A 57038-nucleotide genomic window follows, 5' to 3' on the forward strand; every position below is an offset into this window, starting at 1 on the left:
GGCCTGGACGGTCGTGTCGGCAGACTCGAACCCGGGCTGGAACTCCGGCGCGTTCGGGGTGACGGCCGTGAGGGCGGTGAGGTGGCCGCCGGCCGAGCCGCCGGTGATCGCGATGTACGACGGGTCGCCGCCGAACTCCGCGATGTTCTCCTTGATCCACGCGATCGCGGCCTTCACGTCGACGACCTGCGCCGGCCACCGGTCGCGCGGCGCGAGCCGGTAGTTGATCGCGACGCAGACCCAGCCCTTCGCGGCCATGTGCTGCATCAGCGGCAGTCCCTGCTGGTCCTTGGTGCCGATCGCCCAGCCGCCGCCGTGCACCTGCAGCAGCACCGGCGCCCCGGCGGCCGGAGTCACCTCGGAGGTGTAGACGTCGAGCAGCCCCCGTCGTCCGTACGGCGTGAACGGGATGTCGCGGTGCACCTCGACCCCCGCTCGGCGGGCCGCCCGCCCGAAGGCGAACGGGTTGGCCAGCCGTCGCCACGGCGTCGCGAGGTCCGCCGGCGTCGGCCGGGCGTCGAGCTGCTCGACGTACTCCACGCCGAGGCCCTCGACCAGCGCGTCCTCGGCGTCGTCGACCGCCTGCCGGCTCTGCTTGACCAGGTACGCCAGTCCGGCTGCGGAGAGACCGGCCAGGGCCAGGCCGCGCCAGTCGCGCCGCGACCCGGTCGCGTGGGCGGCGGCGTCGGCGACGGTCAGCCCGAGGACGTGGGGCGCGAGCTCACCGGTCAGCCAGCCGGCGAAGAAGGCGGGGATGCCGGCACGGAAGCCGGGGACGGGGCGGATGGCGTTGGCGGTCAGCGCCGCCGTGACGACCTGGCGCCGTACGAAACCCATGACGCGAGAGTATCCGGCTCGTTGTGAGAAACTGGTACCCGTTCTAGTTTTCATGGGGGTCAGCGATGGATCGGCTGTCGGGACTGGATGCGAGCTTCCTCTACCTGGAGACGCCCGCCCAGCTGATGCACGTGTGCGCGGTGATGGTGCTCGACCCGGCGACGATGACGACGCCCTACACCTTCGCCGCGATGCAGCGCGAGATCGAGGTCCGCGTGCGTGACGTGCCCGGCTTCACCCGCAAGGTGCGCGGCGTCCCGCTCGGCCTCGACCACCCGGTCTGGGTGCGCGACAAGGGCTTCGACATCGAGCGCCACGTGCACCGGCTCGCGCTGCCGACGCCCGGTGGGTACGCCGAGCTGATGGACCTGTGCGCCCACCTCGCCTCGCTGCCGCTCGACCGCTCCCGCCCACTGTGGGAGATGTGGGTGATCGAGGGCTACCGGCCCGAGGGCGAGGAGTCCGAGAAGGTCGTCGTGTTCGCCAAGATGCACCACGCGACGGTCGACGGCGTCTCCGGCTCCAACCTGATCTCGCACCTGTGCTCGCTCGAGCCCGACTCACCGCCCCTGGTGCCCGAGAACGCCCCGCACCCGCGCGACCCCGGTCGGGGTGAGCTGCTCGGCCGTGCCGTCATCGGTACGGCGACCCGCCCGGTCACCCTGGTCAAGGTGCTCAAGCCCTCGGCCCAGCTGGTCACCAGGACCATCGGTCGCGCCCGGCAGGGGACCGCCATGGCCGCGCCCTTCTCCGCCCCGCGCACCTCCTTCAACGGCACCATCACCTCGCACCGCTCGATCGCGATGGCCGACCTCGACCTCGAGGAGATCCGCCGCATCAAGAAGGTCACCGGCACCACCGTCAACGACGTCGTCCTCGCCGTCTCCGGCGGCGCCCTGCGCGCCTACCTCGCCGAGCGCGACGAGCTGCCCGAGTCCTCCTTGTTGGCCACCGTCCCCGTCAGCGTGCGCGACAGCTCACGGCGCTCGACGGGCGCCAACAAGGTCTCCGCGCTGTTCACCAAGCTCGGCACCGACATCGACGACCCGCTGGAGCGGCTGCGGATGCTCGCCGAGCGCAACCAGCACGCCAAGGAGCACCACAACGCGATCAGCGCCGACGCACTGCAGGACTGGGCGGAGTTCGCCGCGCCGCGGACCTTCGGTCTCGCGGTGCGCGCCTACGCCAACCTGCGCCTGGCCGAGAAGCACCCGGTCGTGCACAACCTGGTCATCTCCAACGTGCCCGGACCGCCGGTCCCGCTCTACTTCATGGGTGCGCGGATCGACGCCCTGTGTCCCCTCGGCCCGGTCTTCCACGGTGCCGGCCTGAACGTCACCGTGATGTCGAACGCCGGCCAGATGCATGTCGGCGCGATCGCCTGCCGCGAGTCGATGCCCGACACCGACGCGCTCGTGCGCCACTTCCCGGGGGAGCTGGCCCGGCTCAGCGCAGCGGTCGATGGCGCGGGAAGTCCCGACGCCGCGCGTTGACGGTCGCGGCCGCCTCGACGAAGCGCGGCACGAACTTCCCGGCGCCGAGCACGCACCCGGCGTGCCCGTCGTCGACTTCGTGCACGGTCGCGCCGGGGATCGCGCGTGCCAGCGCGAGCTGGCGCGGGGTCGGGATGACCCGGTCGCGCATCATCGCGACCACGGCGGTCGGTACGTCGATCCGCGAGAGCCACGGTCGCGAGTGGTGCTGGCCGAGCGCGGCGAGCGCCTGCCCGACGGCCCACGGGCTGGTCGAGCGGAACTCGCGCAGCGCCCACTCGTGCAGGTCGGAGACCTCGAGGTCGACGCCCCGCGCCGCCGCACGGGCCGCGCGCACCGCCGTACGGGACCGCGAGACGCCGCGCAGCGCGACCATGGTGGAGCCCATGCCGAGGAAGAACCCGCGCTCGGCCGCGGTGAGCTGGAACCGGTCGGTGGTCGCGCCGAGGACCAGGCCGGACACGATCGCCGGATGCTGGCGCCAGACCCGCTGGGCGACGATCGAGCCCATCGAGTAGCCGCCGACGATCACCTCGTCCAGCCCGAGGACGTCGACCAGCGCGGCCACGTCGTCGGCGCAGTCGGTGAGCGAGAACTCCGCGCCCTGGATGCCGCGCCCGTGCCAGCGCTGGTCGAGCGTGATCACGCGGAAACGCCGCGACAGCGGCTCGATCGCGGGGAACCAGGTGAGCAGTCCGGTCGTGCCGAGCGCGTGCAGCAGTACGATCGCCGGCGAGTCCGGGTGCGGTCCCGGCGTGTCGGTGACGTACGTCGACCCGCCCCGTCCCGGCAGCTCCACCATCCGTCCCGACGGGATCCGGGTCGCCGGCAGCTCCACGCGGCGGCGCGCGACGTCGATCAGTGAGACGGCACCCATGCGGGCCAGACTAGAACACGTTACAGTTTCTCCGTGGATGCAGAGGCGATCAACGCAGTACGTGCCGTCGTCGGCGAGGTGCTCGAGCGCGAGGCCGACGCCCGGGACTGGGCGGCCTGGGCCGGAGCCGGACTGACCTCGCTGCCGGTTCCCGAGGAGCACGGTGGCGAAGGGCTCGGCCTCACCGAGGTCGCCGTCCTGCTCCGCGAGACCGGCCGTGCCGCCGTCCAGGTGCCGGTGTGGGAGACGCTGTGCTGTGGCGCCCTCACCCTGGCCGGCCACGGCACCGACGCCCAGCGCAAGGAGCTGCTGCCCGGCATCGCCACCGGCGAGCTGGTCCTCACGCCCGCGCTGCGCGGCGCCGCGACGTACGCCGACGGCACGGTCAGCGGCCGCAAGCTCGCCGTCACCTTCGCCGAGCAGGCCGCCCGCCTCCTCGTGACGGCCGCCGACGGGGACGACGAGGTCGTGGTGCTCGTCGACCCGGCCGGTCCGGGCGTGACCCTGCTGCCCGCCAGCGCGTCCAGCGCCACCCCGCAGCACACCGTCGTCCTCGACGGCGCCCCGGCCGAGCCGCTCGCCGACGGTGCCGCCGCCCGGCTGCGCGACCTGGCTCGAGCCGGCCTGGCCGCCACCGCAGCGGGCGTGCTCGCCGGTGCCCGCGACCTGACCGCCGACTACGTCAAGGGCCGCCGGCAGTTCGGTCGCGCGCTCGCCGAGTTCCAGGCCGTCTCGCTCCAGATGGCCGACGTCTACATCACCTCGCGCACCCTCGACCTCGCTGCCGACAACGCCGTGTGGCGGGTCGCCGAGGGGCATCCGGCCGGCCCCCACGACACGGATCTCGCGGTCGCCGGCTACTGGGCGAGCCAGGTGGCGCCGTACGCCCTGCGCACCTGTCACCACCTCCACGGCGGCATGGGCGTCGACATCACCTACCCGCTCGTCGCGCTGACCACGTGGGGCACCGACCTCGCGCACGCGCTCGACACCACCGCGGCCGACGTCCCGGTCGAGGACGCCGACGCCAAGAACCTCGAGCTGACCGACGACCAGCGCGCGCTCAAGGCGCGACTGCGCGAGTACTTCGGCGGTGTCGCGGCCGAGTTCGACGGCATCCACGACCCGGACCCGGTCGAGGGCGCCTGGAACCGCCACGGGCCGACCTACGAGCGGATGATCCGCCGCCTCGGCACCGACGGCTGGATGGGCGTCGGCTGGCCGGAGGAGTACGGCGGCCACGGGCTCGGCGAGATCGAGCAGACGATCTTCGCCAACGAGGCGCAGTACGCCGACGTGCACCTCCCGTCGGTCACCCTGCAGACCGTCGGCCCGACCCTGATCCGCTACGGCACGCAGAAGCAGAAGGACCTCTTCCTCGAGCGCATCCTCAAGGGCGACGTGCACTTCGCGATCGGCTACAGCGAGCCCGACGCCGGCACGGACCTCGCCTCGCTGCGCACCACGGCCAAGCTGATCGAGGGCGACGGCGACCCCTACTACCTGGTCAACGGACAGAAGATGTGGACCACCGGCGGCCACCAGGCCGACTACCTGTGGCTCGCGGTCCGCACCGACCCGGACGCCCCGAAGCACAAGGGCATCTCGATCCTGATCGTGGACACCAAGGATCCCGGCTACAGCTGGACCCCGATCATCACGGCCGACGGCTCGCACCACGTCAACGCGACGTACTTCAACGACGTCCGGGTCCCCGTCGACATGCTCGTCGGCGAGGAGAACCAGGGCTGGAAGCTGATCACGACCCAGCTCAACCACGAGCGGGTCATGCTCGGCCCCGCCGGACGGATCGAGGGCCTGCGCGATCGGGTCCTGCGCTGGGCCGGGGCGGCCGGCGTCCTCGACCGTCCCGACGTCCGCGACGTGCTCGGCAGGACCACCGCGGTGTTCCGGATCAACGAGCTGCTCAACTGGGAGGTCGCGCGTGCCGCGGCCGCCGGCGAGATCGAGGTGGCGGACGCGTCGTCGTCGAAGGTCTTCGCCTCCGACCAGGTGCAGCACCTGCTCGCCGACCTCATCTCGCTCGTGCACCGCCACGGTGACGCGGGGGAGACGGTGACGAAGGACCTGCTCGACTACCTCGATGCGCAGGCCAAGCGGAACCTCGTGCTCACCTTCGGTGGCGGGGTGCAGGAGGTCCAGCGCGAGCTGATCTCGATGTTCGGCCTCGGCCTGCCGCGGGTGCCGCGATGAGCACCCACGAGCAGCAGGCGCTGGTGGACCCCGCGGTCCACGAGAAGATCATGGCCGAGGCCGACCGGATCAAGGCCTGGGGCGAGGCCGCCGAGCGGGTCGCCCGCGACGAGGTGAACCAGCCGACGATCAACAACTGGCTGGAGGCGATGGGCCTCGACAACCCGCGGTTCGCGGCGGGCGAGGCGCCGCCGTCGATGGCCCAGGTCTGGACCATGTACGGCCTCGGCGGCAAGCCGCCCGAGCAGGACCCCCTCCACTCGATGATGCGGGTGCTCACCGACGCGGGCTTCACCGCCGTCCTCGGCACCAACTGCGAGCAGTCCTACGACCGCTACCTGCGAGTGGGGGAGCAGCTGCGGGTCACCACCGCGCTCGACTCGGTCGTCGGCCCGAAGGCCACCGGCATGGGCGTCGGCTACTTCGTGACCTCCCGCAACACCTGGTACGTCGCCCATCCCGACGGACGCAGCGAGCGGGTCGCGACCATGCTCTTCCGGGTCCTCAAGTTCGTCCCGCGTGCGAAGGCCGACGCGTGAGTGGCCCGGTGCGCCCGGTCGTCAACCGGGACAACGCCTACTTCTTCGAGGGTACGGCGAAGCGCGAGCTGCGCATCCAGAAGTGCAACCAGTGCGGCGTCCTGCGCCACCCGCCCGGCCCGGCCTGCCCCGACTGCGGCGCGTTCGACCGCGGCTATGTCGTGTCCGCAGGCGAGGGCACGGTGTTCTCCTACCTGGTCCACCACGCTCCGCAGGTGCCCGGCAAGGAGCTCCCGCTGGTCATCGCGCTGCTCGACCTCGACGAGGGCGTGCGGATGGTGGCCGAGATGACCGGCCCGGTCGAGATCGGCGACCGCGCCACCGTCGGCTGGAACGTGGTCGACGACGACCTGACCCTCCCGATCTGGACGAAGGTGGACCGATGAGCGCCAAGCTGTTCGTGGGGGACCGGCTCCCCGAGTGGACCCTTCCGATCACGCCGACCCTCGTGGTCTCGACCGCGATCGCGACCCGCGACTTCCAAGACGTCCACCACGACCGCGACATCGCCCAGGCGGCCGGATCGAAGGACATCTTCGTCAACATCCTCACCTCGACCGCGCTGTGCGAGCGCTACGTCACCGACTGGGTCGGACCCGACGTGCAGATCCGGGGCATCGCGATCCGCCTCGGCGCGCCGGCGTACCCCTATGACACGTTCACGTTCACCGGTGAGGTGACCGACGTCGCCGACGGCGTCGCCACCATCAAGGTGGTCGGCGCGGTGTCGCTCGGCGACCACGTCGTCGGAACGGTCACGGTGGCGGCATGACCGAGCGCACCCTGTCGGGCAGGGCCGCGATCGCCGGCATCGGCGCGACCGAGTTCTCCAAGGAGTCGGGCCGCTCCGAGCTCCAGCTCTCCGTCGAGGCCGTGCGCCACGCGCTCGCCGACTGCGGCCTCACGCCCGCCGACGTCGACGGCCTGGTCACCTTCACGATGGACACCTCGTCCGAGATCGCCGTGGCCCGCGAGCTCGGCATCCCCGAGCTGCGCTTCTTCAGCCGGATCAACTACGGCGGCGGTGCTGCCTGCGCCACCGTCCAGCAGGCCGCGATGGCCGTCGCCACCGGCGTCGCCGACGTCGTCGTCGCCTACCGCGGCTTCAACGAGCGCTCGGGTGACCGGTTCGGCCAGGTGTCGGCGTGGGCGGCCCAGCAGGTCAACACCAACGGCCTCGACAACGCCTGGACCTACCCGCTCGGCCTGTCCACCCCGGCCGCCACGGTCGCGATGCAGGCCCGCCGCTACATGCACGAGTACGGCGCCACCTCGGCCGACTTCGGCCGCGTCGCGGTCGCCGACCGCCGGCACGCCGCCACCAACCCGGCCGCGTTCTTCTTCGGCAAGCCGATCACCCTCGAGGACCACCAGGCCTCCCGGATGATCGCCGACCCGCTGCACCTGCTCGACTGCTGCCAGGAGTCCGACGGCGCCGTCGCCCTCGTGGTCGTGTCGGCCGAGCGGGCCAAGGACCTGGCCCAGCCACCGGCGTACGTCGCCGCCGCGGCGCAGGGCTCGGGCCGCGACCAGTTCGTGATGACGTCCTACTACCGCGACGACATCGGCATCCCCGAGATCGGCGTGGTGGGCCGCGAGCTGTGGAAGCAGTCCGGCCTCACCCCCGCCGACATGCCGATGGCCGTGCTCTACGACCACTTCACGCCGTACGTCCTCATGCAGCTCGAGGAGCTCGGCTTCTGCGGCCGCGGCGAGGCCAAGGACTTCGTCAAGGACGGCGCCATCGAGATCGGCGGCCGGCTGCCCATCAACACCCACGGCGGCCAGCTCGGCGAGGCCTACATCCACGGCATGAACGGCATCGCCGAGGGAGTGCGCCAGATCCGCGGCACCTCGGTCAACCCGGTCGCCGACGCCCACCACGTGCTGGTGACCGCCGGCACCGGCGTGCCCACGAGCGGGCTGATCCTCTCGGCGTAGCCCGGACGTCGAGGAGGTCGTGCAGCGACCGTCTCGAGACGCCTACTCCTCGACCCACACGTTGTCGTGCTCGCGCATGAACGCGTCGTGCTCCTCGGGCGTCCACTCCTCGCCCCGGGCGAGCCGATCGAGCCCCTCGAAGTAGGGCTCGCGCGGCGCGCCCGGGGCGAAGTGCAGCAGCATCGACGCCGGGGCACCGGACTCGTTGCGGAACCCGTGGACGCCGCCGGGCGGCACGTGCAGGAAGTCGCCCGGCCGCGCCGTCGTCCACGAGGTGCCGGTGTGGATCCGCACCTCGCCCTCGAGGACGTAGAAGGACTCGGACATGGTGCGGTGGAAGTGCGGGCTCGGACCGCTGACCGCCTCGGAGAACTCCCAGCGGTAGAGGCCGAACAGGCCGCCGGTCGCCTCGCCACGCGCCAGGTAGTGGACCCGGTTGCCGTTGGGGTAGACGAGGTCGGGGCCGTCGGTGCCGGGACGCACCCAGGCCGAGACCTCGCCGTCGCCGTCGTAGAGGGGTGGGGGATACGACATGCCTGCGACGCTACCGAGGTTCCAGTGACCGGACCCACAACCCGCGGCGTGTCGCCGTGTGCCACCATGGGTCCCAAGAGCTCGCGTGCTCTGGGGTCGGTGAAAATCCGAACCGGCGGTGACAGTCCGCGACCCGATCGCAGCCAGTGATCGGTTGACCAGGTGGAACTCCTGGACCGACGGTCAAAGTCCGGATGGGAAGTGCACGCACGAGTGTCCGACGGACGCCCCGCAGCGGGCGCCCGTCGTACGCCAGGCAAGCCCCGGAGTCCGCGTCCAGGACGACGAGAGGCGGTGGCCGGTGGCGGAGACGTTCACCCGTGAGTACGACGCGATGCGTCGTGCGCTCGCGCTGGCAGCGACCCCCGGGGTGCCTCTGCATCCCAACCCGCGAGTGGGCTGCGTGCTGCTCGGCCCTGACGGCGACATCGTCGGCGAGGGCTACCACCACGGCGCCGGTACGCCGCACGCCGAGGTCGAGGCGCTGAAGGTGGCCGGCGACCGAGCGCGCGGCGCCACGGCGATCGTGACGCTGGAGCCGTGCAACCACACCGGTCGCACCGGCCCCTGCTCGCAGGCGCTGATCGCCGCCGGCGTCGCCCGCGTGGTCATCGCGCAGCGCGACCCCAACCCGCAGGCCGCGGGCGGCATGGAGACGCTGCTCGAGGCGGGCATCGAGGTCGACGCCGGCCTGCTCGCCGACGAGGCGGCCGAGGTCAACCGGGCCTGGACGTTCGCGCACCGCAACGGCCGGCCCTTCGTGACCTGGAAGTTCGCGACCACTCTCGACGGGCGCAGCGCCGCCGCCGACGGCACCTCGCGCTGGGTGTCCTCGCCGGCCGCGCGCCGCGACACGCACCTGCTGCGCGGCCTGTGCGACACCATGCTCGTCGGCACCAACACCGTCGAGGTCGACGACCCGCAGCTCACCGTCCGCGGCGACGACGACCAGCCGGTCGGCGAGCAGCCGCTGCGCGTGGTGATGGGGGAGCGCGACCTCGGCGAGGACCGCCGCGTCCTCGACGATGCGGCGCCCACCGTGCACCTGCGCACCCGCGACCCCGAGCAGGCGCTGCGCAGCCTGTACGCCGAGCACGACCGCCACCACGTCTTCCTCGAGGGCGGGCCCACGCTGGCCGCCGCCTTCCTGCAGGCGGGCCTGGTCGACGAGGTCGTCACCTACGTCGCCCCGATGCTGCTCGGCGCCGGCCGCTCCGCCGTCGGCGACCTCGGAATCGCCACCATCGCCGACGCGTTGCACCTGCGGCTCGTCGACACCACTGTCGTCGGCGAGGGCGCCGAGGCCAACGTGCGCCTGATCATGAGGCCCGGCACGGGCCGCACCGAGGAAGGAACCGCCTGATGTTCACCGGCATCGTCGAGGAGCTCGGCACCGTCACCGCCGTCGAGGACCAGGGGGACGCCATCCGGCTCACCATCGCCTCCGACGTGACGTTGTCCGACGCCGGCCTCGGTGACTCCATCGCCGTCAACGGCTGCTGCCTGACCGTGGCCGAGCGCACCGACACGACCTGGACCGCCGACGTGATGGCCGAGACGCTCGCCAAGACCACCACCGGCCGGCTCCACGTCGGCGACCGGGTCAACCTCGAGCGCGCCGTCACCGCGGAGAAGCGCCTCGGTGGCCACGTCGTGCAGGGCCACGTCGACGCCGTCGGCGAGGTCGTCGCCCGCACCCCCAGCGAGCACTGGGAGCTCGTCGAGATCGCGATGCCCGACGAGCTCGGCCGCTACCTCGTCGACAAGGGCTCGATCACCGTCGACGGCACCTCGCTGACGGTCGTCGAGGCCGGCGAGCACACCTTCACCGTCAGCCTGATCCCCGAGACCCTGGCCCGCACGACGCTCGGCTTCCGGGCCGTCGGCGACCGGGTCAACCTCGAGGTCGACGTCATCGCCAAGCACGTCGAGAAGCTCGTCCGTGCCTACACCAGCGCCCCCGGCGCCAGCAGCAAGGAGAACTGACATGTCGGTGCGACTGGACCCGGTCGAGCGCGCGATCGCCGACATCGCGGCGGGCAGGGCCGTCGTCGTCGTCGACGACGAGGACCGCGAGAACGAGGGCGACATCATCTTCGCCGCCAGCAAGGCGACGCCGGAGCTGATGGCGTTCACGATCCGCTACTCCAGCGGCGTCATCTGCGCCCCGATGCCCGGCGCCATGCTCGACCGGCTCGAGATCCCGCTGATGACCCCGCACAACAAGGACGCCTACCGCACGGCGTACACCATCTCGGTGGACGCCCGCGACGGCGTCAGCACCGGCATCTCCGCCGCCGACCGCGCCCACACCGTGCGGGTCCTCGCCGACTCGGCCACCGAGCCGTGGGAGCTGACCCGTCCGGGCCACGTTTTCCCGCTGCGCTACCGCGAGGGCGGCGTCCTGGTCCGACGCGGCCACACCGAGGCCGCCGTCGACCTATGCCGCCTCGCCGGCCTGACCCCGACCGGCGTGCTCGTCGAGGTGGTCAACGACGACGGCACCATGAAGCGAGCCCCCGAGCTGCGCGCGTTCGCCGACGAGCACGGCTTGGCGATGATCTCGATCGAGGACCTGGTCCGCTACCGGCGCCGCGTCGAGACCCACGTCGTGCGCGAGGCGGAGACCAGCCTGCCCACCAGTCACGGCGACTTCACCGCGATCGGCTACACGATCACCGTCGACGGCAGCGAGCATGTCGCCCTCGTGTACGGCGATCCGGCCACCCTCGCGGACGGCGGACCGGTGCTCACCCGGGTGCACTCGGAGTGCCTGACCGGCGACGTCTTCGGCTCCAGCCGCTGCGACTGCGGCCCCCAGCTCAACGAGGCGATGGACCGCATCGTCGAGGAGGGCCGCGGCGTCGTGATCTACCTGCGCGGCCACGAGGGCCGGGGGATCGGCCTGGTCGCCAAGCTGCAGGCCTACCAGCTGCAGGACGGCGGCCGCGACACCGTCGACGCCAACCTCGACCTCGGCCTGCCCGCCGACGCCCGGCACTACGGCGCGGCCACGCAGATCCTCAAGGACCTCGGCGTCTCCGACGTGCGGCTGCTGACCAACAACCCCGACAAGGTGGCCTCGCTCGAGGACTACGGCGTGACCGTCAGCGAGCGGGTCCCGCTCACGCCGCACCCCAACGGCCACAACCTCGCCTACCTGCTGACCAAGCGCGACCGGATGGGCCACGACCTGCCTGACCTCGACCTCGAAGGAGTCAACTGACATGGCCGGACACGGCGCCCCCGACATCGCCCCCACCGACTGCCACGACCTGCGGGTCGCGGTCGTCGCGGCGAGCTGGCACACCGAGGTCATGGACGGGCTGATCGCCGGCGCGCAGCGGGCCTTCGCCGACCACAAGGTCGAGGCGCCGGTCGTGGTGCGAGTCCCCGGCACCTTCGAGCTGCCCGTCACCGCCGACGCCCTCGCTCCGTCGTACGACGCCGTGATCGCACTCGGCGTGGTCATCCGGGGCGGTACCCCGCACTTCGAGTACGTCTGCAGCGCCGCCACCGACGGCCTCACCCGGGTCTCGCTCGACCACCACATTCCGATCGGCTTCGGGGTGCTCACCTGCGACGACGAGGCGCAGGCGCTGGACCGCGCCGGCCTCGAGGGCTCGCACGAGGACAAGGGCTACGAGGCGGCCTCGGCCGCGCTGCAGACCGCGGCCACGTTGAAGAAGATCCGCAGCCGGGGCTACACGGGCTGAGACCGGCGCAGGTCCGGCCGCGGCCACGCCGTAGGCTGACCTCCCGTGAAGACGTTCGACGAGCTGTTCGCAGAGCTCAGCGAGAAGGCACAGACGCGGCCCGAGGGGTCCGGCACCGTCCGGCAGCTCGACGCCGGCGTCCATGCGATCGGCAAGAAGCTGATCGAGGAGGCCGCTGAGTCCTGGATGGCCGCCGAGCACGAGGGCAAGGACGCCACGGCCCTGGAGATCAGCCAGCTGCTCTACCACGCCCAGGTCCTCATGATCGCGAGCGGACTCTCGCTCGACGACGTCTACGCACACCTCTGAGGTGACTCCCATGCTCAAGATCGCCGTCCCCAACAAGGGGGCCCTGTCCGAGGCTGCCTCGGGCATGCTCCGCGAGGCGGGCTACGCCCAGCGCTCGGACTCCAAGCAGCTCACCAAGATCGACCCCGACAACGAGGTCGAGTTCTTCTACCTGCGTCCGCGCGACATCGCGCTGTACGTCGGCGAGGGCACCCTCGACGCCGGCATCACCGGCCGCGACCTGCTCCTCGACTCCCACGCGACCGCGACCGAGGCGCTCCAGCTGGGCTTCGGCCGCTCGAAGTTCCGCTTCGCCGCCCGCCCCGGCACCGCCGAGAAGGTCGAGGACCTGGCGGGCAAGCGGATCGCGACCTCCTACGACGGCGTGGTCAAGCGCTACCTCGCCGAGCGCGGCATCGAGGCCTCGGTCGTCCGTCTCGACGGCGCGGTCGAGACCAGCATCCAGCTCGGCGTGGCCGACGTGATCGCCGACGTCGTGGAGACCGGCTCCACCCTGCGCAACGCGGGCCTGGAGGTGTTCGGCGACGTCATCCTCGAGTCCGAGGGGGTGATGATCACCCGCCCCGACGCCGACCCGAGCGCGCTCGAGGTCTTCACCCGGCGCCTGCAGGGCGTCCTGGTCGCTCGCGCGTACGTGATGATGGACTACGACATCCGTGCGGAGAAGGTCGAGCAGGCCATCGCGCTGACTCCCGGCATCGAGAGCCCCACCGTCAGCCCGCTCCACCGCGAGGGCTGGGTCGCGGTCCGCTCCATGGTGCAGCGGGCCACCGCCCAACGGGTGATGGACGAGCTGTTCGCCCTCGGCGCCCGCGCGATCCTCACCACCGACATCCACGCCTGCCGGCTCTGACCCGCCCGTGACCTCTTCGCCCGACCTGCCCACGCTGCCGCGGACCTGGCGGCCCTTCGGACCACGGATGGCCGCCGCGGTCTTCGCGGTGATCCTCGTGGGCGCCTTCGCCTGGCTCTGGGTGAACTTCGACGACCAGACCAAGGCCGCGGTCAACAACCTGGAGAAGGCGACCGTCGCCTTCTTCATCCTGCTCGGCCTGGCGCTGCTCAACGCCCTGGCCCGCTCCCGGGTGGTCGCCCGCGAGGACGGGCTCACCGTCGTCAACGGCTACCGCACCCGTCGCTTCGCCTGGAGCGAGGTCGGCACGGTCCGGTTCCCTCAGGGTGCCCCGTGGCCGCACCTCGACCTCGGCGACGACGAGCGGGTCTCCCTGCTCGGCATCCACGCCTCCGACGGTGCCCGCGCCGCCACGGCGATCCGCGAGCTGCGCGCGGTCGTCGCCGCCCACCAGGGCTGAGCCGGCTCAGAGGGCGCGAATGCCCCAGGAGGCCGCGAAGGTGTCGCCGGGCGCCAGCACCACCAGGTCCTCGCCGGAGTTGAAGGCGTCCGGGGGAGCGGTCATCGGCTCGACGGCGACGCTGACCCGCGGTGTCGGGGTGTCGTCGCCGGTGTAGACCTGCAGCCACCGGTGGTGCTCGTCGACCCACAGCGCCACCCCGGCGTCGCCGGACCGCAGGGTCACCGTCGCCCGGCCGTCCGCGTCGCGAGCCAGGTCGGTCAACGCGTGGTTGAGCACCGTGCCGCCCAGCGGAGAGGTCACCAGCCCCTCGGCCGGCGCCGTCCCGGTCGGCAGCAGCCGCTCCGGGTCCACCTCCAGCACCGTCGCCGCGCCGAGGTCGATCGTCCATCCGTCGCACGGTCCCGGCCCGGCCAGCAGGTAGGGATGTGCCCCCGATGCGTACGGCGCCGCCGACGTCGCCAGGTTCGTCGCCGCCTGCGTGACCGTCAGCCCGTCCGCCCCCAGCGCGTACGCCGTCGTCAGCGCCAGCGCCCACGGATAGCCCGTCTGCGCGGGCAGGAAGTACGACAGCTCCACCCGGTCCGGCGCCGCGGACGCCAACGTCCACGCCGCCCACCGCACCAGCCCGTGCGACGCATTGCCCCGCTTCGGCTCGGTCAGCGCGAGCTGTTGGGTGCTCCCCTCGAAGGTGTAGCGCCCGTCCCGGATCCGGTTCGGCCACGGCACCAGCAGCTGCCCCCGCCCACCCGACGGCATCGCGTCCTCCGCGAACCCGTCGACCAGCTCGCGGCCGCCGTACGTCAGCGACCGCAGCGCGCCACTGCCCTGCGTGACGACGGCGCGGTAGCCGTGGGAGGACAGGACGTACTGCTCGCCGGTGGGTGCGGTCACGGGGTGAGCCTAGGCAACGCGCTAGGTGCGCACGACCAGGTCCGCCCGCGCCCGCGTCCCCTCCTGGGCGTGCAGTGCCTCCTCGTCGGCCAGCCACGCGTCCCAGTGCGGCCGCATCTGCTCGCCGTCGCGCTCCAGCCACCTCGCCAGGCGCACGTCGAGGTCCGCCTCGACCCACACCGTCAACGTCACCAGTGACGCGTACGACGCCGCCGCGCTGCCGACGCCCTCGAGCACGAGCAGCGGCCCGGGGTCGACGACGAACGTCCCGTCCCAGCCGTCGGCGTACCAGTCCCAGCGCCGCCAGCGTCCGGGTCGTCCAGCAGCGAGGGGGAGCAGCAGCGCCTCGACCGAGGCGCCCAGCCCCGGCAGCCCGCGCCAGCCCTCGAGCATCTCGTCGGTGCCGAGCACGACCGCCTCCGGTGCCAGGGCCGCCAGCGCGCGGGCCAGCGTGGTCTTGCCCGAACCGGCCAGCCCGTCGATGCAGATCAGCCGTCCCGCCCCGAGCGTCGGCGGCCGCGACAGGGTCGCGGCGAGGATGTCAGAAGGCGAGGCCGTGGCCACGGTAGGTCGGGACCTCCTCGACGAACCGCTCGCCCTGCAGGAGCAGCGCGGTGCGGCCGTGCTCGAACGGCTCGCCCGACTTGGCGTGCCGGAACCACACCAGGTCGCCGATCGCGAGCCGCCCGGCGTTGGTGCCGACCAAGGGCGTCTGCACCTCGCCGGCGCCCTCGAGCCCGGTCAGGCTCAGGCCCGGGGGTGCCCACGGCGTCGGCGCCCGGTCGGAGCCGGTGGGGCCGGAGGCGATCAGGCCGCCGCCGTGCACCGTCGCGACGTCGGCCGAGGGCCGCCGGGTGACGGGCAGCCCGAAGAAGGCCGCCGGGATGGGGGAGAAGGACTCGTAGTGGTCGAACAGCGTGGGCGCCAGCAGGCCTGAACCGGCCGTCACCTCGGTCACGACCGGGTCCGCGGCCGACGACTCGATCGACCCCGAGCCACCGGCGTTCCAGAACTCGATGCCCGCGAAGTCGCCGTACCCCTTGAGGGCGTCGAGCGCCTCGATCATCGCGGTACGACGCACCTGCAGCTGCGCGACCGAGAGCTGCTTGAGCTTGCGCACGATCGCCGACTTCGCCCGCTGGTGCGGCACCGCGTCCGGTACGCCGGCCACCTGGCCCTCGTAGGTCATCACCCCGACCAGCTGGAAGCCCTTGCGGTCGATCACGGTCCGGGCGAGCGAGGTGACCGCGCCGACGTCGTACAGGGGGGAGCGCTTGGGCCCGACCGCCTGTCCGCCCCAGCGCAGCCCGGCGTCGATGTCGAGCGCCACCCGCACCGGCACCGCCGTGGAGGCCCGCAGGCTGTCGACGAGGTCGAGGTGGGCGACGTCGTCGACCATGATCGTGATCCGCGAGGCCGCCCGCGGCGAGGCGACCAGCGCGGCCAGCGCGGCCCGGTCCACGCTCGGGTAGGCGACCACGATGTCGTCGCACACGTCCTCCTCGGCCAGCCACAGCGCCTCGGCGAGCGTGTAGGCCAGCACCCCGGCGAACCCGTCGGCCGCCAGCGCCCGGCTCACCAGCGCCGGCACCCGGATCGACTTCGACGCGACCCGGATCGGCGTACCGCCGGCCCGGCGGGCCAGGTCGGCCGCGTTGGCGTCGAAAGCGTCGAGGTCGACGACGAACACCGGCGTGGACAGGGGCTCGCGCCAGGCAGCGACTGCCTCGCGCAGGCGCGCGGCGAGCCTGGTGCGCGCGATCGACGACGCAGGGGGGTGGTGCTGCATCTGGTCATCGTTCCACGGGTGGGATGATTCCTCCGTGACCGCATCGCCGAACGAGCGTCCCGACGCCCGCCGCCTGCAGGGCTCGGAGTACGTCGACGACGACGGCGGTGCCGATGCCACCCTGGCTCGGGCGCTGGCCGGCCACGAGGCCGGGACGACGCCGTACCCGGAGGCGCTCGCCGCCCTGGCCCCGGCCCGGCTGCTGGTCCCGGTCGTCGCGCTCCTCGGCGAGGCCGAGGTCGGCGAGGACGGGCTCGCGCGCGACAAGTCGAGCGACATGGCGGCCGTGCTGCTCACCGGCGCCGACGGCCGGCTCGCGCTGCTCGCGTTCACCGACCTCGCCGCGCTGGCCGCGTGGGACCCGCAGGCGCGTCCGGTCCCTGTCGCCGCGCACCTCGCCGCCGCCACCGCCGTGCAGGAGGGCGCGCAGGCGCTGGTGGTCGACGTGGCCGGCCCGCACACCTTCGTCCTCGCCGACGACGACCTGCACCGGATCGCGTCCGGCTGGACCCCCGTCCGGCTCGAGGACGGCGACTGGGCCTGGCTGGGTGCCGCGGATTAGCACCCTGCGGAACAAACGGGTTAGCATCGGGCGTTGACCGATCCGTCATGCCTGTACCCGCAGGCGTCGACAGATCCACAAGCGGGGACCAGCACCATCGTCTCCCACCCGCAGCGGCCGCCAGGTCGTCGGGTCCGGTCCGTGGAAAGCCCCGCCGGGGCCGTCGTACGACGACACCGGAGTCACGGGGCCCGTGACTGGCTTCCGCTTGTACCAGCGGGAGCCTCTTCTCATTTGCAGGGCTGAAGACCTCCCGACACACCTAGTTTGGAGGACACATCAGCACCGAGCTGCGCATCAACGAGCGGATCCGGGTTCCCGAGGTCCGTCTCGTGGGACCCAACGGCGAGACCGTCGGCATCGTCCCCACCGACCAGGCCCTCAAGCTCGCGCAGGAGGCCGACCTGGACCTGGTGGAGATCGCCCCGATGGGGAAGCCCCCCGTCTGCAAGCTCATGGACTACGGGAAGTTCAAGTACGAGAACGCCCAGAAGGCCCGTGAGGCGCGACGGAACCAGACCAACGTCATCATCAAGGAGATGAAGCTCCGGCCCAAGATCGACGCGCACGACTACGAGACCAAGAAGGGTCACGTCGTTCGCTTCCTCAAGGCCGGCGACAAGGTCAAGATCACGATCATGTTCCGCGGCCGCGAGCAGCACCGCCCCGAGCTGGGCTACCGACTGCTGCAGAAGCTGGCCGAGGACGTCCAGGAGCTGGGCTTCGTGGAGTCCAACCCCAAGCAGGACGGCCGCAACATGACGATGGTCATCGGCCCGCACAAGAAGAAGGCCGAGGCCAAGCTCGAGGTGAAGGCCGCGAAGCAGGAGGCCGCCGCGGAGCGCGCCGCCGAGCAGGCCGCCGAGCACGCCGAGCGGACCGCCGTGCAGCCGTCGAGCACCAAGAAGGCCAAGCGCGCCAACGAGGCGCTCGACCCCGACATCGACCTGTAAGACGAACGAAGAGACAGAGCGGACACATCAGATGCCCAAGAACAAGACGCACTCCGGCGCCAGCAAGCGGTTCAAGGTGACCGGCAGCGGCAAGATCCTTCGCGAGAAGGCCGGCAAGCGCCACAACCTCGAGAAGAAGGCCTCCAAGGTCACCCGTCGCCTCACCGGCACGGTCGAGGTCGCCAAGAACGACGTCCCGCGCGCGAAGAAGATGCTCGGTCTCTGACCGGCCGTCGTCCGCCCCTGAACTCAAGCAACAAGGAGTAAGAAGATGGCACGCGTCAAGCGCGCAGTGAACGCGGCGAAGAAGCGTCGTACTACCCTCGACCGGGCCAGCGGCTACCGCGGCCAGCGCTCGCGGCTCTACCGCAAGGCCAAGGAGCAGGTCACCCACTCGCTGGTCTACAGCTACAACGACCGCAAGAAGAACAAGGGCAACTTCCGCCGCCTGTGGATCCAGCGCATCAACGCCGCTGCCCGCGCCGAGGGCCTGACCTACAACCGCTTCATCCAGGGTCTCAACCTGGCCGGCATCGAGGTCGACCGCAAGATCCTCGCCGACCTCGCGGTCAACGACGCGCCCGCCTTCGCCGCGCTCGTCGCGCAGGCCAAGGCCGCGCTGCCCGAGGACGTCAACGCGCCCAAGGTGTCCGCCTGAGCATGACTCCTCTGAGCGCGGGCAACACCCGCGTCAAGGAAGCACGCAAGCTGCACCGCCGTCCGGAGCGATCCGGGCGGCGGTGTTTCCTTGCCGACGGCCCGAAGGCCGTCGAGGGCGCGCTCGGCGCCGGTGTCGTGGTCGAGGTGTTCGCGACCGCCGAGGCCGCCGTGCAGTACGCCGACCTGCTGGCCGACGCCCCGGTCGCCCTGGTCGACGACCGCGCGATGGGCGGCCTCAGCGACAGCGTCAACCCCGCCGGCCTGGTGGCGGTGTGCCGGTTCCTGGACAGCGAGCTGCCGTCCGCCCCGCGGCTGCTGTCGATCTGCGCCGACGTGCGCGACCCCGGCAACGCCGGCACCGTCATCCGCACCAGCGACGCCGCCGGCGCCGGGGCCGTCGTGCTGGCCGGCGACTCCGTCGACCCCTACAACCCGAAGACCGTGCGGGCCACCGTCGGCAGCCTGTTCCACCTCCCGGTGGTCGTCGAGCGCGACCCGGCGGCCGCCGTACGACGGGCGCAGGCGGCCGGGCTCACGGTGCTCGCCGCCGACGGCGGGGGAGAGGTCGACCTCTTCGCCGCCGACGACCTGCTCGCGCGGCCCACGGCCTGGCTGTTCGGCAACGAGGCCTGGGGCCTGCCCGAAGAGCTCGCGGCGCTGGCCGACCACCGGGTCAGCATCCCGATCCTCGGCGGTGCCGAGTCGCTCAACCTCGCCACGGCCGCGGCGGTCTGTCTCTACGCCAGCGCCCGCGCCATGATGAGGTCGTGACCGACCCCCTCGACCTCCTTCCGGACGGCGTCGTCCTCGCCGGCGCCGACGCCACGGTGAGCGCGGTCAACGCGGTCGCGGCCGCCATGCTCGGCATCGACGACCCGGCCGCCGCCGTCGGTCGGCCGCTGGACGAGGTGCTCGCCCTCACCGACCACGACGCGCGGACCTGGACCGACGCGAACGCGCCGTACCGCGGACTGTCCACCCGCAGCGGTGTCCCCGAGCAGTCGTGGCTGCTGCCCGACGGCACCGAGGTGCTGGTCACCGCGCGACTGCACCGTGCCGTCCGCCCCGGCCCGGTCACCACTGTGGCCATCGACCTGCGCTCCGGCCGGGGCCGGGCCCGCCTCGACCGCGACCGCTCCGACCTCGTCGCCACCCTCGCCCACGAGCTGCGCTCCCCCCTCACCGGCGTCAAGGGCTTCGTCCAGGCCCTCCTCAACCGGTGGGACAAGCTCAGCGACGAGCAGAAGCGACTCATGCTCACCACCGCGAGCGCGGACGCCGACCGGCTCAGCCGGCTGATCACCGAGCTGCTCGACGTCGCCCGGATCGACACCGGCCGGCTCCAGCTGCACCGCCGCCCGACCGACCTCGGTCGCAAGGCCGAGCTGGTGCACCGGTCGATCACCGTGGTCACCTCCACGCCGATCGAGCTCGACATCGAGCCCGACCTCCCCCCGGTCGACGCCGACCCGGACAAGGTGCTGCAGGTGCTCACCAATGTCGTCGAGAACGCCGTGCGCCACGGCAGCGGCACGGTCCGGGTCCACGTCGGGCGCTGGGGCGAGGACGACGACCACCTCGCCGTCACCGTCACCGACGAGGGCGCCGGCATCGCCCCCGAGCTGCGACAGCGGATCTTCACCAAGTTCTGGACCGAGGGCACGGGCGGCGGGTCGGGCCTCGGCCTCTACATCGTGCGCGGCCTGGTCCGCGCTCACGGCGGCACCATCGTCGTCGACGACCGCCCCGGCGGCGGCGCCCGGATCGTCACGACCTGGCCGGTCGCGCGGACCGTGGCAGCATGAGCCCATGACCGAGGCCGAACCGCCCGCCGACGTGCTTCGCCGCTACCTGACCAATGTCCGCGAGGCGCTGCTCTGGAAGCTCGAGGGACTGGGCGAGCGGCAGCTGCGCCTGCCCCGCACCCCGACCGGGACCTCCTTCCTGGGCACGGTGCTGCACTGCGCCAACGTCGAGATCGGCTACTTCGGCCCGACCTTCGGACGGATCTGGCCAGAGCCGGACCACCCGGCGGTGATCGCGATGGACGCCTACGACACCGACCCCCAGGCCGACTGGACCGTGCCCGCCGACCTCCCGGCCGCCGAGCTGATCGCCCTCTACGGCCGGGTCGGCGCCTTCGCCGACGCCGCGCTCGCCGAGCTCCCGCTGGACACTCCCGGGCGCGTCCCGTGGTGGCCGCAGGACGGGGCAGCGACCACGCTGCACCACATCGCCGTCCACGTCCTGTGCGACCTCCAGCGGCACGCCGGCCAGCTCGACATCCTCCGCGAGCAGCTCGACGGCGCCGCCGGGCTGCGCCCCGCGATGACCAACGTCCCGGACGGCGTCGACTGGCCGTCGTACGTCGCGCGGCTGACCGCGGTAGCCGAGCAGTTCCCCGAGTAGGTCCCACGGGCGAATACCGGTTCGCGGGGGAGCGACCCAGGTTCCTAGACTGGCGCCGATATGTCTGGCCCGAACACTGACTACGACCCCGTGGAGGTCGCCGCCGTGAGCCCTGCCGAGCTCGAAGCGGCGCGCGACGCCGCCCTGGCCGCGATCGCCGCCGCCACCGACCTGGAGCAGCTCAAGGCGGTGCGGACCGACCACGCCGGCGACCGCTCGCCGCTCGCTCTCGCCAACCGCGAGATCGGCGCGCTGCCTCCTCAGGCCCGCAAGGAGGCCGGCCAGCGCGTCGGCCAGGCCCGCGGTGCCGTGAGCAAGGCGCTCGCCGCGCGGCAGGAGGTGCTGGAGGCGGAGCACGAGGCGCGGATCCTCGTCGAGGAGGCCGTCGACGTGACGCTGCCGACCGACGAGCTCCCGCTCGGCGGCCGTCACCCGCTGACCACCGGCGCGGAGCTGATCGCCGACATCTTCGTCGCGATGGGCTGGGAGGTCGCCGAGGGTCCGGTCATCGAGGCCGAGTGGCTCAACTTCGACGCGCTCAACCTCGGGCCCGACCATCCGGCTCGCACCATGCAGGACACGTTCTGGACCGAGCCGGCCGACAACCACGTCGTGCTGCGCACCCACACCAGCCCGGTCCAGGCGCGCACCATGCTGACGCGTACGCCTCCGCTCTACGTCGTGTGCCCGGGTCGCGTCTTCCGCACCGACGAGTACGACGCCACCCACTCGCCGATGTTCCACCAGGTCGAGGGCCTCGCCATCGACGAGGGCATCTCGATGGCCCACCTCAAGGGCACCCTCGACCACTTCGCGAGCCAGATGTTCGGCGAGGGCATCACCACCCGGTTCCGGCCGTCGTACTTCCCCTTCACGGAGCCGTCCGCCGAGGTCGACCTGGTCTGCTTCGTCTGCCGTGGCATCGACTCCGACGCCTGCCGCACCTGTCGCGGCGAGGGCTGGATCGAGTGGGGCGGCTGCGGCATCGTCAACCCGCGCGTGCTCCGGGCCTGCGGCGTCGACTCCGAGCGCTACTCGGGCTTCGCCTTCGGGATGGGCATCGACCGGACCCTGATGTTCCGGCACGGCCTCGAGGACCTGCGCACCCTGTTCGAGGGCGACGTGCGCTTCACCACGGCATTCGGGAGTGAACTGTGAAGGCCCCTGTCTCCTGGATCCGGGAGCTCGTCGACCTGCCCGAGTCGGTCACCACCGAGGTGCTGACCGACCGGCTCACCGCGCTCGGCCTCAAGCTCGAGGCCATCGAGGCTGCCGACATCACCGGCCCGCTCGTCATCGGCCGTGTCCTCACCCAGGACAAGGAGCCGCAGAAGAACGGCAAGGTCATCAACTGGTGCACCGTCGACGTCGGTGACGCCAACGGCACCGGTGAGCCGCAGGGCATCATCTGCGGCGCCCACAACTTCGCGCCCGGCGACCTCGTCGTCGTCGTCCTCCCCGGCGCCGTGCTGCCGGGCGGCTTCGAGATCTCCGCCCGCAAGACCTACGGCCACGTCTCTGCCGGCATGATCTGCTCGGCCCGCGAGCTCGGCATCGGCGAGGACCACGACGGCATCATCGTGCTGCCCCCGGACGCCGGCCAGCCCGGCGACGACGTGTTCGCGCTCCTCGGGCTCGACGACGAGGTCATCGAGTTCGAGATCAACCCGGACCGCGCCTACGCCCTGTCCCTGCGCGGTGTCGCGCGCGAGGCGGCGCTCGGCTTCGACGTACCGTTCACCGACCCCGCCGAGCGCGATCTCCCCGAGGTCGACGGCAAGGCCTGGGAGGTCGTCGTCGACGATCCCGCCGGCTGCCCGGTGTTCGCCGCGCGCCTCGTCAGCGGGTTCGACCCGGGCGCCCCGACGCCGGAGTTCATCAAGCGCCGCGTCGAGCAGGCCGGCATGCGCTCCATCTCGCTCGCCGTCGACGTCACCAACTACGTCATGCTCGAGCTCGGCCAGCCGATCCACGGGTACGACGCCGACAAGGTCGCCGGAGCCCTCGGCGTCCGCCGGGCCAAGGAGGGCGAGAGGCTCACCACGCTCGACGACGCCGTGCGTGAGCTGTCGGTCGAGGACCTCGTCATCACCGACGACTCCGGCCCGATCGGCCTGGCCGGCGTGATGGGCGGTGCGACCACCGAGATGTCGGAGAGCACCACCCGGATCCTCGTCGAGGCCGCCCACTGGGACGCCGTCTCCATGTTCCGCACCGGCAAGCGCCACAAGCTGACCTCCGAGGCCGGGAAGCGCAACGAGCGCGGGGTCGACCCGCTGCTGCCCGGCATCGCCGCCGACCGCGTGGTCGAGCTGCTCGTCGAGCACGGCGGCGCGACCGCCGAGCCCGGCTACACCCTGGTCGGCACCGCCCCCGAGCGCCCGGCGATCACCATCGCCACCGACCTGCCGGCCCGGCTCAGCGGCATCGACATCACCGCGATGACCACCGTCGAGAACCTCCGCAGCATCGGTGCGACGGTGACCGAGCAGGACGCCGGCACCATCGAGGTCGTCCCGCCGACCTGGCGCCCCGACATCAACGACCCCTACGACCTGGTCGAGGAGGTCGTGCGGATCGTCGGCTACGACCAGGTGCCGAGCGTCCTCCCACGTCGCGCGACCGGGCGCGGCCTGACCCGCACCCAGCGCCTGCGCCGCCGGATCGGCCGCACCCTCGCCGGTGCCGGGCTGGTCGAGGTCGTCAGCTTCCCGTTCGTCGGCGAGGCGACCTTCGACAAGCTCGGCCTGCCCGCCGACGACCCGCTGCGTGCCACCGTCGGGCTCGCCAACCCGCTGTCGAGCGAGGAGCCGGCCTACACCACGACACTGCTCCCCGGCCTGCTCGACGCCGCCGCGCGCAACGTCGGACGCGGCGCGCCCGGTGTCGCCCTGTTCGAGACCGGCACCGTCGCGTTCCCCGCCGACAACGGCCCCGCGCCGATCTACGGCGTGCACACCCGCCCGTCCGCGGCCGAGCTCGAGAAGCTGGTCGAGGCCCTGCCCGTGCAGCCGCAGCACCTCGCCGTCGTCCTCGCGGGCGAGCGGCGCCGGGCCGGCTGGTGGGGTGCCGGGACCGAGGCCGGCTGGACCGACGCGCTGTCCGTCGTACGACGTCTCGCGGCCGACCTGGGTGTCACTGTCCAGGTCGCCTCGGCCGGCCGGATGCCCTGGCACCCCGGCCGCTGCGCGGTGGTCAGCATCGACGGCGTCGAGATCGGCCACGCCGGCGAGCTCCACCCCAATGTGTGCCGTGCCTACGGCCTCCCGGCCCGCAGCGCCGCCGTCGAGCTCGACCTCGACGCGCTGATGGCCGCCGCCACCGAGGTCGTCCCCGGCCCGGAGTTCTCCACGATGCCGCTGGCCAAGGAGGACGTCGCCCTGGTCGTCGACGCCGGCGTCACCGTCGCCGCCGTCGAGGCCGCGCTGCGCGAGGGTGCGGGCGACCTGCTGGAGTCGATCCGGCTGTTCGACGTCTACACCGGCGAGCAGATCGACGAGGGGCAGAAGTCGCTCGCGTTCGCGCTGCGCTTCCGAGCACCGGACCGCACCCTCACCGAGGCCGAGACCGGTGCCGCCCGCGACGCCGCCGTGGCCCGCGCCGCGGAGCTGACGGGGGCAGTGCAACGCTGAGTCAGGGCAAGCCGGGGCCGCGGCTGCGGCTGGCCGACGAGGTCACCTGGGACGGCGTCGCCGTCCCAGGTGACCGGACGCGCACGCTGCTCGCGGCGCTGGCCGATGCGCGTGGCAAGAGCGTCGGCGAGGAGTTCCTGATCGACGCGATCTGGGGCGACGAGCCGCCCGTCAGCCCGACCAAGGCACTGCAGGTCGTCGTGTCCCGGGCGCGGGCCGCGACCGCGCCCGGCGTCGTCGAGCGGGCGGGGCACGGCTACCGGCTGGCGCTCGACACCGGTGACGTCGACGTCTGGGCGAGCGACCAGGCGGTCGATGCTGCCCGCCGGGCCGTCGCGGCCGGGGCCTGGAGCGAGGCGGCGCCGTACCTCCCGCAGCTCGACGCGCACCCCGCCCTCGCCGGCCGGATCCTGGCCGCCCTCGGCCGCCACGACGAGGCTCTGCCGCGGCTGGAGGAGAACGGCACCGACGGCGACGACCTCGCCCTCGCGGCCCTGCTGCGCAGCGAGGCCGCCGTCCGCGGCGTGCCTGCGGCACTCACCCGCTACGAGGACCACCGGGCCCGTCTGGCCGACCGCCTCGGCGTCGACCCCGCCCCCGAGCTGCAGGCCCTCCACCACGAGCTGATGCTGCTCGACCGGCCGGTCCGCTCGGGACTGGCCCACTACGCCAGCAGCCTGGTCGGACGCACCGGCGACCTCGCCCGGCTGCGCGCGCTGGTCGGCTCCCACCGCGTCGTGTCGATCCTCGGCCCGGGCGGGCTCGGCAAGACCCGCCTCGCCCAGCTGGTGGCCGCCGAGGCCGACCAGCCGGCGGTCCACGTGGTGGAGCTGGTCGGCGTCGTCGACCCTGCCGACGTCGTCGCCGAGGTCGGCTCGGCACTCGGCGTACGGGACTCGGTGACGGGGCGCAAGAGACTCACCCCCGAGCAGGTGCGCGACATCCGCTCCCGGATCGCCCAGCAGCTCGACCAGGCGCCGAGCCTCCTGGTGCTCGACAACTGCGAGCACCTGGTCGAGGCCGTCGCGGACCTGGTCGCCTTCCTCGTCGCGGTCACACCCGGACTCCGGGTGCTCACCACGACCCGGGCCCCGCTCGCGATCGCCGCCGAGCACGTCTTCGAGCTGAGCCGGCTCGGACCCGCGGACGCAGCCGACCTGTTCTGCCAGCGTGCGCTCGCCGCCCGACCCCGGGTCGCGCTCCCCGAGGCCGCCGTCGCCGAGATCGTGGAGCGTCTCGACGGGCTGCCGCTCGCGATCGAGCTGGCCGCGGTCAAGGTGCGAGCCATGTCGGTCGACGACATCGCGACCCGGCTGGAGAACCGGTTCGCCCTCCTGCGCGGGGGCGACCGCAGCGCCCCGGATCGCCACCAGACGCTCCTCGCGGTCATCGACTGGTCCTGGAACCTGCTCTCCGAGCGCGACCGACGCGGGCTGCGCCGGCTGTCGGTCTTCCAGGACGGCTTCACGCTCGAGGCGGCGGAGCGGACGCTCGGCGACGACGCGCTCACGTCCGTCGAGGAGCTGGTCGCCCAGTCCCTGCTGACCGTCCTCGACAGCGGTGACGGAGCCCCGGCCCGCTATCGCATGCTCGAGACCGTCCGTGAGTTCGGCCGGATGCAGCTGGTCGACGCCGGTGAGGAAGCCGACGCGCAGGCGGCCCACCAGGGCTGGGCGGTCGCGATCGCGGACCGACTGGGACCGCGGCTGTTCTCCCGGGAGCAGGTGGAGACGATCGACAAGATCGCGGCCGAGGAGAACAACCTCGCCGACGCGCTGCGCAAGGCACTCGCCGCCGCGGATCCCGACGCCGTGGTCGCGTTGATGGCGCTCCTCGGCGGCTTCTGGAGCATCCGCGGCGAGCACGCCCGCGTCGTGATGCTGGTCGAGCCGGTCGCCGAGGTCCTGGCCGGCGCCCGCGCCGCTCACGCCCGCGCCGACCAGGCGCGAGCGGCCCTGTGCCTGTCCCTGGTCAACTCCTGGATCGCCCAGCTCGACGTCAGCGCCCTCGTCCGCGAGCTCACCGCGCTCGGCCCCGGCACGACGAGCCCGCGGATCGCAGCGATGACCACCGTCGTGCTCGGCGTGGACGCGCCCGGCTCCACCCACCTCATCTCGCCCACCGACGAGCTCGTCGGATCCGCCGATCCGCGGGTGCGCGGCGTGGCCCTGCAGTGGCGCAGCCACGAGCGCGAGAACATCGGTGACGCCGCCGGAGCGATCGCGGCGGCCGAGGAGGCCCTGACGGTCGCCACCGACGACGACGGTCCCTGGACCAGGGCGGTGCTGCACTCCCAGCTCGCCGGCCTCTACAGCCAGGTCGGCCGGCCCGAGCTCGCGGAGCCGTACGCGCGGGCCGCCGTACCCGTGCTGGTCCGGCTCGGCGCGCACGAGGACGCGCTGCAGGCCATGGCCGTCTCGGCGGTCGCCGCGATCGAGCGCGGCGACCCGGACGAGGCCGAGCGGATCCTCGACGACGTGCTGGCGCGCACCGACATCCCCGCCGGCGGTGCGTTCAGCGCCCGGGGCTCCGTGCTGGTCACCAGGGCCGAGATCGCCTTCGCTCGGGGCGAGGTGGACGAGGGCTGCCGCATCGTCGAGCAGGCCGCCGCGGCGATGGCCGCCGTCCGCTTCCCCGGCATGGGGGACGACGCCGACATCGCTCCGTGGACGATCTACGGCAACACCGTGGCCCTGCTCGCGTTCGCCCTCCACGGACGCGAGGAGCGGGGGAGGGAGCTCCATCCCTGGCTGGTGGACGCGCTGCGGCGGGTGATCGAGCGCGACCGCAGGTTCGTCGACGTCCCGGTGGTGGGCCTGATGCTCTTCGCCCTCGGCACCTGGGCCCTGCGCGACGGCACCTCCTCCACGGCCGAGGCCGTCCGACTGCTCGTGCTTGCCGAGCGCCTCGCCTACCCGCGCTTCGTGCCGTCTCTGTCGTGGGAGCGCGCGGCCGCCCGTTGCGAGGACGTCCTTCCGGGCGAGCTCGCCCTGCTCGACGCGGAGTACGCCGAACGCCGCGGGCTCGACCTGTTGGACGAGACCCGCGACGTCGTCGCGCGGCTGTTCGGCGATGAGCCGAGGCCTTAGCCCGGCTTAGAACTTCCGCGAGTAGGACCGCACCGCCAGCGGCGCGAAGATCGCGACCACCGCGGCGCAGCCGAGCACCGCCCAGCCGACCTCGGCGGTGACCTGGCCCTCGTTGATCAGGTCGCGGCACGCGGTGACCACGTGCGAGACCGGGTTGACCTTCACGAACGCCTCCAGCCACCCGGGCAGCGAGTCGGCCGGGACGAACGCGTTGGACAGGAAGGTCAGCGGGAACATGATGAGCATCGAGATGCCCTGCACGGCCTGCGCGGACCGGGCGACGGTGCCCAGCCAGGTGAAGATCCAGGCCAGCGACCAGGCCGCCACGATGGTGAGCAGCCAGCCACCGAGCGTGCCGAGGACGCCACCGCCGGGGCGGTAGCCCATGGCGAGGCCGACCAGGATGGTCAGCGTCGAGGCGATCGTGTAGCGGATGACGTCGGCCAGCGCAGGCCCCGCGAGGGGTGCGATCCGGGCGATCGGCAGTGACCGGAACCGGTCGAAGGTGCCCTTGTCCATGTCCTCGCGCAGCTGGGTGCCCATCGCCATGCAGGTGGTGAGTGCGGTCTGGGCGAGGATGCCGGGGATGATCAGCGGCAGGTACGCGCTGACGCTGCCCGAGATCGCGCCGCCGAAGATGTAGGCGAACATCGCCGTGAACAGCAGCGGCTGGATGGTGACGTCGAAGAACTGCTCCGGGTTGCGGCGCATCTTCTTGGTCGAGCGCCACGCCATCGCCAGGGTCTGGTCGATCGTGTCGCGCAGGGTCGGGCGGGCGGGCAGGTCCGCCGGCGACAGCGGTACGGCGGCCGCCGGGTGCGTGTCGACGAGCATGGTCATCACGCCACCTCCTCGGTCTCGGTCTGGTCGGGTTCGCTGTGGTGCCCGGTCAGTGCCAGGAACACCTCGTCGAGGGTGGGCTGGCGCACGGTCGCGGTGGTGATCGACAGCTCGGCCTGGCGCAGCGCGATGAGCACGTCGCCGGCCTGGTCGGCGTTGGTCAGCGGCACGTTGAGCCCGCCGGCCTCGGGGGTGAGCACCGGTGCCTCGCCGAGCACCCGCTCGACGACCACGGCGGCAGTCGGCGTCTGCTCGCGGTCGGCCAGGCGCAGGTGCAGGGTCGAGGACCCGACGCCGGACTTCAGCTGCTCCGGCGTCCCCTCGGCGACCTTGCGGCCCGCGTCGATGACCGCGATCCGGTCGGCCAGCTGGTCGGCCTCGTCGAGGTACTGCGTGGTGAGCAGGATCGTCGAGCCCTGGGCGACCAGCTCGCGGATCGTGTCCCACATCTGGCCGCGGGTGCGCGGGTCGAGGCCGGTGGTCGGCTCGTCGAGGAAGATCAGCGGCGGCCGAGAGATCAGCGAGGCGGCCAGGTCGAGCCGGCGCCGCATGCCTCCGGAGAAGTTCTTGATCTGCCGGGTGGCGGCCTCGGTGAGGCCGAACCGCTCGAGCAGGTCGGCCGCGATCGTGTACGCGCCCTGCCGCCGGTGTCCGAGCAGCCGGGCGAAGAGGACCAGGTTCTCCGTGGCGGTGAGGTTCTCGTCGACCGAGGCGTACTGGCCGGTGACTCCGAGCAGCTGGCGCACCCGGTGCGGCTCGGAGGCGACGTCGACGCCGAAGATCGAGGCGTGACCGCTGTCGATGGGCAGCAGGGTCGCGAGCATGGACAAGGTGGTCGTCTTCCCGGCGCCGTTCGGTCCGAGCACGCCGAAGACCTCGCCGCGAGCGACCTGCAGGTCGATGCCGCCGACCGCGGTGAAGCTCCCGAAGGTCTTCACCAGGCCGCGGGCGTCGACCGCGAGGTCGCGTCCGGGGGCGGGAGGGTGGAGGATGTCGTTCATGGGTGGGAGCCTGCCGGGCGCCGCTTTCACGGCGGTTTCAGCGGGCCGCTGTCGCGGTTTCATGCACAACCCTGTATGTTCATGCACATGAGCAAGGTGAGGGCCGCCGTCGCGGGCGCCAGTGGGTACGCCGGGGGCGAGGTGCTGCGGCTGCTGCTCGGCCACCCCGGGGTCGAGATCGGCGCGGTCACCGCGGCCAGCAACGCGGGGGAGCGCCTCGGCGCACTGCAGCCTCACCTGGTCCCGCTCGCCGAGCGGGTGCTCGAGCCGACCACGGTCGAGGTGCTCGCGGGTCACGACGTCGTCTTCCTCGGCCTGCCCCACGGCCAGTCCGGCGCACTCGCCGATGAGCTCACCGCGCACAACCCGGACGTCGTCGTCATCGACTGCGGCGCCGACTTCCGCCTCGAGGACGCCGCTGCCTGGGAGCAGTTCTACGGCAGCGCCCACGCCGGCACCTGGCCCTACGGCCTGCCCGAGCTCCCCGGCAACCGGGAGGCGCTCCAGGGAGCCCGGCGGATCGCCGTACCCGGCTGCTATCCGACGATCTCCTCACTGACCCTGGCTCCGGCCGTCGCCGCCGGACTCGTGGTACCGGATGTCGTCGTCGTCGCCGCCTCCGGCACCAGCGGCGCCGGCAAGGCCGCCAAGACGCACCTGCTCGGCAGCGAGGTCATGGGCAACACCAGTGCGTACGGCGTCGGCGGAGTGCACCGCCACACGCCCGAGATCACCCAGAACCTCGGCCGGCTCGCCCCGGAGGGCACCGAGGTCAAGGTCAGCTTCACCCCGCTGCTCGTGCCCATGTCGCGCGGCATCCTCGCCACCTGCTCGGCCCCGCTGGCCGGCCCGGTCACCGCCGAGGAGGCGCACGCCGCCTACGTCAAGGCGTACGCCGACGAGCCGTTCGTCCACGTCCTGCCCGGCGGCCAGTGGCCGCAGACCCAGGCAGTGCTCGGCTCCAACGCCGTGCACCTGCAGGTCACCGTCGACGAGGCGGCCGGGAGGCTGGTCGCCGTCGGCGCCATCGACAACCTCGCCAAGGGCACCGCCGGCGCCGCCGTGCAGTGCATGAACCTCGCCCTGGGTCTCGACGAGACCACGGGCCTGACCACCGTAGGACTGGCCCCGTGACCGAGCAGACCGAGCAGACCAGCTACTCCCTCTCGCGCTACCCGGAGACCCTCGCGGTCGTCCGGCTGGCGGCCGGCGCCGAGATCCCGCTGTGGGCCGAGTCCTCCTCGGTCTTCTCGATCACCGCGACGGCGACCGAGACCTCCCTGGTCTGCGCCGGGCGCAGCGTGCCCAAGAAGGCGCGCCACCAGAAGCCGCTCACCGCCTTCTGCGTCGACGGCGAGCTCGACCTGTCGGCGGTCGGGATCCTGGTCGGCCTGCTGACCCCGCTGGCCGAGGCCGGGATCCCGGTCTTCACGCTCTCCACCTTCGACACCGACTGGATCCTGGTCCCGACCGGGATGGCCGACACGGCCGAGGAGGCCTGGCGACGATCGGGGCACACCGTCGCCCCCGCCGTCCCTGCCTGAACCGTCCCGAAGGAACCGCATAACCCATGAGCGTCACCCACCCCGCCGGCTTCGTCGCCGCCGGCGCCGCGATCGGCCTGAAGTCGACCGGCAACAAGGACTTCGCCCTCGTCGTCAACCAGGGCCCCACGTTCGACTCCGCCTCGGTCTTCACCAGCAACCGCTGCAAGGCCAACCCCGTGCTGTGGAGCGAGCAGGTCGTCAAGGACGGCGTCGTACGCGCCGTCGTCCTCAACTCCGGCGGTGCCAACTGCTACACCGGCCCCGAGGGCTTCCAGACCACCCACCAGGTCGCCGAGAAGGTCGGCGAGCTGGTCGGCATCGCCGCCGGCGACGTGGTCGTGTGCTCCACCGGCCTGATCGGCCTGGTCAACGACCGGCAGACGCTGCTCGACGGCGTCGGCACCCTCCACGCACAGCTCTCCGCCGACGGCGGCAACGAGGCGGCCGAGGCGATCATGACCACCGACACGGTGTCCAAGCAGGTCGTCGTGCAGGGAGACGGCTGGTCGATCGGTGGCATGGCCAAGGGCGCCGGCATGCTCGCGCCGGCCCTCGCCACCATGCTCGTCGTCATCACGACCGACGCCGTCGTCCCCGCCGCCGACCTCGACGCCGCCCTGCGCGCCGCCACCCGGGTCAGCTTCGACCGGCTCGACTCCGACGGCTGCCAGTCCACCAACGACACCGTCACCCTGATGGCCAGCGGCGCGTCCGGCGTCGCGCCCGGCCTGTCCGACTTCACCGCCGCGCTCACCGAGGTCTGCCGCTCGCTGGCGCTCCAGCTGCTCGCCGACGCCGAAGGCGCCGACCACGAGATCGCGATCACCACGCGGGGCGCCGTCTCCGAGGACGACGCGGTCGAGGTCGGCCGCAGCGTCGCCCGCAGCAACCTCTTCAAGGCGGCCGTCTTCGGCAAGGACCCCAACTGGGGCCGGGTCCTCGCCTCCGTCGGTACGACGAGCGCCGCCTTCGACCCCGCCGACCTCGACGTCGCGATGAACGGCGTGTGGGTGTGCCGCAACAGCACGCCCGCCGAGGACCCGTCGCTCGTCGACCTGTCCGACCGGAAGGTCACCGTCACCATCGACCTCAAGGCCGGCGCCGCCGAGGCGACGGTCTGGACCAACGACCTGACCCACGCCTACGTCCACGAGAACAGCGCCTACTCCTCATGAATGAAGCCAAGGGAAAGCCCGACCCGTTCAAGGCCGAGACCCTCGCCGGCGCGCTGCCGTGGCTGAAGGCGTACCACGGCAAGATCGTCGTCATCAAGTACGGCGGCAACGCGATGACCGACGAGACCCTCAAGCGCGCCTTCGCCGAGGACATCGCGTTCCTGCGCTTCGCGGGCTTCCGCCCGGTCGTCGTCCACGGCGGCGGTCCGCAGATCTCCACCATGCTCGACCGGCTCGGCATCGAGTCGGAGTTCCGCGGCGGCCTGCGGGTCACCACGCCCGAGGCGATGGACGTCGTACGCATGGTGCTCGTCGGCCAGGTCCAGCGCGAGCTGGTCGGCCTGATCAACGAGCACGGCCCGCTCGCGGTCGGCCTGTCCGGCGAGGACGCCCACCTGTTCACCGCCGAGCAGACCGGCACCGTCGTCGATGGCGAGGAGGTCGACCTCGGCCTGGTCGGCGAGGTCGCCCACGTCCGCCCGGAGGCGGTCCTCGACCTGATCGAGGCCGGCCGGATCCCGGTCGTGTCCAGCGTGGCGCCCGACGCCGACGGCGTGGTCCACAACGTCAACGCCGACTCCGCGGCCGCCTCGCTGGCCGCCGCCCTCGGTGCCGAGAAGCTGCTCGTCCTCACCGACGTCGAGGGCCTCTACCTCGACTGGCCGGACCCCGAGGAGGTCATCGGCGAGATCAGCCCCGAGGCGCTGGAGGAGATCCTCCCGTCGCTCGCCAGCGGGATGATCCCCAAGATGAGCGCCTGCCTGCAGGCCGTGCGCGACGGCGTGAAGCGTGCGACCGTCGTCGACGGGCGCCAGGAGCACGCCGTACTCCTCGAGCTGTTCACCGACGAGGGCGTCGGCACCCAGGTGCTGCCCGGCGTCACGACCAAGACCCGCAAGGCCCGGGAGGCCCACCAATGACCGCGACGCACCCCGACAACCGGGAGTGGACCGAGCGCTACACCGGCGCGCTGATGAACACCTTCGGCCCGCCCAAGACCGTGCTGGTGCGCGGTGAGGGCGCCCACGTGTGGGACGCCGACGGTCGTGAGTACGTCGACCTGCTCGGCGGCATCGCCGTCAACGCGCTCGGCCACGGCCACCCGCGCCTGGTCGCCGCTGTCACCGAGCAGCTGCAGACCCTCGGCCACATCTCGAACTTCTTCGCCAGCGGCCCGCAGATCACCCTCGCCGAGCGGCTCGTCGGCCTTCTCGGCACCGAGGCCCGGGTGTTCTTCACCAACTCCGGCGCCGAGGCCAACGAGGCCGCGTTCAAGCTGACCCGGCGCACCGGCCGCACCAGGATCGTCGCCACCGAGGGTTCCTTCCACGGCCGCACCATGGGTGCCCTCGCGCTGACCTCCAAGCTCGCCTACCGCGAGCCCTTCGAGCCGCTGCCCGGCGACGTCGTGTTCGTCCCGTACGGCGACGCCGCAGCCCTCGAGGCCGCCGTCGACCGTGACACCGCGGCCATCCTGGTCGAGCCGGTGCAGGGGGAGGCCGGCGTCATCGTGCCGCCGCGCGACTACCTGCCGACCGCGCAGCGGATCGCCCACGAGAACGGCGCCCTGCTCTGGCTCGACGAGATCCAGACCGGCGTCGGCCGGACCGGTGCCTGGTTCGCGCACCAGAACCCCGCCCTCGTCGACGCTCCCGTCACGCCCGACATCGTCACCCTCGCCAAGGGCCTGGCCGGCGGCATCCCGATCGGTGCGTGCCTGGCCACCCACGGAGCCGGCAAGCTCTTCGACCCGGGCAACCACGGCACGACCTTCGGCGGCAACCCGGTCGCCGCGGCGGCGGCGCTCGCCGTCCTCGACGTGATCGCCGACGACGACCTGCTCGCCCACGCGCGTGCCCAGGGCGCCGCGCTGCGCGCCGCCGCCGGCGCCGACGCCCGGGTCGTCGAGACCCGCGGTGCAGGTCTCCTCGTCGGGCTGACCCTCGCCGAGCCCAAGGCCGCCGAGGCGGTCACCGCCGCGCAGGACGCCGGCTTCCTCCTGAACGCCGCCACCCCCGAGCGGGTGCGGATGGCCCCGCCGCTCAACCTCGCCGACGCCGACGTCGCCGCCTTCGCGGCGGCCTGGCCGGCCATCCTCGACCACGCAGGCCTCGACCAGGCAGGAGTGCAGGCATGACCCGCTCGTTCCTCCGCGACGACGACCTCAGCCCGGCCGAGCAGGCCGAGGTGCTGGACCTCGCGGCCAAGCTCAAGGCCGAGCCCTTCGGCCACCAGCCGCTGGCCGGGCCGCGCACCGTCGCGATGATCTTCGACAAGCCCACCCTGCGCACCCAGGCCTCCTTCGCGGCCGGCATCGCCGAGCTCGGCGGCCACCCGATGCTCGTCGACGGCACCCTGGCCGGCATCGGCAAGCGCGAGTCCGTCGCCGACGTCGCCCGCGTGCTCGGCCGCCAGGCCTCGCAGATCGTGTGGCGCACCTACGCGCAGGCGAACCTCGACGAGATGGCGGCCCACGCCGGCGTCCCGGTCGTCAACGCCCTCACCGACGAGTTCCACCCCTGCCAGCTGCTCGCCGACCTGCTCACCATCCGCGAGCACAAGGGCGAGCTGGCCGGGCTGACCGCCGCCTTCCTCGGCGACGGGGCCTGCAACATGGGCAACTCCTGGCTGCTCGCCGGCGCCACCGCCGGGATGCACGTGCGGGTCAGCGGCCCCGACGGCTACGTCCCCGACGACGCCATGTTCGCCCGCGCCGACGAGATCGGCGCTGCCACCGGCGGATCCGGTGTCGCCGTCGTCGACCCGCTCGAGGCGGTCGCCGGCGCCGACGTCGTCATCACCGACACCTGGGTCTCGATGGGCAAGGAGGACGAGCGCGACGCCCGCCGCGCCGTCTTCGGCCCCTGGTCGGTGACCCCCGGGCTGGTCGCCGCGGCGCGGGCCGACGCCATCGTGATGCACTGCCTGCCGGCGTACCGCGGCATGGAGATCGCCGCCGAGGTCCTCGACGGCCCGCAGAGCGTGGTGTGGGACGAGGCCGAGAACCGGCGCCACGCCCAGAAGGCCGTCCTGACCTGGCTCGAGGGCAAGCGTTCCTGACATGAGCGAGCACGCCCTGACCCCGATGACGAAGAGCGCCCGGCAGGCGATCGTCGTCGAGCTCCTGGAGACCCGCGAGGTGCGCTCCCAGCCCGAGCTCGCCGACCTGCTGGGCGGTCGGGGCGTGCACGTCACCCAGGCCACGCTGAGCCGCGACCTCGTCGAGCTCGACGCGGTCAAGGTCCGCTCCACCACCGGCGCCCTCGTGTACGCCGTGCCCGCCGAGGGCGGCAACCGGTCCCCGGTGACGGGGGAGAGCGCCGCGTCCCAGCACCGCCTGTCCCGGCTGGCCTCCGAGCTGCTGGTCAGCGCCGAGGCCAGTGCCAACCTCGTCGTACTCCGCACCCCGCCCGGCGCGGCCCAGTTCCTGGCCAGCGCCATCGACAAGGTCGAGCTCGCCGACGTGCTCGGGACCATCGCCGGGGACGACACTGTGCTCGTGATCGGGCGCGACCCCGCCGGGGGAGACGCCCTGGCCCACAAGTTCACCGCACTCGCCGAGGGCGACACCCGAAAGGATTCACAGAGTTGAGCAAGGTCCTGACCTCCCTTCCCCAGGGAGAGCGCGTCGGTATCGCCTTCTCCGGCGGCCTCGACACCTCCGTCGCGGTGGCGTGGATGCGCGACAAGGGTGCGATCCCGTGCACCTACACCGCCGACATCGGTCAGCCCGACGAGCCCGACATCGCCGGCGTCCCCGCGCGTGCGAAGCAGTACGGCGCCGAGATCGCCCGAGCGGTCGACATCAAGCCCCAGCTGGTCGAGGAGGGCCTCGCCGCTCTGGCGTGCGGTGCCTTCCACATCCGCTCCGGCGCCAAGGCCTACTTCAACACCACGCCGCTCGGTCGTGCCGTCACCGGCACCATGCTGGTGCGCGCGATGCAGGCCGACGACGTCAACATCTGGGGCGACGGCTCGACCTACAAGGGCAACGACATCGAGCGGTTCTACCGCTACGGCCTGATGGCCAACCCTGAGCTGCGGATCTACAAGCCCTGGCTGGACGCCGACTTCGTCGAGGAGCTCGGCGGCCGCCACGAGATGAGCGAGTGGCTGGTCGAGCACGGCCTGCCGTACCGCGACTCCACGGAGAAGGCCTACTCCACCGACGCCAACATCTGGGGCGCCACCCACGAGGCCAAGGTGCTCGAGCACCTCGACGTCTCGCTCGAGATCGTCGAGCCGATCATGGGTGTGAAGTTCTGGGACCCCACGGTCGCGATCGACACCGAGGACGTCTCGGTCACCTTCGAGGCCGGCCGTCCTGTCGCCATCAACGGCCGGCGCTACGACGACGCGGTGGCCCTCGTCCTGGAGGCGAACGCCATCGGTGGACGACACGGGCTCGGCATGTCGGACCAGATCGAGAACCGCATCATCGAGGCGAAGTCCCGCGGCATCTACGAGGCGCCCGGCATGGCGCTGCTGTTCGCGGCGTACGAGCGCCTGCTCAACGCGATCCACAACGAGGACACCCTCGCCAACTACCACCTCGAGGGCCGCAAGCTCGGCAGGTTGCTCTACGAGGGCCGCTGGCTCGACCCGCAGGCGCTGATGCTGCGCGAGTCGATCCAGCGCTGGATCGCCTCGCTGGTGACCGGCACGGTCACGCTGCGGCTGCGCCGCGGCGACGACTACACGATCGTGCGCACCGAGGGCGAGAACTTCTCCTACCACCCGGAGAAGCTCTCCATGGAGCGCGTCGAGAACGCCGCCTTCGGCCCGACCGACCGGATCGGTCAGCTGACCATGCGCAACCTCGACATCGCCGACAGCCGCGCCAAGCTCGAGGCGTACGCGGGTCAGCCGCTCGACCAGGGCACCGTCCTCGTCGAGCACGGCACCCTCTTCGGCGAGCTGCCTGCCGGCGGCTACGACCAGATCACCGCCAACCCCGACGGCGGCGACGAGGGCGAGGCCATCCTCGAGGACGTGGCGATGGAGATCGGGACCGACTGAGGTGCACGACGAGCCGACCAGGCGCACGGTGGCCCGGGTGCTCCCGGTCAGCAGCGACGGCAAGGTCCTGCTGCTGCTCGGCTGTGATCCCGCGCTGCCGGAGGTGCGCTACTGGTTCAGCATCGGCGGCGGCCTCGACGCGGGGGAGACCCTCGCCGAGGCCGGCGCCCGCGAGCTGCGAGAGGAGACCGGCATCGACGTCTCCGCGGCACTGCTCGGCGAGCCGTTCGGCACCTTCGAAGTCGGGTTCTCCTGGGACGGCCGCGACTACGTCAACGACTCGACGCTGTTCGCGCTCGCCCTCGAGGAGACGCCCATCAGCTTCGACGGGCTCGACCACCTGGAGTCGCAGTCGATCTTCGACGCGGCCTGGTGGACCCCTGAGGACCTCGACCACGACGGCCGCGCGGTGGACCCGCGGCTGATCGACCAGATGCGGGCGGCGATCGCGCACGTCCGGCGGAACTGACAGGACGGAACCAGCGCAATGAGCACCAACACCGGCAAGCTGTGGGGCGGACGCTTCGAGGGCGGACCCTCGCCGGAGCTGGACGCCCTGTCGCGCTCGACCCACTTCGACTGGCGGCTCGGCCTCTACGACATCGCCGGCTCCCACGCCCACGCCAAGGCACTGGGCGCCGCGGGCCTGCTCACCGCCGACGAGGAGGCCGAGCTGCACCGCGGGCTCGACGCCCTCGCCTCCCGGTTCACCGACGGCTCCCTGCGGCCCGACCCCTCCGACGAGGACGTCCACGGCGCCCTCGAGCGGCTCCTCATCGAGGAGGTCGGCCCCGACGTCGGCGGCAAGCTCCGCGCCGGCCGCTCCCGCAACGACCAGATCGCCACGCTCTTCCGCTGCTACCTGCTCGACCACTCGGTCACGGTCGGGGACCTGGTCCTCGACCTGGTCGAGGCACTGGCCGGGCAGGCCGAGCAGCACCTCACCTCGGTCGGTGGGGGACCGGCGATCATGCCGGGCCGCACCCACCTCCAGCACGCCCAGCCCGTGCTGCTCTCGCACCACCTGCTCGCCCACGCCTGGGCGCTGCTCCGCGACGTCGAGCGACTCGGCGACTGGCGGCGCAGGGTGGCCGGCGACTCGCCGTACGGCTCCGGGGCGCTGGCCGGCCAGAGCCTGGGCCTCGACCCGGAGCTGGTCGCCCGCGAGCTGGGCTTCACCGGATCGACCGCGAACTCGATCGACGGTACGGCGTCGCGCGACTTCGTCGCCGAGTTCGCCTACGTCGCCGCGCAGACCGGCATCGACGTCAGTCGGATCGCCGAGGAGGTCATCCTCTGGGCGACCAAGGAGTTCGGCTTCGCCACGCTCCACGACTCGTGGTCGACGGGGTCGAGCATCATGCCGCAGAAGAAGAACCCCGACATCTCCGAGCTGGCCCGCGGCAAGGCGGGCCGCCTCGTCGGCAACCTGACCGGCCTGCTCACCACCCTCAAGGCCCTCCCGCTCGCCTACAACCGCGACCTGCAGGAGGACAAGGAGCCGGTCTTCGACTCCGTCGACACCCTCGAGGTGCTGCTCCCGGCCTTCACCGGCCAGGTCGCGACGCTCGTCTTCGACACCGATCGGATGGGGGCGCTGGCACCCCAGGGATTCTCGCTGGCCACCGACATCGCCGAGTGGCTCGTGAAGCAGGGCGTCCCGTTCCGGGTCGCCCACGAGCTCGCGGGCGCCTGCGTCCGCGAGTGCGAAGGCCTCGGGATCGAGCTCGACGAGCTCACCGACGAGCAGTTCGCGGCCATCTCGCCCCATTTGACCCCCGAGGTCCGCACCGTCCTGACCGTCGAGGGATCCGTCGCGTCCCGCGACGGCCGGGGCGGCACCGCACCGGTCCGCGTCGCCGAACAGCTCGCTGACCTGCGCAAACGCGTGCAGGAGACCCGCTCCGCGCGCTGAGGGGCACCCCGATTTGCAACGAGGGGGACGTGTGCTGTTAATGTTCTTCTCGTTGCGGGGAACGCAGCGAGAACCTCCGGGGCAAGGCCCCAAACAAGAGCGTTTCGCTACGCCCGCAGCACGGTTCAGACCCCGGTCTGAGGCTCCGGTAGCCCGGAGTTGACGAGTGGAAGACGAACCACTAACGTTTCACAGGTTGCCCCGCGACCGAAGCCCGAAGGGCCGAGGCGCGAGAGCGTGTGATGTTTGAGAACTCAACAGTGTGTCATGCATAGATTGTTGTGACGTTTGTGTGCACTCGATCCTTTGGGGTTGGGTGTGTGTTTTCGGCAATGATGATTCTGATGACAAGTTTGTCAGCAGGGTCTTGATTGTCAGGTATCAAGTTTCTTATGGAGAGTTTGATCCTGGCTCAGGACGAACGCTGGCGGCGTGCTTAACACATGCAAGTCGAGCGGAAAGGCTCCTTCGGGGGTACTCGAGCGGCGAACGGGTGAGTAACACGTGAGTAATCTGCCCTGTGCTCTGGGATAGCCACCGGAAACGGTGATTAATACCGGATATAACCACTATAGGCATCTATTGGTGGTGGAAAGTTTTTTCGGCACAGGATGTGCTCGCGGCCTATCAGCTTGTTGGTGAGGTAATGGCTCACCAAGGCTTTGACGGGTAGCCGGCCTGAGAGGGTGACCGGTCACACTGGGACTGAGACACGGCCCAGACTCCTACGGGAGGCAGCAGTGGGGAATATTGGACAATGGGCGGAAGCCTGATCCAGCAACGCCGCGTGAGGGATGACGGCCTTCGGGTTGTAAACCTCTTTCAGTACCGACGAAGCGCAAGTGACGGTAGGTACAGAAGAAGGACCGGCCAACTACGTGCCAGCAGCCGCGGTAATACGTAGGGTCCGAGCGTTGTCCGGAATTATTGGGCGTAAAGGGCTCGTAGGCGGTTTGTCGCGTCGGGAGTGAAAACACCGGGCTTAACTCGGTGCTTGCTTCCGATACGGGCAGACTAGAGGTATGCAGGGGAGAATGGAATTCCTGGTGTAGCGGTGAAATGCGCAGATATCAGGAGGAACACCGGTGGCGAAGGCGGTTCTCTGGGCATTACCTGACGCTGAGGAGCGAAAGTGTGGGGAGCGAACAGGATTAGATACCCTGGTAGTCCACACCGTAAACGTTGGGCGCTAGGTGTGGGGCCTATTCCATGGGTTCCGTGCCGTAGCTAACGCATTAAGCGCCCCGCCTGGGGAGTACGGCCGCAAGGCTAAAACTCAAAGGAATTGACGGGGGCCCGCACAAGCGGCGGAGCATGCGGATTAATTCGATGCAACGCGAAGAACCTTACCTGGGTTTGACATACACCGGAAGCCCCCAGAGATGGGGGTCTCTTTGATACTGGTGTACAGGTGGTGCATGGCTGTCGTCAGCTCGTGTCGTGAGATGTTGGGTTAAGTCCCGCAACGAGCGCAACCCTCGTTCCATGTTGCCAGCGGGTTATGCCGGGGACTCATGGGAGACTGCCGGGGTCAACTCGGAGGAAGGTGGGGATGACGTCAAGTCATCATGCCCCTTATGTCCAGGGCTTCACGCATGCTACAATGGCCGGTACAAAGGGCTGCGATCCCGTGAGGGGGAGCGAATCCCAAAAAGCCGGTCTCAGTTCGGATTGGGGTCTGCAACTCGACCCCATGAAGTCGGAGTCGCTAGTAATCGCAGATCAGCAACGCTGCGGTGAATACGTTCCCGGGCCTTGTACACACCGCCCGTCACGTCACGAAAGTCGGCAACACCCGAAGCCGGTGGCCTAACCCTTGTGGAAGGAGCCGTCGAAGGTGGGGCTGGCGATTGGGACGAAGTCGTAACAAGGTAGCCGTACCGGAAGGTGCGGCTGGATCACCTCCTTTCTAAGGAGCACACCCGCAACGACAGCCGAATGTGTTGTTGTTACTTGGGGTGTTCGGATAGTGGAACGCAACGATCGTTGGACGGTGCTGGTTCATCTTCGGGTGAGGTGGTTGCTGTTCGGTAGGTATGGCACGCTGTTGGGTGTCTGAGGCATCAGACGCCTGCCTGGATTGGTTCCGGGTGTGGGGCTGGTTTGGCTTCTGGTTGTTTGACTTCTTCATAGTGGACGCGAGCATTAATAATAGTGTTTGTTTCGTGATTGTTTTGTGTGTTCTCTTATCAGGTTTGTACCACACGTCTTGTGATGAGGACCACTGACTGCATGGATGCTCTGCTGCGGGCCTTGTATTCTGGGTGTTCGTGGTGGGGTGTTTGTTGTGTGTGTTGGTGGTTTGTTGTGGGCAAGTTGTTAAGGGCACATGGTGGATGCCTTGGCATCGAGAGCCGATGAAGGACGTTGGAGCCTGCGAAATGCCCTGGGGAGTTGGCAACCGAGCGTTGATCCGGGGATGTCCGAATGGGGAAACCCAGCTGGAGTCATGTCCAGTTACCCGCATCTGAATAAAATAGGATGTGTGGAGGGAACACGGGGAAGTGAAACATCTCAGTACCCGTAGGAAGAGAAAACAAAAGTGATTCCGAGAGTAGTGGCGAGCGAAATCGGATGAGGCTAAACCCATGTCGTGTGATAGCCGGCAGGCGTTGCGGTGTGGGGGTTGTGGGAGTGTTGTTGCTGTCTCTGCCGGGATGGCGCGCAGTAAGAAACCAGACGCGAGGTCGAAGTCCGTTGGAAAGCGGTGCCGTAGCGGGTGATAGCCCCGTAGACGACAGTGTCTGGCTGTGTTCAGCATTTCCCAAGTAACACGCCACCCCTGAAATGGTGTGTGAATCTGGCGGGACCACCCGTTAAGCCTAAATACTCCTCGATGACCGATAGCGGACCAGTACCGTGAGGGAAAGGTGAAAAGTACCCCTGGCGGGGAGTGAAATAGTACCTGAAACCATGTGCCTACAATCCGTTGGAGCCCTTTGGGGTGACAGCGTGCCTTTTGAAGAATGAGCCTGCGAGTTAGCGATACGTGGCGAGGTTAACCCGTGTGGGGTAGCCGTAGCGAAAGCGAGTCCGAATAGGGCGTTTGAGTCGCGTGTTCTAGACCCGAAGCGGAGTGATCTATCCATGGGCAGGTTGAAGCGCCGGTAAGACGGCGTGGAGGACCGAACCCACTTCAGTTGAAAATGGAGGGGATGACCTGTGGATAGGGGTGAAAGGCCAATCAAACTCCGTGATAGCTGGTTCTCCCCGAAATGCATTTAGGTGCAGCGTTGCGTGTTTCTTGCCGGAGGTAGAGCACTGGATAGCCGATGGGCCCTACCAGGTTACTGACGTTAGCCAAACTCCGAATGCCGGTAAGTGAGAGCGTGGCAGTGAGACTGTGGGGGATAAGCTTCATAGTCGAGAGGGAAACAGCCCAGACCATCGGCTAAGGCCCCTAAGAGGTGGCTAAGTGGAAAAGGATGTGGAGTCGCAGTGACAACCAGGAGGTTGGCTTGGAAGCAGCCACCCTTGAAAGAGTGCGTAATAGCTCACTGGTCAAGTGATTCCGCGCCGACAATGTAGCGGGGCTCAAGCCATCCGCCGAAGCCATGGCAGTTCCATTCAACCCAGGCGTCTCCTTGAGGGGCGTCCAGGGGTGGAGCTGGGTAGGGGAGCGTCGTGTCACGGGTGAAGCGCCGGAGTGATCCAGGTGTGGATGTGACACGAGTGAGAATGCAGGCATGAGTAGCGAATCACGGGTGAGAAACCCGTGCGCCGATTGATCAAGGGTTCCAGGGTCAAGCTAATCTGCCCTGGGTAAGTCGGGACCTAAGGCGAGGCCGACAGGCGTAGTCGATGGACAACGGGTTGATATTCCCGTACCGGCGAAATGGCGCCCATGACGAGCCCGGTGATGCTAACCACCCGAAGCACCTCGTACTGATCCCTTCGGGGTGAGGGCTTGGTGTGGAGCGTGGGATCCCATCCGGTAGTAGTCAAGCGATGGGGTGACACAGGAAGGTAGCCCAACCGCCGCGATGGTAGACGGCGGGTAAGCATGTAGGACGGGGCTTAGGCAAATCCGGGTCCCAGCCCTTTGGTGGGTGAGTCTGAGATGTGATGCCGAGACATTTATGTCGAAGTGGGTGATCCTATGCTGTCGAGAAAAACCTCTAGCGAGCCATGAGCCGCCCGTACCCGAAACCGACTCAGGTGATCAGGTAGAGAATACCGAGGCGATCGAGACAACCATGGTTAAGGAACTCGGCAAAATGCCCCCGTAACTTAGGGATAAGGGGGGCCCGAGGCGTGTACCCACTTGCTGGGGAAGCGCCGGAGGCCGCAGAGACCAGGGGAAAGCGACTGTTTACTAAAAACACAGGTCCGTGCGAAGTTGTAAGACGATGTATACGGACTGACTCCTGCCCGGTGCTGGAAGGTTAAGAGGACGGGTTAGACGCAAGTCGAAGCTCAGAATTTAAGCCCCAGTAAACGGCGGTGGTAACTATAACCATCCTAAGGTAGCGAAATTCCTTGTCGGGTAAGTTCCGACCTGCACGAATGGAGTAACGACTTTCCTACTGTCTCAACCATGGACTCGGCGAAATTGCACTACGAGTAAAGATGCTCGTTACGCGCGGCAGGACGGAAAGACCCCGGGACCTTTACTATAGTTTGGCATTGGTGTTTGGTTCGGCTTGTGTAGGATAGGTGGGAGACTTTGAAGCAGCCACGCCAGTGGTTGTGGAGTCATCGTTGAAATACCACTCTGGTCGTACTAGATGTCTAACCTAGGGCCATGATCTGGTTCAGGGACAGTGCCTGATGGGTAGTTTAACTGGGGCGGTTGCCTCCCAAAATGTAACGGAGGCGCTCAAAGGTTCCCTCAGCCTGGTTGGCAATCAGGTGTTGAGTGTAAGTGCACAAGGGAGCTTGACTGTGAGACAGACATGTCGAGCAGGGACGAAAGTCGGAACTAGTGATCCGGCGACTCCGAGTGGAAGGGTCGTCGCTCAACGGATAAAAGGTACCCCGGGGATAACAGGCTGATCTTCCCCAAGAGTCCATATCGACGGGATGGTTTGGCACCTCGATGTCGGCTCGTCGCATCCTGGGGCTGGAGTAGGTCCCAAGGGTTGGGCTGTTCGCCCATTAAAGCGGCACGCGAGCTGGGTTTAGAACGTCGTGAGACAGTTCGGTCCCTATCCGCCGCGCGCGTAGGAAACTTGAGAAAGGCTGTCCCTAGTACGAGAGGACCGGGATGGACGAACCTCTGGTGTGCCAGTTGTACCGCCAGGTGCATGGCTGGTTGGCTACGTTCGGAAGTGATAACCGCTGAACGCATCTAAGCGGGAAGCACGTTTCAAGATGAGGTTTCCCACCCCTTTGTGGGTTAAGGCCCCCAGCAGAACACTGGGTTGATAGGCCGGAGGTGTACAGCAGTAATGCCCAGCCGACCGGTACTAATAGGCCGAAGACTTGCCACAACAAACCCCCAACACACTCAACAAGCACAAGACAACACTGTGTTGGTGCGCGCGTCCACATGAAGATGACCAACCCCGACATACATGTCGTAGACAGGGGTTCATAGAGTTACGGCGGCCATAGCGGCAGGGAAACACCCGGTCCCATCCCGAACCCGGAAGTTAAGCCTGCCAGCGCCGATGGTACTGCAACCGAGAGGATGTGGGAGAGTAGGACGCCGCCGGACAAACATTGGCTCAGGGCCAGCACATATATGTGCTGGCCCTGAGTGCTTTTTGGGCTCAGTTCACGCCTCGTGGGTCACATGGGTGATGTTCGGAGCCGTCGGTCGTCCCCAGGCTGCCTTTCGCCCGACGTTGTCCCCAGCGTCCGCCGGCACGGCACAGTCGTGTCGGAGCTGTTCCGCAGGATCGTCGCTCGGGTGAGCCAGTGGGGCTCCCCGATGACGCGAAGGTGGTCGGAGGATGACGAGGGACGTGGTGGAGTCGGAGACGGCGAACACGGTGCAGCTCAGCGGTCGGCTGGCGGCCGATCCCGAGGAGCGGGTGTTGCCGAGCGGGGACCGGCTGTGGACGTGCCGGCTGATCGTGCCGCGTGCGGCGGTGCGGACACTGGCGTCTGGACGCAAGGGGCCGTCGGTGGACGTCGTCGAGCTCGCTGGCTGGTCGTCGAAGGTGCGTCGCTCGATGCGCACCTGGCGGGCCGGTGACGTCGTCGGCGTGGAGGGCGCGCTGCGGCGCCGGTTCTACCGGTCGGGCGGGCAGACCGCGTCGCGGATGGAGGTCGAGGTCAGGACGGCTCGACTGGTGCGTCGCGCAGTGAGCGGATGAGCACGCCGAGGCTCGGCTTCGGCTGGAAGGAGGTCGCCTTCTCGGGAAGCAGCCGATCTGCTTCCGCGACCCGGATGACGAGGTCGACCGAGGGTGCCGGCATCAGCACCGCGATGGCATCGGGACGAGCGCCGCCGAGGGCGTCGTCGACCGTGTGGTGGTACGCGATCGCGGCGGGTCCGTGCGGGAGTGCCGGGAGGATCCGGTGGTGGAGCGCTTCCACCGCGGCCTCGTCGGCGTCGATGCCCAGGCCGATCACCGCCCAGCGCACACCGTCGGTGGCCGCGAGACGGGACGAGGACAGGGCGTGGACCGCGTCGGACTGGGCCTGCTCGCTGTACTCGAGGCCGAGGGTCTCGGCGGCGTCGCGCAGGTCCTCGAGGGACGTGCCGCTCAGGGTGCGGTGGATCGGGCCGAGGAACAGGGGAGTGTCGGTCTGGTCGACCAGCATGGCCAGGCCCAGGTCCGTGGGGCGGGGGCCGGTCGGATCGCCGACGCGACGACGCTGGAGCCGGAGGTAGGCCGCGTAGCGGTGGTGGCCGTCGGCGATGAGGGCTCGGCTCTCGGCCAGCTCGGCGGCGATCACGGCGAGGGTGTCGGGGGTGCGTTCGGCCCAGATCCGGTGCTCCTGTCCGCCCCGGTCGGTGAACGCGTGGTCGGGGTCGCGGCGGGCGATCTCGGCGATCACCTCGCGCAGGCGGGGACTGCCCTGGTGGACCAGCAGGATCGGCGCGGGGTTGAGCTGCATCTCGTCCATCCGGTCGGCGAGCTCGTCTGCCTGGATGGGGTGGATGCCCTCGTGGGGAAGGACGGCGCGGTCCGTGGCGCGTGCGGCCCGGCGGGAGACGTCGAGCGCGCCGACCAGGCCACGGACCGTCATCCCGTTGGAGCTGTACTCGTGAAGGTAGAGCGCGGGCTCGGCGTCGGCCGTCACGAGGCCACGGGCCTGCCAGCGGAGGAGGCGCGCCGAGACATCCTTGTAGGGGCGCGCGAAGGCGCGACCGGTGGTCGGGTTGCCCACGCGGGCGGGTGCGAGCATGAGCGCCGGGAACGGCTCGAGACGCAACGGACCGGCCACGTAGGGCGGGGTCACGAGGGTGGTTGCGTCCATCAGGGCATCGTACGGAGCGGCTGGTGGTGCGGGCTGGCAAGGTGGGGCACGTGTTGCTCACATCCGCGGATCCCCTGGCCGAGGCCTACGACCTGGCGATGCTCGACCTGGACGGCGTGGTCTACATCGGTCATGAGGCGGTCGACGGCGCGGCCGGTCACATCGGGCGGGCGCGGATGGCCGGCATGCGCGTTGCCTTCATCACCAACAACGCGTCGCGGTCGGCGGCTGTGGTCGCCGAGCACCTGCGCGACCTCGGGGTGACGGCCCAGCCCGCGGACGTGGTGACCAGTGCCCAGGCCGCGTCGCGGGTCCTGGCGGAGCGCTTCGGAGCGGGCGCCCGGGTGGTGTGCCTGGGTGGCCCGGGACTGCAGAGCGCGCTCGACGAGGCCGGCCTGGTGGCGGTCGACGTGGAGTCCGAGGCGGTCGCCGTGGTGAGCGGGTACGGACCCGAGCTGCTGTGGCGCGACATCATGCACGCCGCGGTGCGGATCCGCGACGGGCTGCCGTGGGTGGCGAGCAACACCGACCGGACCATCCCGACGACGTACGGCGTGGCGCCGGGCCACGGCGTGCTCGTGGAGATGGTGCAGCGGTTCGCGGGCGTGAGCCCCGAGGTGGCCGGCAAGCCGGCTCGGCCGCTGCTCGACGAGACCGTACGGCGAGTGGGCGGCCGGCGCCCGCTCATGGTGGGCGACCGGCTCGACACCGACATCGAGGGGGCGCGCAATGCGGGTGTGGACTCGCTGCTGGTGCTCACCGGCGTGACGGGGCTCGCGGAGCTGGTGGCGGCGGCGCCGAGGGAGCGACCGACGTACGTGGCGGAGGATCTCGGCGGGCTGACGCAGGCCCACGCGGCACCCGAGCGAGCGGGGGACGGCTGGCGGGCCGGTGGGTGGTCCGGGCGGGTGGTCGACGGGAGGCTGGTCGTGGAGCAGACCGGTGCCGGGGCGAGCCTCGACGACTGGTGGCGCGTGGCGGCGGCGACGGCCTGGGCGCACCGGGACCGGACGGGAACGGTGCCGGACATCACCGCGGCACGCGTCCCCGGAACCGGCCCGGCGGCGCGGTAGCCTCGGGCCATGACCGAGGTACCAGTTCCGGCGCCCACGCCGACCGGGATCGATGCCGTCGACCGGGTGCTCGACCTCGTCGCGGGGCTGACCGAGCGTCCGCTCGAGGAGCACGCGGGTGTGCTCGAGGAGGCGCACGGCGAGCTCCGGCGGACCCTCGACAACCCACCGGCCGCACCGGCCGTCCCGTAGTGCCGCCGCGCCGACTGCGCCTCGACGCGGAGCTGGTCCGCCGCGGGCTGGCGTCGTCGCGCGAGCGCGCCGCCCAGCTGATCGCCGAGGGTCGGGTGAAGGTGGCGGGAGTGGTGGCGTCCAAGCCGGCCACGGGCGTGACGACCGACGTCGCGATCGTGGTGAAGGAGGGCGAGAACGGGCCCGACTACGTGTCGCGGGGCGCCCACAAGCTGGTGGGTGCGCTGGCGGCCTTCACCCCGCTCGGCCTCGAGGTCGAAGGGCGTCGTGCGCTGGACGCGGGGGCCTCCACGGGCGGCTTCACCGACGTGCTGCTCCGGTCCGGGGTGGCCGAGGTGGTGGCGGTGGACGTGGGCTACGGCCAGCTGCACTGGTCCCTGCAGCAGCACGAGAAGGTGGTGGTGCACGACCGGACCAATGTGCGCACGCTGACGACCGACGACATCGGCGGTCCCGTGGACCTGGTGGTCGGCGACCTGTCCTTCATCTCGCTGACCCTGGTGCTGGACGCGCTGCTGGGCGTGACCCGGCCGGACGGCGACCTGGCGCTGATGGTGAAGCCGCAGTTCGAGGTCGGCAAGGACCGGCTCGGCAAGGGCGGCGTCGTCCGCGACCCCGAGCTGTGGGTGGAGACCGTGCTGGGTGTGGCCCACGCGGCCGCCGAGCGCGGCTGGGGCGCGCGGGCGGTGACGGTGAGCCCGTTGCCGGGCCCCTCGGGCAATGTCGAGTTCTTCCTGTGGCTGCGGCACGGGCCGGCGACGATCGACGACGAGTCCATGGCGGTGATCGTGCGCCGCGGAACGTCGGACCCTGATGAGAAGGTGACCCCATGACGTCCGCCGACATCCCGCGCCGGGTGCTCGTGCTCGCCCACACCGGGCGTGCCGAGGCCCGCGACGTCGCGCGTGCCTTCGTCAAGGAGCTGACGGGGCACGGCATCGTGGTCCGGCTGCTGCGGCACGAGGCCGACGACCTCGACCTGGAGCCGGGCGCCTACGTCCCGGAGGTCGAGCTGACCGACTCCGAGTCCGACGCCAGCCACGGCTGCGAGCTGACCGTGGTGATCGGCGGCGACGGGAGCATCCTGCGCGCGGCGGAGGTGACCCACCAGCGCTCGACGCCGGTGCTGGGCGTCAACCTCGGACACGTCGGCTTCCTCGCGGAGGCCGAGCACGAGGACGTGGCGGCGACCATCGAGGCGATCGTCGAGCAGCGGTACCGGACCGAGGACCGGCTCACGCTCGACGTGAAGGCGTACGTCGGCGGTCAGCTCGTCTACTCGACCTTCGCGGTCAACGAGGCCAGTGTGGAGAAGGCGGCTCGGGAGCGGATGCTCGAGGTGGTCGTCGAGATCGACGACCGGCCGCTGTCGCGGTGGGGCTGTGACGGTGTCGTGTGCGCGACGCCGACCGGCTCCACGGCCTACAACTTCAGCGCAGGCGGCCCGATCGTGTGGCCGCAGGTCGAGGCGCTGTGCATCGTGCCGCTGAGCGCGCACGCGCTGTTCGCGCGGCCGATGGTCGTCGCGCCGTCGTCGGTGATCGCGATCGAGGTGCTCGAGGGCAACCAGGGGTCCGGCGTGCTCTGGTGCGACGGTCGGCGCAGCGTCGACCTGCCGCCGGGCGCCCGGATCGAGGTGAGCCGCGGGCAGCGGCCGGTCCGGCTGGTCCGGCTGCACTCTGCACCGTTCACCGACCGGCTGGTGGCGAAGTTCGGCCTGTCCGTGGAGGGCTGGCGAGGTGCCGCGGAGCAGCGCCGGGAGGCGCGGGCCCGGGGGGAGGACGCATGATCGAGGAGATCCGGATCAGCTCGCTCGGGGTCATCGACTCCTCGACGCTCGAGCTGGGCCCCGGCCTGACCGTGATCACCGGTGAGACCGGTGCCGGCAAGACGATGGTGGTGACCGCGCTCGGCCTGCTGCTGGGCGGCCGGGCCGACAGCGGCGCCGTGCGGGCCGGCGCCAAGCAGGCGCGGGTCGAGGGGCTGGTCGCCGCGAAGTCGCTGCCCGACCTGGTCACGGCGGTCGAGGAGGCCGGCGGCGAGGCCGAGGACGACGGGGTGGTGCTGGCGCGCAACGTGAGCGCCGAGGGCCGGTCCCGGGCGTTCGCGGGCGGTGCCGCGGTCCCCGTCGCGACCCTGGCCGAGCTGGCGGAGCCGTTGGTCGCGGTGCACGGCCAGTCCGACCAGCACCGGCTGCTCAAGGCGCAGACCCAGCGAAACGCGCTCGACCGGTTCGGGGCGCTCGACAAGCTGCTGACGGCCTACACGAAGGCGCACGACAAGCTCGTCGCCACCGAGAAGGAGCTGGCCGAGGTCGTCGCCACCGCGCGCGAACGGGCCCGGGAGGCCGACCTGCTGCGCTTCGGCGTCGACGAGGTCGCCGCGGTGCAGCCGCAGCCCGGGGAGGACGCCGAGCTCGCCGCCGAGGAGGCGCGGCTGGGACACGCTGACACGCTGCGCGGCGCGGCCGAGCAGGCCCGCGAGGCGCTCTCCAGCGAGCACGGCTCACCCGACGCTCTCGGCGCGGTGGCTGCCGCGCGCGGACTGCTCGAGGGCGTGCGCGACCACGACCCCGAGGCGGCGGCACTGGCCGACCGGGTGGCCGAGGTGAGCTACCTGCTCTCCGACGTCGCGGCCGACGTGGCGTCGTACGCCGCGCGCATCGACACCGACCCGAACCGGCTGGCCGCGGTCTCCGAGCGGCGCGCGGCGCTGATCGGGCTGACCCGCAAGTACGGCGAGACGGTCGACGAGGTGCTCGCCTGGGCCGAGAGGTCGGCGATGCGGCTGCTCGACCTCGACTCGACCGACGACAAGATCAAGGAGCTGAGCGCCGAGGCGACCCGGCTCCGGGCCGACCTGGCGACGGCGGGCAGCAAGCTCAGCGAGGCGCGGGTCAAGGCCGCCAGCCGGCTCGGCACGGCGGTCTCCGACGAGCTGACGCTGCTGGCGATGCCGCACGCCGTGGTCACCATCCGGGTCTCGCCGCGTGCCGCCGAGGCGCCGGCCGACCCCGCCCACCCGCCGGCCGACCTGCTGCAGGTCGGGGAGCGCTGGGTGCGGTTCGGGCGCAGTGGGCTCGACGAGGTGGAGTTCCTGCTCGCCGCCAACACCGGGTCCGAGCCGCGGCCGCTGCACAAGGGTGCGTCGGGCGGTGAGCTCTCCCGGGTCATGCTCGCGGTCGAGGTCTGCCTCGCCGGCACCAGCCCGGTGCCGACCTTCGTGTTCGACGAGGTCGACTCCGGCGTCGGCGGTGCTGCCGCGGTGGAGATCGGGCGGCGCCTGGCCAAGCTGGCCGACGACGCCCAGGTGCTCGTCGTGACCCACCTGCCGCAGGTGGCGGCCTTCGCCGACCGGCACGTGCTGGTCGAGAAGTCGAGCGACGGATCGGTCACCAGCTCGGGCCTGGTCACTCTCGACGACGCGGGCCGGGAGCGGGAGCTCTCCCGCATGCTGGCCGGCCTCGCGGAGTCCGACACCGCGCTCGCGCACGCCCGCGAGCTGCTCGAGCTGGCGCGAAACGCACCGCGAGCACGGTGAATCAGCCACAGATGACGTAGGATGGAATCCCGTGAACATGGCGCCCGGTAGCGGACAGAATCGGCAGGCAAAGCACGTCTTCGTCACCGGAGGCGTCGCCTCCTCGCTGGGCAAGGGACTCACCGCCAGCAGTCTCGGTCGGCTGCTGCGCTCACGTGGGCTGCGGGTCACGATGCAGAAGCTCGATCCCTACCTCAACGTCGACCCCGGGACGATGAACCCGTTCCAGCACGGCGAGGTCTTCGTCACCAACGACGGCGCGGAGACCGACCTCGACATCGGCCACTACGAGCGCTTCCTCGACACCGACCTCAACCAGATCGCCAACGTCACCACGGGGCAGGTCTACTCGTCGGTGATCGCCAAGGAGCGCCGCGGCGACTACCTCGGCGACACGGTCCAGGTGATTCCGCACATCACCAACGAGATCAAGGACCGCATCCTCGCCATGGGGTACGGCGACGAACAGGTTGACGTGGTGATCACGGAGATCGGCGGCACCGTCGGCGACATCGAGTCGCTGCCCTTCCTCGAGGCCGCGCGCCAGGTCCGCCACGACATCGGCCGCGACAACGTGTTCTTCCTGCACGTCTCGCTGGTGCCGTTCATCGGCCCCTCGGGCGAGCTGAAGACCAAGCCGACCCAGCACTCCGTCGCCGCGCTGCGCCAGGTCGGCATCCAGCCCGACGCGGTGGTCTGCCGCGCGGACCGCGAGCTGCCGGAGAGCATCAAGAAGAAGATCTCGCTGATGTGCGACGTCGACCAGGACGCGGTCGTCACTGCGGCCGACGCGCCGTCGATCTACGACATCCCCAAGGTGCTGCACCGCCAGGGCCTCGACGCGTACGTCGTGCGCCGGCTCAACCTGCCCTTCCGTGACGTCGACTGGACGGTCTGGGACGACCTGCTGCGCCGGGTGCACCACCCGAAGGAGGACGTCACCGTCGCGCTGGTCGGCAAGTACATCGACCTGCACGACGCCTACCTGTCGGTGAGCGAGGCGCTGCGCGCCGGCGGCTTCGCCCACGAGGCCAAGGTGGAGATCCGCTGGGTCGCCTCCGACGACTGCGAGACGCCGGCGGGTGCGGCCAAGCACCTCTCCGACGTCGACGCGATCTGCGTGCCCGGCGGCTTCGGCATCCGCGGCCTCGAGGGCAAGCTCGGCGCGCTCACCTACGCCCGCCACAACAAGATCCCGACCCTCGGCCTGTGCCTGGGCCTGCAGTCGATGGTCATCGAGTACGCCCGCACCGAGCTCGGCCTGGCCAAGGCCGGCTCGACGGAGTTCGACCCGGACACCCCCGAGCCCGTGATCGCCACGATGGAGGAGCAGAAGTCCATCGTCGAGGGTGCCGGCGACCTGGGCGGCACCATGCGACTGGGCCTCTACCCGGCGCACCTCAAGGGCGGGACGCTGGCCCGCGAGGTCTACGGGGCCGAGCTGATCGAGGAGCGGCACCGCCACCGCTACGAGGTCAACAACGCCTACCGCGCCCAGCTCGAGGAGGCCGGCCTGGTCTTCTCCGGGCTCAACACCGACCTCGACCTGGTCGAGTTCGTCGAGCTGCCGCGCGACGTGCACCCCTACTACATCGGCACCCAGGCCCACCCCGAGCTGCGCTCACGGCCGACCCGCCCGCACCCGCTGTTCGCGGGCCTGGTCGGCGCGGCGATCAAGCGGCAGCGCGAGACGCGCCTCGAGATCGACGACACGAACCTGCACGCCGAGCCGACTGACGACGAGTGAGCGACCTGCGCGACGTCCCCGAGTCCTGGCCGGTCGAGGACAGTGTCGACCTGCACCGAGACGGGTGGGTCGTCGCGTTCCGCTCCGACCGGATCCGCCGTCCGGGGGCCGAGGACGAGGAGCCCTTCCGGCGGCTCGTGCTCGAGCACCCGGGGGCGGCCGTCGTCCTGGCGATCGACGACGAGGACCGGGTGCTGTGCCTCAAGCAGTACCGGCACCCGGCGCAGTCCCGGCTGGTCGAGCTGCCGGCGGGCGTGATCGACCACCCGGGCGAGGACCCCGAGGACGTCGCCCGGCGCGAGCTGCGCGAGGAGGCGGCGCTGGCCGCGGAGCGGTGGACCCACCTGCTCTCCACGCTCAGCTCGCCCGGCTACTCCGCCGAGCGGATCCACTACTACCTGGCCGAGGGTCTCGCACCGGCCGACCGCGGCGACTTCGAGCTGCGCCACGAGGAGGCCGACCTGGAGGTGCTCTGGGTGCCCTTCGCCGACCTGGTCGACGCGATCCTCGCCGGCGACGTGACCGACGGACCGGTCGTGCAGGCGGTGCTCGCCGTCCAGGTCCGTCGCGACCGGGAGGCCGCGCGTGGTTGAGCTGGACCCGATCGACGCGGCGATCGTCCGCGAGCTCCAGGACGATGCCCGGCTGGCCAACAACGTGCTGGCCGCACGGGTCGGCATCGCACCCTCCACCTGCCACGGCCGGGTCCGGGCGCTCTTCGAGCGGGGCGTGATCCGCGGCGCGCACGCGGAGGTCGACCAGGCCAGCATCGGCCGGCCGCTGCAGGCGATGATCTCGGTGCGGCTGCGCCCGCACGCGCGGGGCGAGCTGAGCGCCTTCGCGCAGGCCATGGCGACTCTGCCCGAGGTGCTCAACGTCTACTTCCTCGCCGGCGCGGACGACTTCCTGATCCACGTCGCGACCGCCGGCTCGGAGGAGCTGCGGGAGTTCGTCCTGAACCACCTCAGCGGCACCCGTGACGTCGCGATGACCGAGACCAGCCTGATCTTCGAGCACCTGCGGGGCCGTCCCGCCGAACAGGGTTCGGCGCGACGCGCGCCACAGGGCTGATCGCCGACGATCCGATCCGGGTTCTCGGGCAGGGCGCGAATTTTCGCTTCACCTACTAGCGGGTGGCTCGACTGATCTTCATGATTTCTCTTCACAGGGGAATCCGCGACGGATTCCGTGACCAGGAGGAATCCCACATGCGCGTCGGCGTGCCCAAGGAAGTCAAGAACAACGAGTACCGGGTGGCCATCACGCCGATCGGCGTGCACGAGCTGGTCGCGCACGGTCACGAGGTCGTCGTGCAGGCTGGTGCGGGCGTCGGCTCGCAGATCGCCGACGAGGACTACGTCGCCTCAGGCGCCACGATCCTGCCCGACGCGGACGCGGTGTGGGGCAGCGCCGACATGATCCTCAAGGTCAAGGAGCCGATCTCCGAGGAGTACGCCCGGATGCGCGAGGGCCAGGTGCTGTTCACCTACCTCCACCTGGCAGCCGACAAGGCGCTCACCGAGGAGCTGATCGCCCGCAAGGTCACCGCGATCGCCTACGAGACGGTCCAGCTGCCCTCGGGTGCGCTGCCGCTTCTGTACCCGATGTCGGAGGTCGCCGGCTGCCTGGCGCCCCAGGTCGGCGCGTACTCCCTCATGAAGGCCCAGGGCGGCCGTGGCGTGCTGATGGGTGGCGTCGGCGGCGTCGCCAACGCCAAGGTCGTCATCATCGGCGCCGGCGTCTCGGGCCAGAACGCGGCCAACATCGCCCTCGGCATGGGTGCCGACGTGACCCTGCTCGACACCGATCTCGACAAGCTGCGGATGTCGTTCTGGCGCTACAACAACCGGGTCCATGGCCTGGCCTCCTCGAAGCTGGCGATCGAGCAGCAGGTGATGGAGGCCGACATGGTGATCGGCGCCGTGCTGATCCCCGGCGCCGCGGCGCCCAAGCTGGTCTCCAACGACCTGGTCTCGCGGATGAAGCCGGGCTCGGTGCTCGTCGACATCGCGGTCGACCAGGGCGGCTGCTTCGAGGACACCCACCCCACCACGCACGCCGATCCGACCTACCAGGTGCACGACTCGACCTTCTACTGCGTGGCCAACATGCCCGGCGCGGTGCCGAACACCTCGACGTACGCGCTGACCAACGCGACTCTGCCGTACGCCGTGGCGCTGGCCGACAAGGGCTGGGCCGACGCGTGCCGTGCCGACGCCAGCCTGGCGCTGGGCCTCAACACCCACGCCGGCCTGCTGACCAACGCACCCGTCGGTGAGGCGACCGGCATCGCCGCCGTGCCGGTCGCGGAGGCGCTCGCCTGACGCGTCGGAGCCATGGCCTAACCTGACCGCGTGAGTGGACCAAGTGCGGTGGACCGGGCGGTCCGCACGTACCTGGACCACCTCGCGGTCGAGAAGGGACTGGCGGCGAACACGCTGACGTCCTACCAGCGCGACCTGCGCCGCTACCGGACGCACCTCGCCGCCGCGGGCATCGACTCGCTCGACGCGGTCACCGAGCAGACGGTGACCGAGTTCCTGGTGTGGCTACGCGAGGGCGACGACGCCCACCCGCCGCTGAGCGCGTCCAGCGCGGCCCGCACGGTCGTCGCGGTGCGCGGCTTCCACAGGTTCGCCGTCGCCGACGGGCTGGCCCAGGCCGACCCGGCGGCGGGAGTCAAGCCGCCCACACCGGCGAAACGGCTCCCCAAGGCACTGCCGCTGGCCGACGTCGAGGCCATCCTCGAGGCGGCCGGTGCGGCCGACACCCCGCTGGCGCTGCGCGACCGTGCGCTGCTGGAGATCCTCTACGGCACGGGCGCGCGGATCTCCGAGGCGGTCGGACTCGACGTCGACGACGTCAGCCACCTGGCCGAGCCCGACCTGGACGCCGCCGACGCGACCCTGCTGCTGCGCGGCAAGGGCGGCAAGGAGCGGATGGTCCCGGTCGGGTCGTACGCGCGCGCCGCGCTGTCGGCGTACCTCGTGCGCGGGCGGCCTGCCCTCACCGCCCAGGCGACGCCTGCGCTCTTCCTCAACGCCCGCGGCGGCCGGCTCTCGCGCCAGTCGGCGTGGGCGGTGCTGGTGAAGGCCGCCGAGCGGGCCGGGGTGACCCGCGACGTCTCACCCCACACGCTGCGGCACTCGTTCGCGACCCACCTCCTCGATGGTGGCGCCGACGTGCGCGTGGTCCAGGAGCTGCTCGGGCACGCGTCGGTCACCACGACGCAGGTCTACACGCTCGTCACCGTCGACAACCTGCGCGAGGTCTTCGCCACCGCGCACCCGAGGGCGCGCCATGGCTGAGACATCCGACGGCGCGTACGACCGGATCCTCGAGTACGCCGAGGGGCGCGGGCTGGAGCTGTACCCGCACCAGGAGGACGCGATCTTGGCGTTGCTGTCCGGCGACAACGTCGTGCTCGCGACGCCGACCGGGTCGGGCAAGTCGCTCGTCGCGATGGCGGCCGCGATGGGAGCGCTGGCCGACGATCGGGTGACCTTCTACACCGCGCCGATCAAGGCCCTGGTCAGCGAGAAGTTCTTCGACCTCGTCGAGATCTTCGGTGCCGCCGACGTCGGCATGCTCACCGGCGATGTCGCGGTCAACGCCGACGCCCCGATCATCGCGTGCACCGCCGAGGTGCTCGCCAACATCGCGCTGCGTGAGGGCGACCGGGCCGACGTCGGCATGGTCGTGATGGACGAGTTCCACTTCTACGGCGAGCCCGGCCGCGGCTGGGCGTGGCAGGTACCGCTGATCGAGCTGCCGCAGGCGCAGTTCCTGCTGATGTCGGCCACCTTGGGCGACACGACCGAGCTCGCGGGCGACCTGACCCGGCGCAACGGGCG

General features: G+C 70.8%; 54 protein-coding genes, 3 rRNA genes and 1 riboswitch (2 of these 58 running past the window's edge). Of the genes, 48 read left to right on the forward strand and 9 right to left on the reverse strand.

Annotation, left to right across the window (positions count from 1 at the left end; genetic code table 11):
• A protein-coding gene (locus FBY23_RS13050) for an alpha/beta hydrolase (protein WP_141798538.1) crosses the window boundary here: on the reverse strand, positions 1–837 show its 5' portion. It extends 414 nt beyond the left edge of the window; the window shows 837 of its 1251 coding nt (coding positions 1–837); its start codon is at positions 835–837; its stop codon lies off the left edge, out of view.
• Between the two features lie 65 nt (positions 838–902).
• On the opposite strand from FBY23_RS13050, the gene FBY23_RS13055 reads away from it, so the two are divergent.
• The gene (locus tag FBY23_RS13055; protein ID WP_141798539.1) at positions 903–2330 is read left to right on the forward strand and encodes a wax ester/triacylglycerol synthase family O-acyltransferase; all 1428 of its coding nucleotides are present in this window, start codon (positions 903–905) and stop codon (positions 2328–2330) included.
• On the opposite strand, the gene FBY23_RS13060 is transcribed toward FBY23_RS13055, so the two are convergent.
• Complete coding sequence (locus FBY23_RS13060) at positions 2284–3207, reverse strand: alpha/beta fold hydrolase (protein ID WP_141798540.1); 924 nt, start codon at positions 3205–3207, stop codon at positions 2284–2286. The genes FBY23_RS13055 and FBY23_RS13060 overlap by 47 nt on opposite strands.
• A gap of 33 nt (positions 3208–3240) precedes the next feature.
• Between FBY23_RS13060 and FBY23_RS13065 the strand changes: the two genes are divergently transcribed.
• The 5 genes from FBY23_RS13065 to FBY23_RS13080 are packed head-to-tail and all read left to right on the forward strand — an operon-like array spanning position 3241 to position 7901.
• Positions 3241–5421, forward strand: coding sequence for an acyl-CoA dehydrogenase (locus tag FBY23_RS13065; RefSeq protein WP_141798541.1), 2181 nt, complete (start codon positions 3241–3243; stop codon positions 5419–5421).
• Positions 5418–5960, forward strand: a complete 543-nt coding sequence (locus FBY23_RS26200) for a MaoC family dehydratase N-terminal domain-containing protein (RefSeq protein ID WP_174245207.1) — start codon at positions 5418–5420, stop codon at positions 5958–5960. Before FBY23_RS13065 ends, FBY23_RS26200 begins: the two co-directional genes overlap by 4 nt.
• Positions 5957–6346, forward strand: coding sequence for a Zn-ribbon domain-containing OB-fold protein (locus tag FBY23_RS26205; RefSeq protein WP_174245208.1), 390 nt, complete (start codon positions 5957–5959; stop codon positions 6344–6346). The genes FBY23_RS26200 and FBY23_RS26205 overlap by 4 nt, the downstream gene beginning before the upstream one ends.
• Positions 6343–6732, forward strand: a complete 390-nt coding sequence (locus FBY23_RS13075; protein WP_141798542.1) for a MaoC family dehydratase — start codon at positions 6343–6345, stop codon at positions 6730–6732. The genes FBY23_RS26205 and FBY23_RS13075 overlap by 4 nt, the downstream gene beginning before the upstream one ends.
• Positions 6729–7901, forward strand: a complete 1173-nt coding sequence (locus FBY23_RS13080; protein ID WP_141798543.1) for a lipid-transfer protein — start codon at positions 6729–6731, stop codon at positions 7899–7901. Before FBY23_RS13075 ends, FBY23_RS13080 begins: the two co-directional genes overlap by 4 nt.
• A gap of 42 nt (positions 7902–7943) precedes the next feature.
• Here FBY23_RS13080 and FBY23_RS13085 read toward each other — a convergent pair whose 3' ends face one another.
• Positions 7944–8435 (reverse strand): cupin domain-containing protein, encoded by a 492-nt coding sequence (locus tag FBY23_RS13085; protein ID WP_141798544.1) that lies wholly within the window; start codon positions 8433–8435, stop codon positions 7944–7946.
• 81 nt (positions 8436–8516) lie between these two features.
• Positions 8517–8646: riboswitch (FMN riboswitch) on the forward strand.
• A gap of 123 nt (positions 8647–8769) precedes the next feature.
• Here FBY23_RS13085 and ribD point away from each other — a divergent pair.
• Genes ribD through FBY23_RS13120 form a run of 7 tightly spaced genes read left to right on the forward strand, consistent with a single transcriptional unit; the run spans position 8770 to position 13773 of the window.
• Positions 8770–9798, forward strand: coding sequence for a bifunctional diaminohydroxyphosphoribosylaminopyrimidine deaminase/5-amino-6-(5-phosphoribosylamino)uracil reductase RibD (ribD, locus tag FBY23_RS13090; protein WP_141801032.1), 1029 nt, complete (start codon positions 8770–8772; stop codon positions 9796–9798).
• The gene (locus FBY23_RS13095) at positions 9798–10421 is read left to right on the forward strand and encodes a riboflavin synthase (RefSeq protein ID WP_141798545.1); all 624 of its coding nucleotides are present in this window, start codon (positions 9798–9800) and stop codon (positions 10419–10421) included. The genes ribD and FBY23_RS13095 overlap by 1 nt, the downstream gene beginning before the upstream one ends.
• Position 10422: 1 nt before the next feature.
• Complete coding sequence (locus FBY23_RS13100; RefSeq protein WP_141798546.1) at positions 10423–11661, forward strand: bifunctional 3,4-dihydroxy-2-butanone-4-phosphate synthase/GTP cyclohydrolase II; 1239 nt, start codon at positions 10423–10425, stop codon at positions 11659–11661.
• A 1-nt stretch (position 11662) separates the two neighbouring features.
• Entirely contained in the window at positions 11663–12151 is a 489-nt protein-coding gene (gene ribH / locus FBY23_RS13105) for a 6,7-dimethyl-8-ribityllumazine synthase (protein ID WP_141798547.1), read from the forward strand.
• Positions 12152–12196: 45 nt separating this feature from the next.
• A complete protein-coding gene (locus FBY23_RS13110; protein WP_141798548.1) occupies positions 12197–12460 on the forward strand; it encodes a phosphoribosyl-ATP diphosphatase in 264 nt (87 codons plus the stop codon).
• Between the two features lie 10 nt (positions 12461–12470).
• Complete coding sequence (gene hisG, locus FBY23_RS13115) at positions 12471–13313, forward strand: ATP phosphoribosyltransferase (RefSeq protein ID WP_141798549.1); 843 nt, start codon at positions 12471–12473, stop codon at positions 13311–13313.
• A 7-nt stretch (positions 13314–13320) separates the two neighbouring features.
• On the forward strand, positions 13321–13773 hold the full coding sequence (locus FBY23_RS13120; protein WP_186348229.1) for a PH domain-containing protein: 453 nt from the start codon (positions 13321–13323) through the stop codon (positions 13771–13773).
• Between the two features lie 6 nt (positions 13774–13779).
• Here the strand turns inward: FBY23_RS13120 and FBY23_RS13125 are convergent, their stop codons facing one another.
• From FBY23_RS13125 to FBY23_RS13135, 3 genes are read right to left on the reverse strand one after another with little or no spacing between them, the layout of a single operon-like run.
• The gene (locus FBY23_RS13125; RefSeq protein WP_141798550.1) at positions 13780–14667 is read right to left on the reverse strand and encodes an aldose 1-epimerase family protein; all 888 of its coding nucleotides are present in this window, start codon (positions 14665–14667) and stop codon (positions 13780–13782) included.
• 21 nt (positions 14668–14688) lie between these two features.
• Positions 14689–15231 (reverse strand): uridine kinase, encoded by a 543-nt coding sequence (locus FBY23_RS13130; RefSeq protein ID WP_260805947.1) that lies wholly within the window; start codon positions 15229–15231, stop codon positions 14689–14691.
• Entirely contained in the window at positions 15209–16456 is a 1248-nt protein-coding gene (locus FBY23_RS13135) for an amino acid deaminase/aldolase (protein ID WP_141798551.1), read from the reverse strand. Before FBY23_RS13135 ends, FBY23_RS13130 begins: the two co-directional genes overlap by 23 nt.
• Before the next feature lie 34 nt (positions 16457–16490).
• On the opposite strand from FBY23_RS13135, the gene FBY23_RS13140 reads away from it, so the two are divergent.
• The 10 genes from FBY23_RS13140 (at position 16491) to FBY23_RS13185 (ending at position 27761) form a co-directional block, all read left to right on the forward strand.
• The gene (locus FBY23_RS13140) at positions 16491–17018 is read left to right on the forward strand and encodes an SseB family protein (protein ID WP_141798552.1); all 528 of its coding nucleotides are present in this window, start codon (positions 16491–16493) and stop codon (positions 17016–17018) included.
• 296 nt (positions 17019–17314) lie between these two features.
• Positions 17315–17971 (forward strand): translation initiation factor IF-3, encoded by a 657-nt coding sequence (gene infC, locus FBY23_RS13145; protein WP_396954516.1) that lies wholly within the window; start codon positions 17315–17317, stop codon positions 17969–17971.
• A 31-nt stretch (positions 17972–18002) separates the two neighbouring features.
• Complete coding sequence (gene rpmI / locus FBY23_RS13150) at positions 18003–18197, forward strand: 50S ribosomal protein L35 (RefSeq protein WP_028654205.1); 195 nt, start codon at positions 18003–18005, stop codon at positions 18195–18197.
• Positions 18198–18242: 45 nt separating this feature from the next.
• Positions 18243–18629: a 50S ribosomal protein L20 gene (gene rplT, locus FBY23_RS13155; protein ID WP_141798554.1), complete on the forward strand. Its 387-nt coding sequence runs from the start codon at positions 18243–18245 to the stop codon at positions 18627–18629.
• A 2-nt stretch (positions 18630–18631) separates the two neighbouring features.
• Positions 18632–19402 (forward strand): RNA methyltransferase, encoded by a 771-nt coding sequence (locus FBY23_RS13160; protein ID WP_141798555.1) that lies wholly within the window; start codon positions 18632–18634, stop codon positions 19400–19402.
• Positions 19399–20436, forward strand: a complete 1038-nt coding sequence (locus FBY23_RS13165; RefSeq protein WP_260805948.1) for a sensor histidine kinase KdpD — start codon at positions 19399–19401, stop codon at positions 20434–20436. Before FBY23_RS13160 ends, FBY23_RS13165 begins: the two co-directional genes overlap by 4 nt.
• A gap of 4 nt (positions 20437–20440) precedes the next feature.
• Positions 20441–21040, forward strand: a complete 600-nt coding sequence (locus tag FBY23_RS13170; protein ID WP_141798556.1) for a DinB family protein — start codon at positions 20441–20443, stop codon at positions 21038–21040.
• Positions 21041–21100: 60 nt separating this feature from the next.
• Positions 21101–22198, forward strand: coding sequence for a phenylalanine--tRNA ligase subunit alpha (pheS, locus tag FBY23_RS13175; RefSeq protein ID WP_141798557.1), 1098 nt, complete (start codon positions 21101–21103; stop codon positions 22196–22198).
• Positions 22195–24672 carry a phenylalanine--tRNA ligase subunit beta gene (pheT, locus tag FBY23_RS13180; RefSeq protein ID WP_141798558.1) on the forward strand — a complete coding sequence of 826 codons (2478 nt, stop codon included), beginning with the start codon at positions 22195–22197 and terminating at the stop codon, positions 24670–24672. Before pheS ends, pheT begins: the two co-directional genes overlap by 4 nt.
• A 200-nt stretch (positions 24673–24872) precedes the next feature.
• Positions 24873–27761, forward strand: a complete 2889-nt coding sequence (locus FBY23_RS13185; protein WP_222117812.1) for an NB-ARC domain-containing protein — start codon at positions 24873–24875, stop codon at positions 27759–27761.
• Between the two features lie 6 nt (positions 27762–27767).
• Here FBY23_RS13185 and FBY23_RS13190 read toward each other — a convergent pair whose 3' ends face one another.
• Both FBY23_RS13190 and FBY23_RS13195 read right to left on the reverse strand, forming a co-directional pair.
• Positions 27768–28601: an ABC transporter permease gene (locus tag FBY23_RS13190; protein WP_174245209.1), complete on the reverse strand. Its 834-nt coding sequence runs from the start codon at positions 28599–28601 to the stop codon at positions 27768–27770.
• Positions 28601–29602 (reverse strand): ATP-binding cassette domain-containing protein, encoded by a 1002-nt coding sequence (locus FBY23_RS13195; RefSeq protein ID WP_141798560.1) that lies wholly within the window; start codon positions 29600–29602, stop codon positions 28601–28603. Before FBY23_RS13195 ends, FBY23_RS13190 begins: the two co-directional genes overlap by 1 nt.
• A gap of 81 nt (positions 29603–29683) precedes the next feature.
• Here FBY23_RS13195 and argC point away from each other — a divergent pair, with 81 nt between their 5' ends.
• The 14 genes from argC (at position 29684) to FBY23_RS13265 (ending at position 45521) form a co-directional block, all read left to right on the forward strand.
• Positions 29684–30736, forward strand: a complete 1053-nt coding sequence (argC, locus tag FBY23_RS13200) for an N-acetyl-gamma-glutamyl-phosphate reductase (protein ID WP_141798561.1) — start codon at positions 29684–29686, stop codon at positions 30734–30736.
• Positions 30733–31146 carry an ACT domain-containing protein gene (locus FBY23_RS13205; protein WP_160158233.1) on the forward strand — a complete coding sequence of 138 codons (414 nt, stop codon included), beginning with the start codon at positions 30733–30735 and terminating at the stop codon, positions 31144–31146. The genes argC and FBY23_RS13205 overlap by 4 nt, the downstream gene beginning before the upstream one ends.
• A gap of 26 nt (positions 31147–31172) precedes the next feature.
• Positions 31173–32324 (forward strand): bifunctional glutamate N-acetyltransferase/amino-acid acetyltransferase ArgJ, encoded by a 1152-nt coding sequence (gene argJ / locus FBY23_RS13210; protein ID WP_141798563.1) that lies wholly within the window; start codon positions 31173–31175, stop codon positions 32322–32324.
• Positions 32321–33244 carry an acetylglutamate kinase gene (gene argB, locus FBY23_RS13215; protein WP_141798564.1) on the forward strand — a complete coding sequence of 308 codons (924 nt, stop codon included), beginning with the start codon at positions 32321–32323 and terminating at the stop codon, positions 33242–33244. Before argJ ends, argB begins: the two co-directional genes overlap by 4 nt.
• Positions 33241–34461 (forward strand): acetylornithine transaminase, encoded by a 1221-nt coding sequence (locus FBY23_RS13220; RefSeq protein ID WP_141798565.1) that lies wholly within the window; start codon positions 33241–33243, stop codon positions 34459–34461. The genes argB and FBY23_RS13220 overlap by 4 nt, the downstream gene beginning before the upstream one ends.
• Positions 34458–35384, forward strand: coding sequence for an ornithine carbamoyltransferase (gene argF / locus FBY23_RS13225; protein WP_141798566.1), 927 nt, complete (start codon positions 34458–34460; stop codon positions 35382–35384). The genes FBY23_RS13220 and argF overlap by 4 nt, the downstream gene beginning before the upstream one ends.
• A 1-nt stretch (position 35385) precedes the next feature.
• A complete protein-coding gene (locus FBY23_RS13230) occupies positions 35386–35916 on the forward strand; it encodes an arginine repressor (protein ID WP_141798567.1) in 531 nt (176 codons plus the stop codon).
• Positions 35913–37343, forward strand: a complete 1431-nt coding sequence (gene argG / locus FBY23_RS13235) for an argininosuccinate synthase (RefSeq protein ID WP_141798568.1) — start codon at positions 35913–35915, stop codon at positions 37341–37343. The genes FBY23_RS13230 and argG overlap by 4 nt, the downstream gene beginning before the upstream one ends.
• A gap of 1 nt (position 37344) precedes the next feature.
• A complete protein-coding gene (locus FBY23_RS13240; RefSeq protein WP_160158234.1) occupies positions 37345–37812 on the forward strand; it encodes an NUDIX hydrolase in 468 nt (155 codons plus the stop codon).
• Positions 37813–37830: 18 nt separating this feature from the next.
• Complete coding sequence (gene argH / locus FBY23_RS13245; protein ID WP_141798570.1) at positions 37831–39258, forward strand: argininosuccinate lyase; 1428 nt, start codon at positions 37831–37833, stop codon at positions 39256–39258.
• A gap of 389 nt (positions 39259–39647) precedes the next feature.
• A 16S ribosomal RNA gene (locus FBY23_RS13250) occupies positions 39648–41167 on the forward strand.
• A gap of 400 nt (positions 41168–41567) precedes the next feature.
• A 23S ribosomal RNA gene (locus tag FBY23_RS13255) occupies positions 41568–44690 on the forward strand.
• A 110-nt stretch (positions 44691–44800) separates the two neighbouring features.
• A 5S ribosomal RNA gene (gene rrf, locus FBY23_RS13260) occupies positions 44801–44917 on the forward strand.
• Together the 16S, 23S and 5S rRNA genes form the textbook arrangement of a ribosomal RNA operon.
• A gap of 238 nt (positions 44918–45155) precedes the next feature.
• Entirely contained in the window at positions 45156–45521 is a 366-nt protein-coding gene (locus FBY23_RS13265) for a single-stranded DNA-binding protein (RefSeq protein ID WP_141798571.1), read from the forward strand.
• Here FBY23_RS13265 and FBY23_RS13270 read toward each other — a convergent pair.
• Positions 45481–46632, reverse strand: a complete 1152-nt coding sequence (locus FBY23_RS13270) for a DUF1015 family protein (RefSeq protein ID WP_141798572.1) — start codon at positions 46630–46632, stop codon at positions 45481–45483. The genes FBY23_RS13265 and FBY23_RS13270 overlap by 41 nt on opposite strands.
• A 50-nt stretch (positions 46633–46682) precedes the next feature.
• On the opposite strand from FBY23_RS13270, the gene FBY23_RS13275 reads away from it, so the two are divergent.
• The 11 genes from FBY23_RS13275 to FBY23_RS13325 form a co-directional block, all read left to right on the forward strand.
• Positions 46683–47705 carry an HAD-IIA family hydrolase gene (locus tag FBY23_RS13275; protein WP_260805949.1) on the forward strand — a complete coding sequence of 341 codons (1023 nt, stop codon included), beginning with the start codon at positions 46683–46685 and terminating at the stop codon, positions 47703–47705.
• Positions 47706–47714: 9 nt separating this feature from the next.
• Complete coding sequence (locus FBY23_RS13280; RefSeq protein WP_141798573.1) at positions 47715–47897, forward strand: hypothetical protein; 183 nt, start codon at positions 47715–47717, stop codon at positions 47895–47897.
• Positions 47897–48730 carry a TlyA family RNA methyltransferase gene (locus tag FBY23_RS13285; protein ID WP_141798574.1) on the forward strand — a complete coding sequence of 278 codons (834 nt, stop codon included), beginning with the start codon at positions 47897–47899 and terminating at the stop codon, positions 48728–48730. The genes FBY23_RS13280 and FBY23_RS13285 overlap by 1 nt, the downstream gene beginning before the upstream one ends.
• Positions 48727–49686, forward strand: a complete 960-nt coding sequence (locus FBY23_RS13290; RefSeq protein WP_141798575.1) for an NAD kinase — start codon at positions 48727–48729, stop codon at positions 49684–49686. Before FBY23_RS13285 ends, FBY23_RS13290 begins: the two co-directional genes overlap by 4 nt.
• Entirely contained in the window at positions 49683–51437 is a 1755-nt protein-coding gene (gene recN, locus FBY23_RS13295; RefSeq protein WP_141798576.1) for a DNA repair protein RecN, read from the forward strand. The genes FBY23_RS13290 and recN overlap by 4 nt, the downstream gene beginning before the upstream one ends.
• 37 nt (positions 51438–51474) lie before the next feature.
• On the forward strand, positions 51475–53184 hold the full coding sequence (locus FBY23_RS13300) for a CTP synthase (protein WP_141798577.1): 1710 nt from the start codon (positions 51475–51477) through the stop codon (positions 53182–53184).
• Positions 53181–53777 carry an NUDIX domain-containing protein gene (locus tag FBY23_RS13305; protein ID WP_141798578.1) on the forward strand — a complete coding sequence of 199 codons (597 nt, stop codon included), beginning with the start codon at positions 53181–53183 and terminating at the stop codon, positions 53775–53777. Before FBY23_RS13300 ends, FBY23_RS13305 begins: the two co-directional genes overlap by 4 nt.
• On the forward strand, positions 53770–54255 hold the full coding sequence (locus tag FBY23_RS13310; protein ID WP_141798579.1) for an Lrp/AsnC family transcriptional regulator: 486 nt from the start codon (positions 53770–53772) through the stop codon (positions 54253–54255). The genes FBY23_RS13305 and FBY23_RS13310 overlap by 8 nt, the downstream gene beginning before the upstream one ends.
• 137 nt (positions 54256–54392) lie before the next feature.
• Positions 54393–55508: an alanine dehydrogenase gene (ald, locus tag FBY23_RS13315; protein ID WP_141798580.1), complete on the forward strand. Its 1116-nt coding sequence runs from the start codon at positions 54393–54395 to the stop codon at positions 55506–55508.
• 30 nt (positions 55509–55538) lie between these two features.
• On the forward strand, positions 55539–56492 hold the full coding sequence (gene xerD, locus FBY23_RS13320) for a site-specific tyrosine recombinase XerD (RefSeq protein WP_141798581.1): 954 nt from the start codon (positions 55539–55541) through the stop codon (positions 56490–56492).
• Positions 56485–57038, forward strand: the 5' end (the start) of a protein-coding gene (locus FBY23_RS13325) for an RNA helicase (RefSeq protein ID WP_141798582.1). The gene runs 1987 nt beyond the window's last position; 554 of the gene's 2541 nt are visible here — the first part of the coding sequence; the start codon lies at positions 56485–56487; its stop codon lies beyond the right edge, outside the window. Before xerD ends, FBY23_RS13325 begins: the two co-directional genes overlap by 8 nt.

The organism is Nocardioides sp. SLBN-35 (genome assembly GCF_006715725.1).
Lineage (GTDB): Bacteria > Actinomycetota > Actinomycetes > Propionibacteriales > Nocardioidaceae > Nocardioides.

Bases quoted from the DNA above. Each gene is read 5' to 3' on its own strand.
- FBY23_RS13055 (WP_141798539.1), top strand. From the start codon at position 903: ATGGATCGGCTGTCGGGACTGGATGCGAGCTTCCTCTACCTGGAGACG.
- FBY23_RS13060 (WP_141798540.1), bottom strand. From the start codon at position 3,207: ATGGGTGCCGTCTCACTGATCGACGTCGCGCGCCGCCGCGTGGAGCTG.
- FBY23_RS26200 (WP_174245207.1), top strand. From the start codon at position 5,418: ATGAGCACCCACGAGCAGCAGGCGCTGGTGGACCCCGCGGTCCACGAG.
- FBY23_RS13075 (WP_141798542.1), top strand. From the start codon at position 6,343: ATGAGCGCCAAGCTGTTCGTGGGGGACCGGCTCCCCGAGTGGACCCTT.
- FBY23_RS13080 (WP_141798543.1), top strand. From the start codon at position 6,729: ATGACCGAGCGCACCCTGTCGGGCAGGGCCGCGATCGCCGGCATCGGC.
- FBY23_RS13085 (WP_141798544.1), bottom strand. From the start codon at position 8,435: ATGTCGTATCCCCCACCCCTCTACGACGGCGACGGCGAGGTCTCGGCC.
- ribD (WP_141801032.1), top strand. From the start codon at position 8,770: ATGCGTCGTGCGCTCGCGCTGGCAGCGACCCCCGGGGTGCCTCTGCAT.
- FBY23_RS13095 (WP_141798545.1), top strand. From the start codon at position 9,798: ATGTTCACCGGCATCGTCGAGGAGCTCGGCACCGTCACCGCCGTCGAG.
- FBY23_RS13100 (WP_141798546.1), top strand. From the start codon at position 10,423: ATGTCGGTGCGACTGGACCCGGTCGAGCGCGCGATCGCCGACATCGCG.
- ribH (WP_141798547.1), top strand. From the start codon at position 11,663: ATGGCCGGACACGGCGCCCCCGACATCGCCCCCACCGACTGCCACGAC.
- hisG (WP_141798549.1), top strand. From the start codon at position 12,471: ATGCTCAAGATCGCCGTCCCCAACAAGGGGGCCCTGTCCGAGGCTGCC.
- FBY23_RS13135 (WP_141798551.1), bottom strand. From the start codon at position 16,456: ATGCAGCACCACCCCCCTGCGTCGTCGATCGCGCGCACCAGGCTCGCC.
- rpmI (WP_028654205.1), top strand. From the start codon at position 18,003: ATGCCCAAGAACAAGACGCACTCCGGCGCCAGCAAGCGGTTCAAGGTG.
- rplT (WP_141798554.1), top strand. From the start codon at position 18,243: ATGGCACGCGTCAAGCGCGCAGTGAACGCGGCGAAGAAGCGTCGTACT.
- FBY23_RS13160 (WP_141798555.1), top strand. From the start codon at position 18,632: ATGACTCCTCTGAGCGCGGGCAACACCCGCGTCAAGGAAGCACGCAAG.
- FBY23_RS13170 (WP_141798556.1), top strand. From the start codon at position 20,441: ATGACCGAGGCCGAACCGCCCGCCGACGTGCTTCGCCGCTACCTGACC.
- pheS (WP_141798557.1), top strand. From the start codon at position 21,101: ATGTCTGGCCCGAACACTGACTACGACCCCGTGGAGGTCGCCGCCGTG.
- FBY23_RS13190 (WP_174245209.1), bottom strand. From the start codon at position 28,601: ATGACCATGCTCGTCGACACGCACCCGGCGGCCGCCGTACCGCTGTCG.
- FBY23_RS13195 (WP_141798560.1), bottom strand. From the start codon at position 29,602: ATGAACGACATCCTCCACCCTCCCGCCCCCGGACGCGACCTCGCGGTC.
- argC (WP_141798561.1), top strand. From the start codon at position 29,684: ATGCACATGAGCAAGGTGAGGGCCGCCGTCGCGGGCGCCAGTGGGTAC.
- argJ (WP_141798563.1), top strand. From the start codon at position 31,173: ATGAGCGTCACCCACCCCGCCGGCTTCGTCGCCGCCGGCGCCGCGATC.
- argB (WP_141798564.1), top strand. From the start codon at position 32,321: ATGAATGAAGCCAAGGGAAAGCCCGACCCGTTCAAGGCCGAGACCCTC.
- FBY23_RS13220 (WP_141798565.1), top strand. From the start codon at position 33,241: ATGACCGCGACGCACCCCGACAACCGGGAGTGGACCGAGCGCTACACC.
- argF (WP_141798566.1), top strand. From the start codon at position 34,458: ATGACCCGCTCGTTCCTCCGCGACGACGACCTCAGCCCGGCCGAGCAG.
- FBY23_RS13230 (WP_141798567.1), top strand. From the start codon at position 35,386: ATGAGCGAGCACGCCCTGACCCCGATGACGAAGAGCGCCCGGCAGGCG.
- argH (WP_141798570.1), top strand. From the start codon at position 37,831: ATGAGCACCAACACCGGCAAGCTGTGGGGCGGACGCTTCGAGGGCGGA.
- FBY23_RS13265 (WP_141798571.1), top strand. From the start codon at position 45,156: ATGACGAGGGACGTGGTGGAGTCGGAGACGGCGAACACGGTGCAGCTC.
- FBY23_RS13270 (WP_141798572.1), bottom strand. From the start codon at position 46,632: ATGGACGCAACCACCCTCGTGACCCCGCCCTACGTGGCCGGTCCGTTG.
- FBY23_RS13280 (WP_141798573.1), top strand. From the start codon at position 47,715: ATGACCGAGGTACCAGTTCCGGCGCCCACGCCGACCGGGATCGATGCC.
- FBY23_RS13290 (WP_141798575.1), top strand. From the start codon at position 48,727: ATGACGTCCGCCGACATCCCGCGCCGGGTGCTCGTGCTCGCCCACACC.
- recN (WP_141798576.1), top strand. From the start codon at position 49,683: ATGATCGAGGAGATCCGGATCAGCTCGCTCGGGGTCATCGACTCCTCG.
- FBY23_RS13300 (WP_141798577.1), top strand. From the start codon at position 51,475: ATGGCGCCCGGTAGCGGACAGAATCGGCAGGCAAAGCACGTCTTCGTC.
- ald (WP_141798580.1), top strand. From the start codon at position 54,393: ATGCGCGTCGGCGTGCCCAAGGAAGTCAAGAACAACGAGTACCGGGTG.